General features: G+C 42.3%; 55 protein-coding genes, 3 tRNA genes, 1 other RNA gene and 1 riboswitch (2 of these 60 running past the window's edge). Of the genes, 28 read left to right on the forward strand and 31 right to left on the reverse strand.

What is annotated here, in order from left to right:
* Window positions 1–718, reverse strand: partial view of a polyamine aminopropyltransferase gene (locus tag C8R11_RS02460; protein ID WP_280523854.1) — the 5' portion only. Its footprint begins 41 nt before the window's first position; 718 of the gene's 759 nt are visible here — the first part of the coding sequence; it begins with the start codon at window positions 716–718; its stop codon lies beyond the left edge, outside the window.
* 35 nt (window positions 719–753) lie between these two features.
* A complete protein-coding gene (locus tag C8R11_RS02465) occupies window positions 754–1,485 on the reverse strand; it encodes a pseudouridine synthase (protein WP_107794314.1) in 732 nt (243 codons plus the stop codon).
* Between the two features lie 95 nt (window positions 1,486–1,580).
* Here C8R11_RS02465 and C8R11_RS02470 point away from each other — a divergent pair, with 95 nt between their 5' ends.
* Window positions 1,581–2,033 (forward strand): rhodanese-like domain-containing protein, encoded by a 453-nt coding sequence (locus C8R11_RS02470; RefSeq protein WP_107794315.1) that lies wholly within the window; start codon window positions 1,581–1,583, stop codon window positions 2,031–2,033.
* Between the two features lie 92 nt (window positions 2,034–2,125).
* Here C8R11_RS02470 and C8R11_RS16600 read toward each other — a convergent pair whose 3' ends face one another.
* From C8R11_RS16600 to thiC, 3 genes are all read right to left on the reverse strand, one after another.
* Window positions 2,126–2,272, reverse strand: coding sequence for a PEP-CTERM sorting domain-containing protein (locus C8R11_RS16600; protein ID WP_342352451.1), 147 nt, complete (start codon window positions 2,270–2,272; stop codon window positions 2,126–2,128).
* A 290-nt stretch (window positions 2,273–2,562) separates the two neighbouring features.
* Complete coding sequence (locus tag C8R11_RS02480) at window positions 2,563–3,390, reverse strand: undecaprenyl-diphosphate phosphatase (RefSeq protein WP_090696389.1); 828 nt, start codon at window positions 3,388–3,390, stop codon at window positions 2,563–2,565.
* A gap of 61 nt (window positions 3,391–3,451) precedes the next feature.
* Complete coding sequence (gene thiC, locus C8R11_RS02485; RefSeq protein ID WP_107794316.1) at window positions 3,452–5,347, reverse strand: phosphomethylpyrimidine synthase ThiC; 1,896 nt, start codon at window positions 5,345–5,347, stop codon at window positions 3,452–3,454.
* Between the two features lie 32 nt (window positions 5,348–5,379).
* A riboswitch (TPP riboswitch) is annotated at window positions 5,380–5,485 on the reverse strand.
* Window positions 5,486–5,545: 60 nt separating this feature from the next.
* Between thiC and C8R11_RS02490 the strand changes: the two genes are divergently transcribed.
* The 4 genes from C8R11_RS02490 (at window position 5,546) to C8R11_RS02505 (ending at window position 9,062) form a co-directional block, all read left to right on the forward strand.
* On the forward strand, window positions 5,546–6,223 hold the full coding sequence (locus tag C8R11_RS02490) for a protein-L-isoaspartate O-methyltransferase family protein (protein WP_107794317.1): 678 nt from the start codon (window positions 5,546–5,548) through the stop codon (window positions 6,221–6,223).
* Between the two features lie 125 nt (window positions 6,224–6,348).
* Complete coding sequence (locus C8R11_RS02495; protein WP_107794432.1) at window positions 6,349–7,644, forward strand: TolC family outer membrane protein; 1,296 nt, start codon at window positions 6,349–6,351, stop codon at window positions 7,642–7,644.
* 179 nt (window positions 7,645–7,823) lie between these two features.
* Window positions 7,824–8,124: RNase P RNA component class A (gene rnpB, locus C8R11_RS02500), an RNA gene on the forward strand.
* Between the two features lie 221 nt (window positions 8,125–8,345).
* The gene (locus C8R11_RS02505; RefSeq protein WP_244907519.1) at window positions 8,346–9,062 is read left to right on the forward strand and encodes a glutathione S-transferase family protein; all 717 of its coding nucleotides are present in this window, start codon (window positions 8,346–8,348) and stop codon (window positions 9,060–9,062) included.
* A gap of 6 nt (window positions 9,063–9,068) precedes the next feature.
* On the opposite strand, the gene C8R11_RS02510 is transcribed toward C8R11_RS02505, so the two are convergent.
* The 6 genes from C8R11_RS02510 to C8R11_RS02535 all read right to left on the reverse strand — a co-directional run bounded on the left by C8R11_RS02510 (window position 9,069) and on the right by C8R11_RS02535 (window position 16,593).
* Window positions 9,069–10,079, reverse strand: coding sequence for an isoaspartyl peptidase/L-asparaginase family protein (locus C8R11_RS02510; RefSeq protein WP_244907520.1), 1,011 nt, complete (start codon window positions 10,077–10,079; stop codon window positions 9,069–9,071).
* A gap of 18 nt (window positions 10,080–10,097) precedes the next feature.
* Window positions 10,098–13,487, reverse strand: a complete 3,390-nt coding sequence (locus C8R11_RS02515; RefSeq protein ID WP_146159052.1) for a mechanosensitive ion channel domain-containing protein — start codon at window positions 13,485–13,487, stop codon at window positions 10,098–10,100.
* 231 nt (window positions 13,488–13,718) lie between these two features.
* The gene (locus tag C8R11_RS02520) at window positions 13,719–15,056 is read right to left on the reverse strand and encodes an ATP-binding protein (protein ID WP_107794319.1); all 1,338 of its coding nucleotides are present in this window, start codon (window positions 15,054–15,056) and stop codon (window positions 13,719–13,721) included.
* Window positions 15,053–15,739, reverse strand: coding sequence for a response regulator transcription factor (locus tag C8R11_RS02525; RefSeq protein WP_107794320.1), 687 nt, complete (start codon window positions 15,737–15,739; stop codon window positions 15,053–15,055). The genes C8R11_RS02520 and C8R11_RS02525 overlap by 4 nt, the downstream gene beginning before the upstream one ends.
* 19 nt (window positions 15,740–15,758) lie before the next feature.
* Window positions 15,759–16,049 carry a PepSY domain-containing protein gene (locus C8R11_RS02530; RefSeq protein WP_107794321.1) on the reverse strand — a complete coding sequence of 97 codons (291 nt, stop codon included), beginning with the start codon at window positions 16,047–16,049 and terminating at the stop codon, window positions 15,759–15,761.
* Window positions 16,050–16,167: 118 nt separating this feature from the next.
* The gene (locus C8R11_RS02535) at window positions 16,168–16,593 is read right to left on the reverse strand and encodes a hypothetical protein (RefSeq protein ID WP_107794322.1); all 426 of its coding nucleotides are present in this window, start codon (window positions 16,591–16,593) and stop codon (window positions 16,168–16,170) included.
* Window positions 16,594–17,082: 489 nt separating this feature from the next.
* Here C8R11_RS02535 and C8R11_RS15975 point away from each other — a divergent pair, with 489 nt between their 5' ends.
* Complete coding sequence (locus tag C8R11_RS15975) at window positions 17,083–17,259, forward strand: hypothetical protein (protein WP_181258131.1); 177 nt, start codon at window positions 17,083–17,085, stop codon at window positions 17,257–17,259.
* A 387-nt stretch (window positions 17,260–17,646) separates the two neighbouring features.
* Here the strand turns inward: C8R11_RS15975 and C8R11_RS02540 are convergent.
* The 3 genes from C8R11_RS02540 to gltX all read right to left on the reverse strand — a co-directional run bounded on the left by C8R11_RS02540 (window position 17,647) and on the right by gltX (window position 19,294).
* A tRNA-Glu gene (locus C8R11_RS02540) sits at window positions 17,647–17,722 on the reverse strand.
* 46 nt (window positions 17,723–17,768) lie between these two features.
* A tRNA-Ala gene (locus C8R11_RS02545) sits at window positions 17,769–17,844 on the reverse strand.
* A gap of 52 nt (window positions 17,845–17,896) precedes the next feature.
* Entirely contained in the window at window positions 17,897–19,294 is a 1,398-nt protein-coding gene (gene gltX, locus C8R11_RS02550) for a glutamate--tRNA ligase (protein WP_090696652.1), read from the reverse strand.
* A gap of 171 nt (window positions 19,295–19,465) precedes the next feature.
* On the opposite strand from gltX, the gene C8R11_RS02555 reads away from it, so the two are divergent.
* From C8R11_RS02555 to C8R11_RS02565, 3 genes are all read left to right on the forward strand, one after another.
* Entirely contained in the window at window positions 19,466–20,284 is an 819-nt protein-coding gene (locus C8R11_RS02555) for a S1 family peptidase (RefSeq protein WP_107794323.1), read from the forward strand.
* Between the two features lie 65 nt (window positions 20,285–20,349).
* A complete protein-coding gene (locus C8R11_RS02560; protein ID WP_107794324.1) occupies window positions 20,350–20,838 on the forward strand; it encodes a response regulator transcription factor in 489 nt (162 codons plus the stop codon).
* Window positions 20,839–20,854: 16 nt separating this feature from the next.
* On the forward strand, window positions 20,855–21,550 hold the full coding sequence (locus C8R11_RS02565; protein WP_107794325.1) for a LuxR C-terminal-related transcriptional regulator: 696 nt from the start codon (window positions 20,855–20,857) through the stop codon (window positions 21,548–21,550).
* A 28-nt stretch (window positions 21,551–21,578) separates the two neighbouring features.
* Here the strand turns inward: C8R11_RS02565 and C8R11_RS02570 are convergent, their stop codons facing one another.
* From C8R11_RS02570 to pcnB, 16 genes are all read right to left on the reverse strand, one after another.
* A complete protein-coding gene (locus C8R11_RS02570; protein ID WP_107794326.1) occupies window positions 21,579–22,124 on the reverse strand; it encodes a CinA family protein in 546 nt (181 codons plus the stop codon).
* A 191-nt stretch (window positions 22,125–22,315) separates the two neighbouring features.
* Window positions 22,316–22,861, reverse strand: coding sequence for a phosphatidylglycerophosphatase A family protein (locus tag C8R11_RS02575; RefSeq protein WP_107794327.1), 546 nt, complete (start codon window positions 22,859–22,861; stop codon window positions 22,316–22,318).
* Complete coding sequence (gene thiL, locus C8R11_RS02580; protein WP_107794328.1) at window positions 22,842–23,813, reverse strand: thiamine-phosphate kinase; 972 nt, start codon at window positions 23,811–23,813, stop codon at window positions 22,842–22,844. The genes C8R11_RS02575 and thiL overlap by 20 nt, the downstream gene beginning before the upstream one ends.
* A gap of 44 nt (window positions 23,814–23,857) precedes the next feature.
* Window positions 23,858–24,268 carry a transcription antitermination factor NusB gene (nusB, locus tag C8R11_RS02585; protein WP_107794435.1) on the reverse strand — a complete coding sequence of 137 codons (411 nt, stop codon included), beginning with the start codon at window positions 24,266–24,268 and terminating at the stop codon, window positions 23,858–23,860.
* Between the two features lie 52 nt (window positions 24,269–24,320).
* Window positions 24,321–24,806 carry a 6,7-dimethyl-8-ribityllumazine synthase gene (ribH, locus tag C8R11_RS02590; RefSeq protein WP_090696358.1) on the reverse strand — a complete coding sequence of 162 codons (486 nt, stop codon included), beginning with the start codon at window positions 24,804–24,806 and terminating at the stop codon, window positions 24,321–24,323.
* 71 nt (window positions 24,807–24,877) lie between these two features.
* A complete protein-coding gene (gene ribBA / locus C8R11_RS02595) occupies window positions 24,878–25,987 on the reverse strand; it encodes a bifunctional 3,4-dihydroxy-2-butanone-4-phosphate synthase/GTP cyclohydrolase II (protein ID WP_107794329.1) in 1,110 nt (369 codons plus the stop codon).
* A complete protein-coding gene (locus C8R11_RS02600) occupies window positions 25,984–26,610 on the reverse strand; it encodes a riboflavin synthase (protein ID WP_107794330.1) in 627 nt (208 codons plus the stop codon). The genes ribBA and C8R11_RS02600 overlap by 4 nt, the downstream gene beginning before the upstream one ends.
* A gap of 74 nt (window positions 26,611–26,684) precedes the next feature.
* Window positions 26,685–28,037 carry a membrane-bound lytic murein transglycosylase MltF gene (gene mltF / locus C8R11_RS02605; RefSeq protein ID WP_107794331.1) on the reverse strand — a complete coding sequence of 451 codons (1,353 nt, stop codon included), beginning with the start codon at window positions 28,035–28,037 and terminating at the stop codon, window positions 26,685–26,687.
* A 103-nt stretch (window positions 28,038–28,140) separates the two neighbouring features.
* Window positions 28,141–28,217, reverse strand: a tRNA-Arg gene (locus C8R11_RS02610).
* A gap of 631 nt (window positions 28,218–28,848) precedes the next feature.
* Window positions 28,849–31,269 carry a DNA topoisomerase (ATP-hydrolyzing) subunit B gene (gene gyrB / locus C8R11_RS02615; RefSeq protein WP_107794332.1) on the reverse strand — a complete coding sequence of 807 codons (2,421 nt, stop codon included), beginning with the start codon at window positions 31,267–31,269 and terminating at the stop codon, window positions 28,849–28,851.
* Between the two features lie 39 nt (window positions 31,270–31,308).
* Complete coding sequence (dnaN, locus tag C8R11_RS02620; RefSeq protein WP_107794333.1) at window positions 31,309–32,427, reverse strand: DNA polymerase III subunit beta; 1,119 nt, start codon at window positions 32,425–32,427, stop codon at window positions 31,309–31,311.
* 224 nt (window positions 32,428–32,651) lie between these two features.
* The gene (gene dnaA / locus C8R11_RS02625) at window positions 32,652–34,013 is read right to left on the reverse strand and encodes a chromosomal replication initiator protein DnaA (RefSeq protein WP_107794334.1); all 1,362 of its coding nucleotides are present in this window, start codon (window positions 34,011–34,013) and stop codon (window positions 32,652–32,654) included.
* 97 nt (window positions 34,014–34,110) lie between these two features.
* Window positions 34,111–34,941, reverse strand: a complete 831-nt coding sequence (gene panC / locus C8R11_RS02630; RefSeq protein WP_107794335.1) for a pantoate--beta-alanine ligase — start codon at window positions 34,939–34,941, stop codon at window positions 34,111–34,113.
* Between the two features lie 13 nt (window positions 34,942–34,954).
* Window positions 34,955–35,749 carry a 3-methyl-2-oxobutanoate hydroxymethyltransferase gene (gene panB / locus C8R11_RS02635; RefSeq protein WP_107794336.1) on the reverse strand — a complete coding sequence of 265 codons (795 nt, stop codon included), beginning with the start codon at window positions 35,747–35,749 and terminating at the stop codon, window positions 34,955–34,957.
* A 66-nt stretch (window positions 35,750–35,815) separates the two neighbouring features.
* Entirely contained in the window at window positions 35,816–36,322 is a 507-nt protein-coding gene (folK, locus tag C8R11_RS02640) for a 2-amino-4-hydroxy-6-hydroxymethyldihydropteridine diphosphokinase (protein WP_107794337.1), read from the reverse strand.
* A gap of 2 nt (window positions 36,323–36,324) precedes the next feature.
* Window positions 36,325–37,722 carry a polynucleotide adenylyltransferase PcnB gene (gene pcnB, locus C8R11_RS02645; RefSeq protein WP_107794338.1) on the reverse strand — a complete coding sequence of 466 codons (1,398 nt, stop codon included), beginning with the start codon at window positions 37,720–37,722 and terminating at the stop codon, window positions 36,325–36,327.
* Window positions 37,723–38,497: 775 nt separating this feature from the next.
* Here pcnB and C8R11_RS02650 point away from each other — a divergent pair.
* Window positions 38,498–38,968, forward strand: coding sequence for a ferritin-like domain-containing protein (locus C8R11_RS02650; RefSeq protein WP_090696338.1), 471 nt, complete (start codon window positions 38,498–38,500; stop codon window positions 38,966–38,968).
* 85 nt (window positions 38,969–39,053) lie between these two features.
* On the opposite strand, the gene C8R11_RS02655 is transcribed toward C8R11_RS02650, so the two are convergent.
* Window positions 39,054–40,232 carry a L,D-transpeptidase family protein gene (locus tag C8R11_RS02655; protein ID WP_244907521.1) on the reverse strand — a complete coding sequence of 393 codons (1,179 nt, stop codon included), beginning with the start codon at window positions 40,230–40,232 and terminating at the stop codon, window positions 39,054–39,056.
* A 160-nt stretch (window positions 40,233–40,392) separates the two neighbouring features.
* Between C8R11_RS02655 and C8R11_RS02660 the strand changes: the two genes are divergently transcribed.
* The 18 genes from C8R11_RS02660 to ruvA all read left to right on the forward strand — a co-directional run.
* The gene (locus tag C8R11_RS02660) at window positions 40,393–41,298 is read left to right on the forward strand and encodes a 2-hydroxy-3-oxopropionate reductase (protein ID WP_107794339.1); all 906 of its coding nucleotides are present in this window, start codon (window positions 40,393–40,395) and stop codon (window positions 41,296–41,298) included.
* A 33-nt stretch (window positions 41,299–41,331) separates the two neighbouring features.
* Window positions 41,332–42,786: an FAD-linked oxidase C-terminal domain-containing protein gene (locus tag C8R11_RS02665; protein ID WP_107794340.1), complete on the forward strand. Its 1,455-nt coding sequence runs from the start codon at window positions 41,332–41,334 to the stop codon at window positions 42,784–42,786.
* 30 nt (window positions 42,787–42,816) lie between these two features.
* Window positions 42,817–43,902, forward strand: coding sequence for a glycolate oxidase subunit GlcE (gene glcE, locus C8R11_RS02670; protein WP_107794341.1), 1,086 nt, complete (start codon window positions 42,817–42,819; stop codon window positions 43,900–43,902).
* An 11-nt stretch (window positions 43,903–43,913) separates the two neighbouring features.
* The gene (gene glcF, locus C8R11_RS02675; protein ID WP_107794342.1) at window positions 43,914–45,167 is read left to right on the forward strand and encodes a glycolate oxidase subunit GlcF; all 1,254 of its coding nucleotides are present in this window, start codon (window positions 43,914–43,916) and stop codon (window positions 45,165–45,167) included.
* Between the two features lie 247 nt (window positions 45,168–45,414).
* Window positions 45,415–45,819, forward strand: coding sequence for an ATP synthase subunit I (locus tag C8R11_RS02680; protein ID WP_107794343.1), 405 nt, complete (start codon window positions 45,415–45,417; stop codon window positions 45,817–45,819).
* Between the two features lie 29 nt (window positions 45,820–45,848).
* Window positions 45,849–46,658, forward strand: a complete 810-nt coding sequence (atpB, locus tag C8R11_RS02685; protein WP_107794344.1) for a F0F1 ATP synthase subunit A — start codon at window positions 45,849–45,851, stop codon at window positions 46,656–46,658.
* Between the two features lie 49 nt (window positions 46,659–46,707).
* On the forward strand, window positions 46,708–46,980 hold the full coding sequence (atpE, locus tag C8R11_RS02690) for a F0F1 ATP synthase subunit C (protein WP_090628087.1): 273 nt from the start codon (window positions 46,708–46,710) through the stop codon (window positions 46,978–46,980).
* A gap of 34 nt (window positions 46,981–47,014) precedes the next feature.
* A complete protein-coding gene (locus C8R11_RS02695; RefSeq protein ID WP_107794345.1) occupies window positions 47,015–47,488 on the forward strand; it encodes a F0F1 ATP synthase subunit B in 474 nt (157 codons plus the stop codon).
* A complete protein-coding gene (locus C8R11_RS02700) occupies window positions 47,488–48,024 on the forward strand; it encodes a F0F1 ATP synthase subunit delta (protein ID WP_107794346.1) in 537 nt (178 codons plus the stop codon). Before C8R11_RS02695 ends, C8R11_RS02700 begins: the two co-directional genes overlap by 1 nt.
* Window positions 48,025–48,036: 12 nt before the next feature.
* The gene (gene atpA, locus C8R11_RS02705; RefSeq protein WP_107794347.1) at window positions 48,037–49,578 is read left to right on the forward strand and encodes a F0F1 ATP synthase subunit alpha; all 1,542 of its coding nucleotides are present in this window, start codon (window positions 48,037–48,039) and stop codon (window positions 49,576–49,578) included.
* Between the two features lie 3 nt (window positions 49,579–49,581).
* On the forward strand, window positions 49,582–50,469 hold the full coding sequence (atpG, locus tag C8R11_RS02710; protein ID WP_107794348.1) for a F0F1 ATP synthase subunit gamma: 888 nt from the start codon (window positions 49,582–49,584) through the stop codon (window positions 50,467–50,469).
* 24 nt (window positions 50,470–50,493) lie between these two features.
* Window positions 50,494–51,873, forward strand: coding sequence for a F0F1 ATP synthase subunit beta (atpD, locus tag C8R11_RS02715; protein ID WP_107794349.1), 1,380 nt, complete (start codon window positions 50,494–50,496; stop codon window positions 51,871–51,873).
* 15 nt (window positions 51,874–51,888) lie between these two features.
* A complete protein-coding gene (locus C8R11_RS02720; protein ID WP_107794350.1) occupies window positions 51,889–52,311 on the forward strand; it encodes a F0F1 ATP synthase subunit epsilon in 423 nt (140 codons plus the stop codon).
* Window positions 52,312–52,583: 272 nt separating this feature from the next.
* Window positions 52,584–53,954: a bifunctional UDP-N-acetylglucosamine diphosphorylase/glucosamine-1-phosphate N-acetyltransferase GlmU gene (gene glmU, locus C8R11_RS02725; protein WP_107794351.1), complete on the forward strand. Its 1,371-nt coding sequence runs from the start codon at window positions 52,584–52,586 to the stop codon at window positions 53,952–53,954.
* Window positions 53,955–54,001: 47 nt separating this feature from the next.
* A complete protein-coding gene (gene glmS / locus C8R11_RS02730) occupies window positions 54,002–55,849 on the forward strand; it encodes a glutamine--fructose-6-phosphate transaminase (isomerizing) (protein ID WP_107794352.1) in 1,848 nt (615 codons plus the stop codon).
* A gap of 98 nt (window positions 55,850–55,947) precedes the next feature.
* Window positions 55,948–56,673 (forward strand): YebC/PmpR family DNA-binding transcriptional regulator, encoded by a 726-nt coding sequence (locus tag C8R11_RS02735; protein ID WP_107794353.1) that lies wholly within the window; start codon window positions 55,948–55,950, stop codon window positions 56,671–56,673.
* Window positions 56,674–56,696: 23 nt separating this feature from the next.
* Window positions 56,697–57,215 (forward strand): crossover junction endodeoxyribonuclease RuvC, encoded by a 519-nt coding sequence (gene ruvC, locus C8R11_RS02740; protein WP_107794354.1) that lies wholly within the window; start codon window positions 56,697–56,699, stop codon window positions 57,213–57,215.
* Window positions 57,212–57,671, forward strand: the 5' portion of a protein-coding gene (ruvA, locus tag C8R11_RS02745; protein ID WP_107794355.1) for a Holliday junction branch migration protein RuvA. It continues 125 nt past the right edge of the window; only the first 460 of its 585 coding nucleotides appear in the window; it begins with the start codon at window positions 57,212–57,214; its stop codon lies off the right edge, out of view. The genes ruvC and ruvA overlap by 4 nt, the downstream gene beginning before the upstream one ends.

Below are 57,671 nucleotides of genomic sequence, written 5' to 3' on the forward strand. Positions count from 1 at the left end.
AAGGATATTGTTTCTCCAGTTTTTGCGCTTTTTGCTTAATGCTTTTCCATGAATGTTTTCCGGGATTGTTTTTAAATGCAAACACGATCAGATTTCCACGAATTTCAGCCATCATGGCAATCATATGGCCGTTAAAGCTTTTTTCTATGCGCTGCAACCAGGTTTTCAAATGCTTATCCCGACTGAGAAAGTTTACCACCAGTATGCCGTTGTTAGTTAAACAGCGTTTAGTTACATCGTAAAAATCCTGGCTGCACAAAGAGGACACCTGGTAATCGTCATCAAAACCATCAACCATAATGATATCTGCAGCACCCGGATATTCGGTTATAAAGCGATTACCCTCGGTCAAAACAATCTCAAAACGATCATCTTCATCCGGCAAATTAAAGTATTGATAAGCGGCCGTGATCACTTGCTGGTTCGTTTCGATAACTGTTAACCGGGTAGCTGGCAGATAGTGATAAACAAACTTAGCCAATGAACCGCCACCCAATCCGATCAATAACATATTGGCCGGTTTTGCATGAAACAGCAAAAAACCCATCATACACTGCGTATAAACCAGTTCCAGCTCATTCGGTGCGGCAATGCGCATAGCACTTTGCACCATTGTCCCGCCCAAATGCAGCGAACGGATACCGTCTTGCTCGCTGATCGTGACCTCAGGATTATCGTAAGAATAGGGTATCGTTGCTTTTGCCATCAGTTCGCTCATTCGGATTGTATCAATATTTCGCAGCACTATTGCTTTCAGAAGCGCTCTCTATCCTCCAGATATCGCCACCTGCCTTCGGGTAAATTACCCAATCTGATTTTTCCGATCCGAACGCGTTTTAAGCCAGTCACTTGCAAACCAACCAGTTCGCACATCCGGCGTATCTGACGTTTTTTACCTTCACGCAACACAAAACGCAATTGGTCTTCATTCTGCCACTGAATTTTTGCGGGCTTTAACACTTTACCATCCAGGCTCAAACCATGATTAAGCAATTTTAGTTTATCTTCGGGAAGATGCCCCTTTACGCGCACTAAATATTCCTTCTCAATCGATGAATCGTTACCGATCAATTGCCTTGCAATGCGTCCATCCTGTGTAAAAATCAGTAATCCCTGCGAGTCGATATCCAAACGGCCCGCTGGCGCAAGATTTTTTAAATGAACGGGTTTGAAGTGTTTACAAGGTGGCTGGTTACAAAACTGCGCATCCGGCTTAATTAACTGAACAGCAGGCTGATAGCCGGGTTCCGGCTGCCCGGAGACATAACCCACAGGCTTGTTAACTAGAATGGTCACTAACTGTGTCTGTTGCGATTGCGCAGCTTTATGCAAAGTGATTTTCTGTGAAGGCAGGATTTTACTGCCCAACTCTGAAATTTGCATACCATCCACAAATACCCAGCCACGCTCGATATAACGATCCGCCTCACGCCGGGAACATAATCCTTGTTCGGACATTAATTTGGATAAGCGAATTTTTTCCATTGAAAATAAGTGCGCGAATAAGAGACAGCAAATCGAATAAAATAGCGCTATTATAAAGTTTTTCAACAATTAAATTTAATTTTTATACAATCCTCATGGAAACAATTGAATCAATTCTGGAGCAAGCACAGAAACGCGGGCAGGAAATGGGGCTTCCTTACAAAGGTGCACTGCTTCCGATGGAAGCTTATCGCATACTTCAAGAATCTGAACAGGCGCAACTGGTGGATGTGCGCACACATGCTGAACTTGACTGGGTAGGGCGCATCCCCGGCGCTAAAGAAATAGAGCTGCTCGTATATCCGAGTATGCAGCCCAACCCTGATTTTCTCGGACAACTGACGAAACAAATCGATAAAAAGCAACCGGTATTCTTTATCTGCCGCAGCGGCGCACGCTCAAGTCAGGCAGCAGCACTGGCTACCGCAGTCGATTTTACTGACAGCTACAATATTCTGGAAGGTTTTGAAGGTGATAAGGATGAACAGGAGCATCGCGGTAAGGCGGGTGGTTGGAAAGCTGCTGGGTTGCCATGGGTACAAAGTTGACTTGGTTTTAATAGCAATAACCCTGCACAAGTCGTCGGTATAGTTTGTAAGCCATATTTGAGTTATCTCAAGTAGATTTGCATTGTTGTTTGCTATAGATTGCAAAAAACCCGCCGAAGCGGGCTATAAAATGCTGAGTAACTATTAGTTTGTTGTTGTTGTCTGCTTCGGCTGAAAGTAACTCCAAGCAGACCTAAACTTAGCAATATAAGCGTCCCAGGCACTGGTACATTAATAATTACGCCGCCTGTTTGCTCGAATCCTGCATATCTTACTTGTTCCTGTGAATAGTTGTAGAAACCGGATTAGAACAGACGCCAATTATTAATGCTTTTAAACCTTGCATTCAACTTAGAAGTGCAAGGTTTATAATATTGTCAGGGATGAACTGAATGAGTATTGACTAAAGTCGATAAACGCGACGCTTGCTCTAGCAAAACTTAATAAAGAAAAACCGTTTGATTACTATGATCCAATCGCAAGAAATATTCTGAGGGTTGATATTTTCAAAGCGAAAAAACAAGACTTTTCACGGAAACTCCGACCACTCCACAACCCCCGTATAAGCTGTCAACAAAATTACACACCCAAATACAATCCGGTACCAGGCAAAAATCGTAAAGTCATGATTGCTGATAAATCGTATCAGACCCCGCACGGCGATGAGTGCGCTGAAGAATGCGGCAACAAAACCGACTGCGAACATGCCAATATCATCGAACTCGAGGATGGCTCGGTTTTTGTAAACATCATAAAACGTTGCGGCAAACATGATGGGGATCGCAAGGAAGAAGGAAAACTCGGTGGCGGCTTTGCGCGACAGGCCAAATAGCAGACCACCGATAATCGTCGCGCCCGAGCGGGAAGTGCCCGGAATCAATGCCAGGCATTGCGCGCAGCCGACTTTCAGCGCATGTTTCCAATCCATGTTATCAACCTGCTCCACTTCAATCACATGATCCCTGCGTTCCGCCCACAAAATCACAATGCCGCCGATTACCAGCGCTGTGGCCACGGATAACGGGTTGAACAAGTATTGCTTGATCACATCTATGAACAGCAAGCCCAGAATAGCTGCGGGCAGGAAAGCAATGAGCAGATTCAATACAAAGCGATTCGCCGTTTTGTCTGAGCCGATACCGACGACAATACCAGTTATTTTTTTTCGGTATTCCCAACAGACGGCTAGAATAGCACCCAACTGGATTGCAATCATGAACACCTTTTCCCGATCGCTGTTGAAATCCAGCAGATCGCCAACCAGAATTAAATGACCTGTTGAAGAGACTGGCAAAAATTCAGTCAACCCCTCAACAATGCCAAGAATCAACGCTTTAAATATTAATATGAAATCCATTCAGGGTATGTTTTAGTCGGTGTATTTTAGTCGTCTTAGGGAGTCGATATTAGGTTGATTCTTAGAGTTTATTATAGATCTCCGCACCCTTCTCCTTGAACTCAGCAGATTTTTGCTCCATTCCCTGTTTCAGGGCTTCATCTTCACTGACGCCTTGTTTGGCAGCATAGTCACGGACATCCTGGGTGATTTTCATCGAACAGAAATGCGGACCGCACATGGAACAAAAATGTGCCACCTTGGCACCTTCCTGCGGCAGGGTTTCATCATGAAACTGGAGCGCCTTATCCGGGTCGAGACTCAGATTAAACTGATCTTCCCAGCGAAACTCAAAACGTGCCTTGGACAAAGCGTTATCGCGAATCTGTGCGCCCGGATGGCCTTTCGCCAGATCAGCAGCATGTGCGGCGATTTTATAGGTAATAATACCGTCCTTGACATCGTCCTTGTCCGGCAGTCCGAGATGCTCCTTCGGAGTGACATAGCAGAGCATCGCCGTACCGTACCAGCCGATCATCGCCGCACCGATTGCAGAAGTGATATGGTCATACCCCGGCGCGATGTCGGTTGTCAACGGACCCAACGTGTAAAAGGGTGCTTCATCACAATGCTCCAACTGCAAATCCATGTTTTCCTTGATGAGGTGCATCGGAACATGACCCGGCCCCTCAATCATGGTCTGAACGTCATGCTTCCAGGCGATTTTGGTGAGTTCGCCCAGTGTTTTCAATTCGGCAAACTGCGCTTCATCATTGGCGTCATAAATCGAACCGGGACGCAAACCGTCACCGAGTGAGAAGCTGACATCATACGCTTTCATGATTTCGCAGATTTCTTCAAAATGCGTGTACAAAAAGCTTTCCTCATGATGTGCAAGACACCACTTCGCCATGATGGAACCACCACGCGAGACAATGCCAGTCATGCGCTTGGCTGTCATTGGTACATACGCCAGCCGCACGCCAGCATGAATGGTGAAGTAATCTACGCCCTGTTCCGCCTGTTCGATCAGCGTGTCGCGGAAAATATCCCAGGTCAGCTCTTCCGATTTGCCGTCGACTTTTTCCAGTGCCTGATAAATCGGTACGGTACCTATCGGTACCGGACTGTTACGGATAATCCATTCGCGCGTTTCGTGAATATTTTTACCGGTGGATAAATCCATGACCGTATCACCGCCCCAGCGTATTGCCCAGGTCATTTTCTCAACTTCTTCCTGAATACTCGATCCCAATGCGGAATTACCGATATTAGCGTTGATTTTAACCAGAAAATTACGCCCGATAATCATCGGTTCCGATTCCGGATGATTGATATTGGCCGGAATGATTGCACGTCCACGCGCCACTTCGTCACGTACAAACTCGGGTGTAATTTGTTGGGGCAAATTGGCACCGTAATGTTGTCCGGCATGCTGTTGTGTTAACAGCGCATGATTTTCTGCATTCAATGCCTCATAGCGCTGATTTTCACGAATGGCGATAAATTCCATTTCGGGCGTGATAATGCCCTGCCGCGCGTAGTGCATTTGTGATACATTCAAACCTGCTTTACTGCGACGCGGTTGACGTTGCAAATTAAAACGCATATCCGCCAGCTTGGGATCTTGCAGACGTGCACGACCATACGAAGAGCTCAGACCCTGCATGACCTCGGTATCAGCGCGATCTTCAATCCATTGTTCGCGTAGCGCGGGCAGACCGGAACGAATATCAATTCTGGCAGCCGGATCAGTATAAGGTCCGGAGGTGTCATAAACCCAGATAGGCGGGTTTTTTTCAGCGCCCACATTAGTCATTGTATCCGTTTGGCTGATTTCACGCATGGGCACACGTATATCAGGCCTGGAGCCCTGTACATAGATTTTGCGTGAATTAGGTAACGGTTTAACGGCAGCTTCATCGACAACGGCCGTCGTACTGGAAAAATTTTTTTGATTTAAAACTGTAATACTCATTAAGATGCTCCTTAAAATGCCATAAAGAGCGGGAGGACTAGCTCCAGCTTCCCTACGGCGGCATTATCCGCGTCAGGTGATAAGGGACTTTCTCACCAAAATTCCAAAAATTCAGGAAATGGACCCCTAGCTGATGCTGTGAAGCTAATGGAAATGTGAAATAATTGCAAGTAATATTATTTTTTAAATTGAACGGATATGAACATTGAACTGAATCCTGAACCAACTATAGAACAAACGCGTTTAAACATGATCGCCCAGCAAATTCGCACCTGGTATGTGCTGGACGATGAAGTACTCGGACTGTTGTACCAAATACACCGTGAGGAATTTGTACCGAGCGCCTATCGTCACGCAGCTTTTGTCGATATGGAGATTCCGCTGGGTCATGGACAGGTAATGCTCGCACCCAAAATGGAAGCACGTATTCTGCAGGAGCTACATATCAAAAAAACAGACAAAATCCTCGAAATCGGCACCGGCACCGGCTATATGACTGCATTACTGGGGCAACTCGGCGCACATGTATACAGTGTTGAAATCATGCCGGAATTTAAAAATATGGCAGAAGTGAACCTGAAAGCCCACAATATTACAAATACTACGCTGGAACTGGGCGATGCTGCACATGGCTGGTCAAAACACGAACCCTACGATGTCATCGTCCTCACGGCATCCACGCCTGTGTTACCGGATAATTTTAAGAACAGCCTGAATACCGGCGGCCGTTTATTTGCGATTGTAGGTGAGGATCCAGTGATGGACGCCGAATTGATTACATGCGTTGCACCTGGTGAATTTTCCGTCGCAAAAATGTTTGAAACCAGTACACCAGCCTTGATTAACGCTGCGCAAGCGAGCAGGTTTACCTTTTGACTTCCAATCTCACTTTGAATAAATTTCACGAAGATGATGTTTTTTACTACAGGAATTTCAAAGGCTTCCTGCCGGTTGTTATGATCAAGGTCTTGCACAACGCAGTACTTTCACTCTTTTTTTTCATGCTGTTTTTAACAGGCACTACAATCAGTACCGCGCTGAGTGCTGCTAATCTGATGGATATTTATCAGGAAGCATTGGAAAAGGATGCACAGTATCAATCCGCGCGTGCAACATATCAGGCCGCACAGGAAAAAACTGCGCAGGGCAGGGCTGGTCTGTTACCGAATATCAACTTGTCAGCGATACGCCAGACACAGGAAGTAGATACCACACTGGGACCGGCAGTAACTATTCAAAATCGAGGTGTTACCATATCCGCAACACAACCATTGATTCGTTTTGAGAATTTCATCATCTATTCACAAGCCAAAACCGAAGTATCCCGAGCAGAATCGGAATTTGTTGTCGCCGCGCAGGATTTAATATTACGCGTCGCACAGGCATATTTTGACGTACTCGATGCGCAAGTAGATGTCGAGGTCGCCGGAGCACAAAAAGAAGCCATTCTCAAGCAACTGGAACAAGCGCAGCGCAATTTTGAGGTCGGCGTTGCAACCATTGTCGATACCAATGAAGCACAAGCGCGTTTTGATTTGACGATATCACAGGAAATCGCCGCACAGAATGCACTGGAAGTGCGAAAGCGTACCCTGCAAGGAATTATTAATCGCTTTCCGGAACAACTTGCCCGTACACATAAAATTTCAACCGATCTTCCGGCGCTGCGCTACGGTAGTATGGAAGAATGGGTCATCGTCGCTGAAGAAAAAAACTTTGCATTGAAAATTCAACAAGCCGCTTATGAACTGGCCAGCAAGGAAGTCAAAAAAATGTATTCTCTGCATTATCCGACTGTAGATCTGGTTGCGCAGTACACTGATCAGACCGGTGTTGGTGGTGCAATTACCGGTCGCGGCATTGACCTGACCTCTAAATCAATCGGCTTGCAACTGAATTTACCATTATTCCAGGGAGGTGGTACACAATCTCGGGTTCGCGAAGCACTGGCCAATCAGGAACGAGCACGGCATGATCTGGAAAATATCCGTCGCAACACTACAATTCAGGCACGCCAGCAGTATTTGAATGTCACCAATGGCATTGCGCAGGTTAAAGCGCTGAAGCAGGCACTGGTTTCCAGCCAAACCCAGTTGGATTCAACCATGCTTGGACAGGAGGTCGGCGTCCGAACCGAAGTTGACGTGCTCAACGCCCAACAACAACTTTACTCCGCCCGGCGTGATCTGGCCAAGGCCTATCACAGCTATTTAATGTCAAGATTGCGCCTGAGCGCAGAAGCAGGCGAACTCGACGAAGATGTATTGCTGCAGATCAATGCCATGCTGCAAGGGTAAGAAACCGTTTAAATTCTATTGTGCTTGCAATTTCAATGTTGGATATTAATTTACGGTTAACTACGTTTTTCTCCAATTTCACTCTGGACCTGGTGCATTCTCAACGCAATTCAATCGTCTAAAGCCTCCTTAATCATATCTTCAAACTTTAATCTTGCCCGTAGTGATAGAATAGTATTGAAGCTGGCCAGACAGTCGCTGCCCGCTGCTCTTCGAAGCAGCGGGGAGAGGAAAGTCCGGACTCCATAGAGCAGGATGTCGGCTAACGGCCGAACGCCGTGAGGCGAGGAACAGGGCCACAGAGACGAGCGTATTCAGTTACGGTGAAACGCGGTAACCTCCATCCGGAGCAAAACCAAATAGGCAGGCGATGATGTTGCTCGCAGAGCCTGCGGGTAGGTTGCTTGAATGTACGGGCAACCGCACATCTAGATGAATGACTGTCCACGACAGAATCCGGCTTACCGGCCAGCTTTTTTTACGTTATGCTGTGCATTGTCCATGACATTCACACGCATTCAAATAATGCTGGAAATGAGATCGTTATTCCTCGATTGCTTGATACAGTATTTATTTCTGGCCAAATTCGAGATCGGTACGTCCCGAGAAAAATAGTATTTCTTTCTCACTTGTAAAAACAAGTTTATAAATTACTTTCATTTTGCGTGTTATAAATCCTTGAGTAAATAATAATAAGGGTAATGGATATGCTAAAACTCTATCAATTTAATCGCACCTGGGGCATTCCGAATTTAAGCCCGTTCTGCTGCAAGGTGGAAACTTATTTACGTATGGCGGATATTGACTATGACATCGTGGCCGCATTGCCACCCGGCGCACCAAAAAGAAAACTGCCATATATTGACGATAGCGGAAAAATTGTTGCAGATTCACATTTTATTCTTACACATCTCAGGTCAACTTACCAAGACCTGGACAAAGATCTCGACAGCACACAACGGGCCACTTCACTGGCCTGGCAGCATTTGCTTGAAGATCATCTGTTCTGGAGTTTTTTTTATTTCCGCTGGATGTATACAGACGATAACTGGAAAATCAATCGCAAAGCGATTTTCGGAGAGTTACCGCCTGTTATACAAAATATTGTGGCTCTGCATACACGCAGCAAAATCAAGCGCCAGATAATCGGCCAAGGCATGGGGCGACACCAAACGGAAGAAATCACTTTGCTCGGCAAACAGGATATCGACGCACTTTCCGATTTTCTCGGTAACCAGCCTTTTTTCTTTGGTAATCAGCCTACATCACTGGATGCCAGCGCTTATGGCATGTTGATTAACATCATTGGGTGTCCTATCGAGTCACCGCTAAAGGAACATGGTTTGACTAAGGAGAATCTAAGAAATTATGTGAATCGGATTAGTCTGACCTATTATGCGGATTTGTCGCAAGCCTGATCACCATCAATATGAAACCGGCGATTCGCCTCCCGGAAAAACATCAACTCGCGCAGTGCCGTCGTTACTGATGACGCCGCGATACATGCCGCTGGTGTTAAAGCGCATTGCATAATCGCCTTGTGTGTTCAGTACGATCAAGCCGCCATCACCACCAATGGCCGCTATTTCCGCCAGTGTATTATCCGCCGCCTCAGCTATCGATTTGTTTTGTAGCCGTACTTGCGCAGCTGTATTGAAAGCCGCAGCAGAACGGATAAACATTTCCCCGGTGCCGGTCGCTGATACTGCCACCGATCGATTATCGGCGTAGGTTCCAGCACCGATCAACGGCGTATCGCCAACGCGGCCAAATCGTTTGTTAGTCAATCCACCCGTCGATGTACCGGCGGCGAGATTGCCGTAGCAATCCAGCGCGACAGCACCGACGGTACCATGTTTCTCATTATCATCAGACAGGGGGTCAGGATCAAGCGAATCAGATTCAATGTCGTGATCCAGTGCAATATATTCTTTAGCGACGGCTTTTTGCAATTGATTCCAGCGATGCCGGGTAAAAAAATAAGATGAATCAACGATCGCCAGGCCCTGTTCAGCCGCAAATGCTTCCGCACCCTGACCGATCAGCATCACATGCGGACTTTTTGTCATCACCGCGTGCGCTGCACGAATCGGGTTACGAATTGTGGTAACCCCGGCCACTGATCCCGCCATCCGTGCAGCACCGTCCATAATCGATGCATCCAGCTCATTGCGCGCCTCATGACTGAATACGGCACCTTTGCCTGCATTGAACAAAGGTGAATCTTCCATTTCCACAATCGCGGCAATAACGGCATCAATACTGCTGCCTCCTGCTGCAAGTACGGCGTGGCCTACATTAAGCGATTGCGTCAGCACCTGCATAAAAGCCTGTTCACGTTCCGGCGTTAATTTGTCGCGTTTGATTAAACCCGCGCCCCCGTGAATTACCAGTCGGATCGGCATTTCTTCTATTGTCTCTGTATTAATTTGCAAACTGAGGATTGCCTTTGGTTATTGCATTGTTTGTCCATTCACCTGACCTGCAGTTATCGACCTTGAAACAATGGAAATCTGGTCAGGCAGGCTTCTGATATGAATATCCTGATGCGGGAAGGCAATTTCGATCTTCGATTCACGAAAACGCCGGTCGATTTCCATCAACAAATCATGGCGCGTTTCCAGTAGCAAATCAGGTTCAGGAATGAAAACCCTGAGTTCAAAATTTAACGAACTTTCACCAAAAGCAACAAAACGTGCGCTTGATTCAGGTTCTTTGAGCACATTGGGATGATCCTGCGCAATTGACAGCAGGATATCATTTGCGAGCTTTGTGTCAGAACCATACGCAATACCAACGGGAATGAGAATACGCAAAATGGAATCGGATAGCGACCAGTTAATCACCTGACCGGTGACAAATTCCTTATTCGGAATGATGAGTTCTTTCCTGTCCCAATCGATAATTGTTGTTGCGCGCATCTGGATACGCGAAACTTTACCGCTGATATTACCCAGCGTGACAACATCACCTACACGCACCGGACGCTCAAACAATATAATCAACCCGGATACAAAATTGGCAAAAATTTCCTGCAACCCGAAGCCCAGGCCCACCGTCACCGCCGCAGCAAGCCACTGCACCTTTGACCAACCGATACCGAGAGCGCTGAATGTCATAGCAAAACCAAATATAATGATGAAGTAGCGCGCAATGGAAGCAATTGCATAGCGCCCGCTCGGGGTAAAAGGCAAGCGCTGTAAAATAACGATTTCGAGCAAACCGGGAATGTTATTGCTGATGAAAAAAGTCATCATGAAAATGACAATTGCCAATAACAGACTCGCCAAAGTGATCGGCACCATACTTTGTGTCTCGCTGCCACCGTCAGTACTGGTCACTTCAGTGTTCCATAATACCACTTCGTTGAGCATGTTGAATGCCGGTAAAACCTGCGCCCAAATCAACGCGAGGCCAATAACGATGGTAAACCAGTAAGCAGTGTTTAAGAGCTTCATGGTTTGCGTGCTAATGATCTCAACATTCAGTTCATCTTCTTCGACATGGATTTGTTCACCCGTATCTGCAGTTTTGATCTTATCGTCTTCCTGCACTTGTTCGGCCTGCGCGGCAAGCTTCTTACGCCATTGTTCGATCGCCAGTTTTCGCTGTACAATATTTAGCCAGCGGATTAACAACCCCCTGGCAACAATGACTGCAAAAATCAACAAAATTGAATTAATGATATGAAGCGACAACTGTCCAGCGGTATACATATAGCCGCCAGCTGCTGTAATGGCCAGCCCTGCCGGTGTTATCAACAAAACCATAAACCATAACCCGGTCAAACGGCTGATCCAGCCTTCACTATTTTTTTCCAGATAATTTTTCAGCAGCCCGCTTGCGGGGTGCATCAAACGGTAAATCAGTAACGTTGTTGCCACCATTAAAATGAAAAAAACCAGACGTCCGAGTGAATCATGATGTGCTTCTGTCGGCTGCTCCAGCGTAACCACAAAAACAAAAATCAGCGGAAGCATTACAGATAAATACCAGGCAAGCTGTTGCCTGATCAGCTGCATGTTTTCTATTTTCCAGCGAAAATGCAATTCACCAAGGCCTTCTTTACGGCAAATATGGCGTAATACCAAACCCGAAAATAGCAAATAAGCTAACGCGGCAAGTCCGCATCCGATCGCAAGTGTAAAAGTTGAGTTGCTTTCCATCTGCTGAATACGCCAGGCAATAAGATAGATAAATAGCGGCCAGGCAAGCGCCATTAACAACGTCACTACCACTGCCCACAGTGTGTCAACAAATTGCGCTTTACTCAGTTTGGTCACATAGCGCCCAAACTCCGATAGTTTTTTTCTTAAATAAAACCGCATGCTCAGCAGTAATGCAACGAGGAATAACAGCGGCATGATTCTCAATAAATTGTCATGAAAGTCATTTCCCAAGAGCGTAAAGGTTTGTATCCATGACGCCGGGTTCAAGAGCCACGCCGTAGCTTCACCCAGACGCTGAATATCACCCAGTTCAATAACAGGCGCGCTTTGAATCCAAAGGATACGGGTATCGATGAATTGCTTGTAATCCTTGATCAAAGCAACAAACTTAAGCTCTCGTTCGAGCAAAGGATATAGTTTGTTTTCGAAATAAACATCATACGCATTGATCAATTCATCAAGATAATCTTCCTTTTGCCTGTCCAGTGCCCGATACACGGCTACCTGCAATTGATCGTGTGCATCTCCGGTTAATTCAATTTTGGCGTCTGCCATAAGTCGCAGAGCTTGCTGGTTTAAATCAACCAGCTCAAGCAATCGATCCTCAAGCTCAATACGTCTTAACTGCACACGATTGATTTCAAGATTGCGCATCTCAATTTTCTTTTCGTGCATACTAATATCGGGCAATTGTTTGCGATCGTTTCGTAACTTCAATCCAATGGCATTCGTCAAACCTGTCTGAGCGATTTTTTCCCTGATCCGGTTATAAGTATGCTCTGTGGTAGTAAGTGCACGACCCAGCCGTTTCTTTTCTTTGCTTATTAGCGCACCATCTTCGGTAATTTTTTCCAATTCGACCGCAAGCAGTTTATTTTCATCGATGATGGCCTTTACCAGCGGGTGAGCGGAATCAGCTGCAAGGCTTGCTGTATCCGCTACCTGTTTTGCGCGAGCGGCCGCTTCGGTTCGCAGTTGATTGATAATTTGCTCAAAAAAATTATAGTTGCGCTCAGCGATCAAAACATTGCGTTCTGCAGCATGTCGCTGTGCACGCAAAAGTTCCCGATGCTGGTTGTAGCTGCGGTCTTCGAGTTCCAGTTTCTTAAGTAACTGTGTCAAATAGTCAAGCTCTGCACTCTGTGCGATTTGCTGCGCTTCAATAGGGTTTTGGCTCGCGGTACCGGGAACTGCAGCTGTTGTCTGTTTAAGTTCCTCAATACGTTTGTGCGTCATTGAGAGCTCTTCCTGGATTTTAGGCTGCCGTTCTGCCCGCCGGGTAATCTCCGCTTCAATTTCAGCCCGCTCTTTTTGCGCTTTTTCTAATGTTTTTCTGATGGCATCAAACTGTATTTCAAGCTTTTCCAGCGGTTGTTTCAAATCAATATCTTTAATTTTTAATTCGTCTCGCTGCAGCGGTGCATCTAATTTCCGTTCCAGCGCCTTTAGCTGTTGTGGCGCATTTTTGGAAGATTCAACGTAATGGACGGTTTGGTCAACGGATTCAATATTTTTATGCAAAAAATCATGCGCCTTGATCAACGACGATAATTCAGATTGTTGCTGAGGGTTCAGCGATTCAATTTTTTTTAATGTAGCAATGCGCTCTTCAACATCCCTGAGCATTAAACTGACCTTGCTTCGTTTTTCCTTTAGAGTCGTTTCGATCTCCACGTATGAACTTTGCTTATCGGCTGCCAATACGGGATAATTGAAAGATATGAAAATCAGACACAAAACACCCAAACAATAAAATATCCAACTTGCAAATCCTTTGTCATAGCAAAGAAAAAATTCTAATTTCGACTTCAAAACAACACCCTAATTATTTTCATAAATAAATTACAGACAATCATTTTCTGTATTTCTGAATAGGAATTAATTTCATTTGGAATAAGCTAATGCTTATCTATTTTTCAGGTAAACTGTGACGCACGCGCCCGTAGGAATATTTTGTTCAATAGACAAATCGCCACCATAGACTTGTATGATATCGCGTACAATCGCCAACCCAATACCATGTCCGGGAATGGATTGATCGGCACGCACGCCACGTTCAAGTATGCTTGCAATCTCATGCTGCTGAATACCCGGCCCATCATCTTTAATCTGAATAATGACATGCTCTTGATCCTGCTGCGCGGAGAGGATAATCTGCTGCTTGGACCACTTAAAAGCATTGTCGATGAGGTTACCGAGTAATTCCATTAAATCGCCTTCGTCAATGCGCAGGCTGATGTCTTTATCAAGCGCCATTGATATTTCTGGATGTTTGTCGTGATAAGCCTTTCGAACTGTTTTTACGATACGATCAACAACCGAATGCAACATGATATGACGCATTCCCGGCGAACTGCCAGCTGTTGCTGCACGGCGTAACTGATATTGAATGATGTTATCCATCCGCTCTATTTGCTCTCGTACAGTTCTCTCCTTATCCTTCTGATTGTTTTGTACGGTTGCTGCACCTTGAAGAATAGCTAAAGGTGTTTTCAAGCTATGCGCAAGATCAGCTAGTGCATTACGGTAGCGTTTTTGCTGTTTGCGTTCATGATTAATAAGTGAATTGATACTATCGGTCAACAATTTGAGTTCACTCGGATAGATCCCGTCCACATTTTCCTGCTTACCGGATTCAATCGCCGACAGTTCAATCGAAACCCGCCGCATGGGCTGAAGCCCCCAGCGCAATACCAGCATTTGCGTAATCAGGAGTAATACGGCCATCACACTCAACCAGCCCCAGAGATCTTCGCGGTAACGTTCTATTTGCGCATCAAATAGCACCGTATCTGTAATCACATTAAAAGTTAACGGGTAACTTCCTGCCTCAGTTGTCCATGCGACACCATAACGATAAATAAAATAAGATTTGTCATTAAGCGTGATGTCACTGAAATCTTTTACACCCCGGTTTAACAGTGGGAGTTCGGGCAATTTTTTGTTTAATGCAGATGTCGACTGCCACGCGATTGTTTTTTTATGGTCAATAATAAATGCATAGGTACTCGCATTGGGTCTGCTGAATTCTGTATCGAGCAAATTGGTAGGCATCTCCAGATTACCATCATCATCCACCTCGGCATCACCCATTAACATGAGAAGCCTTGCCAACATGCGATCCTGTACACCTAACCTTGCACTGTCATAAAATGCCCGATCCAGTGCCAGGGCTATACCCACTATGAAAATCAGCAACACCCCTGTAGCGCTTAATAAAATACGCTTATTAAGTGATATCATGCCGTTTTATCGCATATAATCGTAAAACGATACCCCCGGCCCCGCAATGTTTCTATGGGATTCAGATTATTATCGGGATCCAGTTTTCGCCGTAAACGGCCCACCATCACTTCCAGTACATTGCTGTCACGGTCCTCATCATGTGGATAGAGATAATCGGTCAAGATACGCTTTGATAACACTTCGCCCTGATGTCTTATCAGAAGTTCAAGTAAACGGTATTCAAAACTGGTCAAATCGATCTTATTATCATCAACAGTCACCATTTGCGTAGTAACATTAAGCACAATGGAGCCACATTTTAAAGTCGTACCGGGTATGCCTGTCGCACGGCGTAACAGCGCTTTAATTCTTGCTTGTAATTCTTCGATTTGAAATGGCTTGGTTAAATAATCATCTGCGCCGATTTCCAATCCGTTTACTTTATCTTGCCAGCTGTCTCTGGCCGTTAAAATCAAGATAGGCAGAACACTGCCCTCTTCACGCAGTGTTTTGATGACCTCCAACCCCGATATACCGGGTAGGCCAATATCAATAATCGCAGCATCAAGGGGATATTCATGAGCAATATACAGACCCTCCTTGCCATTACTGCAGGTATCAACCATATAGCCATCAGACTCAAGTTTCTGACGGATCTGCGCTTGTAATTTCAGTTCATCTTCAATAACCAGAATACGCATAACGATTTGTTAACCAGAATTAGTATCCTGTTTTAATTGTCCCATCTTTAGCGCTGACCATTACAACATGTATTGAACCTTGATCGCTGAGAATTTTAATGCGATAAATATCGTCGCTACGTCTGATATCCAGGACTCGGCCTTTAATATGTTGTTGTGCAATGGAAATAGCTTTTCGTTGCGAGATTTCAGCCTGCTGGCTGCCGGTTTTATAAAGATTGTCAATATGATCCTGCCAATCAGCAAGCACATTAATAGGAAGGCTTGCTATCAAGAGCATGATCAGAAAAAATTTTTGCGGTTTATTCATGAATAAGCAGCTTTATATGCCAAATTGACCGACTTTTACATTTACGAATTGCTCGTCTATTGCATTGAAACAGTGTCGGTATTGCGAAAAAAAGCCTCCACATTACCAGATCCAATTCTTAATAGCGTAACATAAAGCTTGTATTTCCGGTATTAATACCAAACGTCATATTGGATGGATAGCCATATCCCGCTACAGGCGGGCTGCTGATATAGTTGGGGCTATAGCTATACCGGGGTTGAGGATTAGAATTATGCTGGTTGTAATACGGCCTGTTGTAATAAGGTTGATTGTAGTTCCGATTGTAACCACCATAATAGGGGTCATGCCGCTTGGAATGTTTTTTGTTGTAATGTTTCTTATAATGACGTTTATTATGATGATGGTGATGCGAATGTCCAGAACCATGATTATAAAAATGATGATGAGAATGACCGTATTGATGGTGCCCCCTACCTGCTTCCACAGCAACTGGCATCGCCAAGACCAGTCCGAACAACATCATAAGCGCCAGGGTAATAGGGGTTAATGTTTTGGTTGTCATAGGGAACCTCCGTATTGTAAATAACAATTCAGACTCCTGTCTGATAACTCAACTATACGCAGACAAACATGAATACAGACTGAATAAAAGAGGTCTTTTGAAAATCAATATGCAGGTAAACGCAGAAGATAATAGTAAGCGATTTTAGTTACTCATCATAACGAAACCAGTGTGTAATGTCAGCTTAGTAAAAAATTCGCTACTAAATTAGAGCCTCCCCAAGAGGTGTAGAACTTTCTATCACTGGCCAAAAATTACCTATGATTAACATCATATGTTTTTCAATCTTTGAGTAGTAATCACATGGTAATATTTACTGCTATTTGACAAGCCTATCCGGTTACCCTTCCAGTACAATCATTGATGATAAAAAAATACCTTTATTAGAAGTGGGTCCGCGAAGTTGGACACTGAAGCGACAAAGCTAAGAAGTTATTTTCTGTATGATTATTTTTTTTTAAAAAGAGGAATACAGGAAATGAGCAAGAAATGCAGATAAAAATTGCCGATCCGAAGTTGACGCTGGATGCTGTTATCGTTTCAGCGACTAAATCCACCAATCTGCGTAATGTTTCATACGATCAAAACGGCCTCAAAACCCGCAATGTTTTTAGAGATGACGCCGAGTCGGTTTATCTGAAAAAATTGTTTGAGCGTATTGTGTAAAATACGTCGAATACATCTGTATGTAATTGTGTTCTTAAGAAGAAACAACCTTGAATGCAGTTAACAAAAGTCAACCTTTTATTCGTGCAGTATGTTTTTTCAAACAGTCGAATGACTGGATACGTTTTTCAAACCATTCACCATAGTCACGTGCGTGTGAGAAATTTTTTAGTAGTGCTAATCCATTAACACTCATTCCAAGCTGTATTCACCTACTAGCTTGGCAATTGTCCTGTATTAGCTTTTTTATCCGGATATATTGTTTTAGTTTTACGCCGGTTGATTTGACATCGGCTACATTGAAAATAAAAAAAATTTATTCCCACGTATTACGGTGCGTAATAGTAATAACAAAGAAGCTTTAAATTTTCTAAGTCTTTGATTTATTGGCGTCCCCAAGGGGATTCGAACCCCTGTTACCGCCGTGAAAGGGCGATGTCCTAGGCCTCTAGACGATGGGGACTAAGAAAATACAGTTCTAGTTACTGTAGCAGCATATTTCAAAAAACTGGTGGAGATAAGCGGGATCGAACCGCTGACCTCTTGCATGCCATGCAAGCGCTCTCCCAGCTGAGCTATACCCCCTGATCAAAGGAACAAGGATTATACTGATGCATGACACCAAAGTAAAGTAAATCTAACTATATGGAAATTTATCCATTTGAGTATGCATGCGTGTAAGCGTTTCTTCACGTCCCAGGAGTTCGAGTATTGCATCAATGGATGGTGTATGGACCTCTCCAGTGACCATTACACGCAGCGGCATGGCCACTTTTGGGAATTTCACTGCATGGCCTTTGACAACATTTTTAATTGTCAGATGGATCGATTCCCGGTTCCAATCTTCAATCTGACTTAATTTTTCCATTAGATCCACGATTAATGGCTTACTTTCCAAAGTAAAAAACTGCTCTTTTAACTCTTCGGAAGGCGCAAGCGCACGAAAAAAGAATACAGCCGCATCTGCCAATTCTTCTATTGTATTAACTCTTTCTTTCAGCAAATCAATGACTTTAAGTAAATCAGGACCTCTTTGAACGTCACAGTCATCTTTTCTAAGGAAAGGTACGACCAGTTCAGCCAGCCGGCTATTGTCGGTTTTTTTCAGATATTGCTGATTTAGCCAATGCAGCTTTTCGGGGTTAAATTTTGCCGGAGAGCGGCTGATTGAAGATAAATCAAACCATTCCACCAACTGTTGACGATTGAAAATTTCTTCATCACCGTGCGACCACCCTAATCGTGCTAGATAATTAATCAAAGCTTCTGGCAAATAACCATCATCACGATACTGCATCACCGACACTGCACCATGTCGTTTGGACAAGCGCTCACCATTTGCACCGAGTATCATGGGTACATGTGCATATTCGGGTAATGGCGCCCCTAATGCTTTAAGTATGTTAATTTGTCGTGGCGTGTTATTAACATGATCATCACCGCGAATAACATGTGTGATATTCATATCAAGATCATCTAAAACAACACTAAAATTATATGTGGGAACACCATCGCTCCGAATCAATACCAGATCATCAAGCTCATTATTGGCAACCGTAATTTTTCCCTTAATCAAATCGGTAAAAGTTGCATAACCTCCCAGTGGATTTTTAAACCGTATCACCGGCTTCACATTTGCTGGAGGAGATTGATTAGAGTCGCGCCAACGGCCATCATACCTGGGTTTCAAGCCCGCAGCCAATTGCTGTTCCCGCATTTCATCCAATTCTTCTTTACTAGCATAGCAATAATATGCCAGATCATTTTGTAACAATTGTTGTGCAACTTCCTGATAACGTTGCAAACGCTCCATCTGATAGAATGGGCCTTCATCATAATCCAGTCCCAGCCATTCCATGCCATCATGAATAGCGCTTATGGATTCTTTGGTCGAACGCTCAAGATCAGTATCTTCTATACGCAGTATAAATTGCCCGCCATGTTTGCGTGCATACGCCCAGGAAAACAATGCAGTGCGTGCGCCGCCAATATGGAGGTAGCCGGTAGGACTGGGAGCAAATCGAGTACGTACAATCATAATTAATTATAAATTAATGTGGGTTTAACTATCTATTCAACGAAATTAAACTATATTAAGGCCGTATACTAAGCATTCTACAATTATCGCTACTTAAATATGTATTCTTTATTTTAATTTCCTGAGCTGCCAGGTCTTGTGTGAAAACGGGAAAAACATTTTTTAATTATGATTAAATTATCATCTATCTTACCTAGCAAGCATCTATATTTTACTTTTGGTCGGAAAACAAAATACTTTTTTACGGGCATTAGTATTTGCATTTTATCATCCGTTAGCTACGCGCAACTAGAAGAAACCATTGTCAAGGTAAAGCCATCGATTGTTGGTATTGGAACATATCAAAAAACGAAGTCACCGGCACTTACATTTACGGGCACAGGCTTTGTAGTCGGTGATGGATTGCATGTTGTCACCAACGCACATGTTATTCCGGAAACGCTGAATTTTGGAAAAATGGAAAAATATGTTGTGATCACAGGGCAGGATAGTAAACCTGAACTCAGAGATGCAACCATTATTTCCATAAAAAAAGAATATGATCTTGCTTTGTTAAAAATCAATGGGACCGCACTACCTGTGTTAAAGCTTGGAAAGTCGGAAACGGTCAGGGAAGGAAAACGAGTGGCTTATACCGGTTTTCCCATCGGCATGGTTCTCGGTTTTTATCCTGTCACGCACCAAGCAATTATTTCCTCCATTACACCTATTATAAGGCCTGCACATAACGCGACACAATTGAATGCAAGGCTGATCAGGCAACTCCAGTCGCCATTCATGGTGTTTCAGCTTGATGGCGTGGCATATCCGGGTAATAGCGGCAGTCCCCTCTACGACCCTGACACGGGATTAGTCTACGGTGTTATTAACATGGTATATGTCAAAGGTAAAAAGGAATCCGCCCTATCTGCACCAAGTGGGATCAGTTATGCAATACCAGGCAAACATATCGTAAATTTATTAAATGAAATTAATTTCAAGAATTAGTCACACCATCTCGTACAGATGAGATAAATTGCTGATAAAAATTGAAAGCAAAAGGAAAAATGCGAATGATTACAGTAGCTGTAGCAGAAAATGATCAGAACAAACGTAATCATTTAGAGCAATACCTGCGCCGGAACGACCAAACTATAGAAATATTATCTGATAAAAATTCCTTTCGTAACACAAAACTAGAAAGACGACTTAAGTCTCGTGACAATCTGTCGTTAAATGCAAATATTGTTGCAAGAACTAAACGGTTAAAGCCCCGAATCCTTTTTTTGAACACTCATCAGTTAAAAAAAGAATCCTTTGACTTGCTTGATGCACTTAATAACCATTGTCCTGATACGTTACCTGTTGTTTTGGTCAAAGAAGAAGCTGATGACAATCATGTTCTAAAAGCACTCGAAAAAGGAGCACGCGGTGTAGTCAACTATATCGCACCGTCCTTTAGTGTTTCAAAAATTATTCGTACAGTTGCTAAAGGAGAACCATGGGTTTCACGCAAAATTCTTGCAAAGATGATGAAAAAAATAATTTTTACTTCACATTAAATTGATTTAGAAACTTATGTTAATTCTACTTGCCAGCTCAAATACAGAATTGCTTGCACGATGGGAAGAAAGTGTTTTTGGCTTATCATCTCCTTGTATAATTAATAATTCCAAAAATTTTAAAGATCGGCTACCAAAGGCAAACCCAGATATACTTTTGCTTGATTATAAGTTTTTAGGACTTAATCTTCAAAAAGATATCTTGGATATCACCAACTTAATTCCTAAAATAAAAATAATTATTTTCAGCCCGGCAATTGCCGACAATGAAGAATGGACATTATTCAAATGTGGCGTTAAAGGTTGTTGCCACTATGATATGAATCCAGAACAAATTAATTATACAATCAATGCCATTCAGAAGGGTGAATTGTGGATACGCCGTTCGCTGACTAGCTATATGCTACAGGAGCTTGTCGAAGTTTCTTTGGAAAAAGACAGGATTGAAAACGCAATCCATGATTTGTTAACAAATCTGACTAAACGAGAATACGAAATTGCAACGTTTGTTGGACGCGGTGAAAGCAATAAAAAAATTGCAAATCGATTAGATATTACAGAACGCACTGTCAAAGCGCATTTAACTGAAATTTTTCGCAAGCTACAGATTACAGATCGTATTAAACTGGCATTGATGATGAAAGACACTATTTCTGCACTCAAACCATCACAAGCAAGTCATACGTATCATGATCCTTCGTATTTTGTATAAGAGCAAAGATTTGTATATTGACTCAGCTTCAGACAACCACAACAGAAATTTCATCCAAGAGGTCTAATAATCCTTGCAATGCTTTGGCCACTGACTGTTGTCGCACCGATTCACGATCACCTTCAAAATGACATGTTTCACTTTTTGATAGTCCTCCTTTTACCGCCCAGGCAAAACAGACAGTACCAATAGGTTTAACTTTGTTTCCACCAGTAGGGCCGGCAATTCCAGTGATGGCTACACTGATATGAGCTGGACTATTGTTTTGCGCACCGAATGCCATTTCTTGTGCAATTACCTCAGAAACGGCACCATATTTGTTGAGTGCAGTCATACTGACACCCAACATTTCATGTTTAGAAAGATCGCTATAAGTAATAAAACCACGTTCATACCAAACAGAGCTACCAGCAATTGCCGTGATAATCTGTCCCAACCACCCGCCTGTGCAAGATTCTGCGCTAACCATCAATAAACCATGTTGCCGAAGACGTTCTCCAACTTTAGTTGCTAAGTATAAGATTCTTTGCCCATTATCAACATTGTCAAAACCTCCAACTTTTCCAGTGTCCATATAAAATAGTCAGTATCTTATTAAAATCATCCTGATTACATCATAATAATCTGAGTGATGATATGTAACGATCACAGAATGTGACATCACAATGTGCAACTCAGAAGAAAGGCAGTTTTTGTCAAGAGACCTAACGTGACCAATGGAGTTAAATAGTTAACTAGGCTTATTATTACTCAGTTGATGAAGTACTAAAGCAATACCCAAGCCTTCCAACCCGACAAGCAAAGTAAAGTAAAAAATGCTGCGATCAAATCGTCGAACATGACACCAAAGCCATTTTTCAAACGTTGGTCATAATATCGGATAGGCTGTGGTTTGATAATATCAAACAATCGAAACAGGAAAAAAGCTACAAGCTGCCAAAACCAACCCGCTGGTGTAAAATACAACACCAGCAAAAACGCAACAGTTTCATCCCATACAATACCACCATGATCAGATTCACCCAGTGCTTTTCCAGTTACCCCACATGCCCATATGCCCAGAATAAAGAAAATGTCAATCAATAACAATAAATGAATTGGATCAAGATAATGATCCAATACCCAAAATAATGGAAATGCGATAAGTGTCCCGACAGTACCAGGTGCTTTAGCGCTCAGTCCAAAACCACCTGAAAAAGCTATAAAATAGGCAGGATGCTTACAAACGAAAACAATATCCGGTTGCGAGACGGATAATCCAAAATCCTTATTATTGGAAGGGTAATCAGTTTTAGGAAGCAAAGTGGTCATATCCTCTCTTCTCCACGGTTATTTCCCTACCTTCGGCATCCATTACAAGTAAACCTTCTCCTTGCGTAATTTCTCCAATCATAGTTAAAGGAATTTTTAATTTTTGTGCAATACTTTCAATAGAATTGCGATTATTTTTTGGAGCAGTAAAACACAATTCATAATCATCGCCACCCGCAAGAAGACACTGAACAGCTAGAGACGAAGGTAAAAATCGTTTCAAAACTTCAGAACATGGCACAGCTTCCAACTGTATTATAGCCGCACTTCTTGATGAAACTAAAATATGCCCCAAGTCTGCCATTAACCCATCTGAAATGTCGATTGCACTATGTGCCAGACCAGTCAAAAGTTGTCCCAATTCGATGCGTGCTATCGGCATATGCAATGCTGACATGCAAAGCTCCGCTTCTTTATCAGTCAGTTTTATTTTTTGCAGTTCAAATTTTAATGCTAAAGCGGCATCACCCAAACATCCGGATACCCAGATATCGTCACCCGATTTTGCACCATCGCGACGCAATGACTGACCTTTTTCAATTTCTCCGATAATTTGTACACCAATATTAAGTGGTCCGGAAGTAGTATCACCTCCAATGAGTGCAACATGATGCATTCGCGCCAGTTCATGAAAACCTCGAGCAAACTCGCTCAACCATACCTCATTATATTCGATTAATTTTTTGGGTAATGTCAATGAAAGAGTTACCCATCGAGGCCTGGCTCCCATAGCGGCCATATCCGATAAATTGACAGAAATGGCTTTATAACCCAGCTTATAAGGATCTACATCTTCAAAAAAATGCTGTCCTGAAACCAAGGTATCTGTGGAAATTGCCAATTCCATTTTGGCTGTCGGCGCTATTATTGCTGCATCATCTCCGATACCCAGTATTGTATCGTTGGTCGGCCGCTTAAAATAACGCTGGATAATCTCAAATTCCGAAGACACGATTTGAAAATAGGCTTACCAAAATAACAGACTTTGGTTTACCATTAAGTTTGTGCCGAAGTTTCAACCGCACGTAATTTCAGCGCAAGTTTGTCTAAAACACCATTAACATACTTATAGCCATCACTGCCTCCATATGTTCTAGCCAGTTCTATCGCCTCGTTTATGATTGCTCGATAAGGTACTTCTAAAAAATGGATTAATTCATATGTACTTAATAGTAGTATAGCAAACTCTACCGGGCTCAATTCCTTTAGGGATCTGTCGAGAAAAGGCTGTATGGTCGCTTCCAGTGTGCTCACATCACTGAGTACGCCTTTAAACAGAATTGAAAAATATTTTTCATCAGAACGATAAAATTCTTTTGTCTCAATTAGTTGAGCCTCAATAAAATTGATTGTACCACCCGCCACGCGCCACTGATAAATACCCTGTAAAGCAAGTTCCCGTGCCATCCGCCGGCGGCTTTTTGGTTTTGTGATTTTATTTTTTGCTGTTACTTGTATATCAGTCAACACTATATTCTTCCAGCTTAATCAGTAAATTTCCCATTTCCACAGCAGCTCTGGCTACATCTGAACCTTTTTGACTCATACGCTCAAGCGCCTGATCTTCAGTATCAGTTGTTAAGATACCATTCATAACAGGAATCTCCGTTTCCAACTGTACTTGTGTTATTCCACGCGCTGATTCATTGGCCACTACCTCAAAATGATATGTATCGCCACGAATAACAGCACCCAAAGCTATAAGCACATCAAATTGATTGGAATATGCCATTTTTAATAACGTTGCAGGTATTTCCAATGCCCCAGGGACAGTTATCAGCAAAATATCCGGATCCTGTACGTTATACTCTTTTAATCTCTCTGTACACGTACCTAAAAGCCCTTCCCCTATATCAATATTAAAACGACTCAATACGATACCAACCCGCAGCCCATCTCCATTGAGGTCTGGCTCAAATTCTAGAATATCGTCATAGTACGCCATTTTTTCTCCCGTTTATATTCACAATTCAATTATTTAATGACTGATGCCGCATTCCAAACAAAATTTGAGAATTACGACCTGTTATGATCAGATGCATCTACATAACTGGTCACTTCTAAACCGAATCCTGTCATGCTAGGCATTTTCCTTGGCGTTGCTAATAACCGCATTTTTCCAACATTTAAATCCCTCAGTATTTGCGCGCCGATACCATGATCTCTTAAATCCGATTTATTTCGGCCAGAAAAATCGGATTCATGCAATTGAACACGCTCAATCAGCTTATCAGAATTTTCTTTCCCATGTAAAAGGACAATGACTCCACTCCCAGCTTCAGCAACCATGCGCATAGCTTCATGAATATTCCAAGAATGTGTATCGTCATGAACATCCAGCAAATCAATGACAGACACAGGCTCATGCACGCGCACTAATGTCTCGCTATCAGGTTTTATTTCTCCCTTGGTTAAAGCAAGATGAACTGTGTCAGCTGTTTCATCACGATATGCAACGAGAAAAAAATTTCCATGTATTGTTTGAATTGCACGTTCTGCTACGCGCGTTATCAGACTTTCGGTCAAGCTTCGATAATGAATTAAATCTGCAATGGTACCAATTTTAAGCCGATGCTTTTCAGCAAATGCCATCAGATCAGGTAATCTTGCCATGCTGCCGTCTTCTTTCAGTATTTCACAAATAACGGATGCTGCTGTCAGACCGGCCATACTGGCCAAATCACAGCCAGCTTCCGTATGGCCTGCGCGAACCAGTACACCTCCTTTTTGCGCCATTAATGGGAAAATATGCCCAGGTTGCACAATATCTTCCGCTTTAGCATCCGCTTTAACAGCGGCTTTTATCGTACTTGCACGATCTGCTGCTGAAATACCCGTAGTAACACCGCTAGCTGCTTCAATAGATAATGTAAAATTAGTTCCAAGCGGAGAGCGGTTTGCAGTGACCATCAAAGGCAAATTTAATTGGTGACAACGTGCTTCCGTCAGCGTTAAGCATATGAGGCCTCTACCATGGGTTGCCATAAAATTAATGGCTTCAGGCGTAACAAAATCAGCAGCTAGAATCAAATCGCCTTCATTCTCCCGATCCTCTTCATCAACGAGAATAACCATTCTGCCAGTTTTTAAATCAGCAATAATGTCCTGTATGGTGCTGATTGTCATTTTTCCAATTTTCCTGATATAACCAATAGGTTTTCTACATAACGTGCCAACATATCTGTTTCCAAATTGACAAGCATACCTGGTTTTAACTCACTTAAAGTTGTCATAGACAAGGTGTGCGGAATTAGATTCATCGAAAATTCACCTTTCTCAATCTGATTAATAGTAAGGCTTACGCCATTAACTGTAATTGATCCTTTAAGCGTAATGTAGCGTAACAGCTGCCTGGGTGAGGAAATTGTCAATGTAAAATTTTCGCCATTTTCTCTCGATGGTTTAAACTTAACCACTTTCCCAGTCGCATCAACATGCCCGCTGACAAGATGACCGCCCAGCCGATCAGACAAACGCATGGCCTTCTCGAGATTGACCAACTGACCGGATTTATCCAAACCCCAAGTACATTGAAGCGTTTCTGGAGACACATCGACTGTAAATAACGTATCAGGTTTCGCCGTTACAGTCAGACAAACACCATTTACAGCAATACTATCTCCAATTGAAACATCGCTCATATCTAGAGAACCTGGAGAAATACTCAGGCATAACCCATTGTCAAAACAATTTGTTAGAGGATTGACCTGCGTTATTGTGCCAGTTGCCTGAATAATTCCTGTAAACATAAATTCCTTTATCTATAAAGATACAACTTGCACGAATCCATCTTATATTAAATAGAGCAAATCTCTTAAACAACTTAAGAATCTTCACCGGCAACGTTTTTCAGAATTTCATAATAAGCACGTACCGAATTTGTCAAAGTTACTGCTTCATCACCGCGCGCATGACCATATTGTATGGTATTGGAATAATGTTCTTTGTTCAGCAATGGCAACGTTTTTTTCAAATCTATCCATAAATCCGGATTTAAATTGAAACGCTTCGCCAATGCTCGTGCATCAATTATCCGACCATAACCCTGATTATATGCAGCTAAAGCCATCCAGGTTCTGTCAGGCTCTAGAACACTTTCTGGAAGCTTATCTTTTAGTAGTTTTAAATAACGCGCACCAGCAACTATATTCTGACGTGATTCCGTAGGGTTTTTAACTTTCATTCGCCTTGCGGTCTCTCGTGTCAGCATCATCATTCCACGCACACCGGTAGGCGATTTTGCCTGTGGATTCCAATGTGATTCCTGATACGCTAAAGCAGCCAACAAGCGCCAGTCTATGTCAGTTAAACGCTCTGCTTGTAAAAAATAGCTTTTCAAGCCGGGCAATTTTGATTGAATTTTTTTTTTAAAAAAATATATATCACCCGGACTTAGTTGATGATACTGTCCATTGTAGCTATCTAACAATTGCCCCAATACGCCTTCGTGCATAATACGCTCAAAAAACATATTCACTTTGTCAAGCAATAATTTTTCTGTAAATTTAGGAAAAATCCATCGACTGACAGACGAATCTAATTCAAAAGCACCTTTTACTCGAGGATAAAAGTGATTTGCTTTTTTAATATGCAGGGAATCAGCCACTGTATAAGCGATATCGCCTCTATCCAGTTTAGCCAGTAATGCTTCACTCGAAAGTGTCACAGCAGACCATGACAGTTCAGGAATTTCTAATTTAATTTTTTGCAATTGCTTTTCATGTGTTGAACCGTTGGGAACTTCAATCTGTTTTCCAATAAGTTTTTGAATATCCTGAGGTTCAGCGTTTTTAGCATTAAAAGCAATCTGATGATGGGTATGTAAATAAACCGGACCTAAGACAAAACGAGATGCTTGCTCTTCTGGAATATCCAGGCCAATGGCAAAATGAGCCTGATGTTTCTGCAATGCAGTTAAAGCAGATTCAACCTCAGACTTCACTACAAAACGAATCTCTAAGCCGATCTCAGCTGCAAATTCATGTACTAAATCATAGGTTATACCAGAAAAGTTACCTTCATCATCAATGTAAAAATTATCTGTATATTCTACCGTTATCACCACCAGTTCATTAGTCATTGAAAATGGTGAAACGGGTTTTTCAAAAGAATTACATCCCGTGAGCCCGAGTCCGCAAAAACTAAAAATAAGAATTCTTATTATTGTTGAATGCATAATCCATTAAACCACTCTCTTCGCACAAAATAATCTAGGAAAAATAATAGATAGATTGGTTTAACCGATTTAGTCAAGCGTTGATGTTAGCAAAAGACAAAATTGGCGCGCCCAACACGATTCGAACGTGTGACCCCCGCCTTCGGAGGGCGGTACTCTATCCATCTGAGCTATGGGCGCCAATACAGTAAAAAGAGTAAAACGGCGACAGCATAACCTCTTTTATAAAACTCGTCCAACATGTATCGATTTCTTATACGACAAGTCTGTTTCAATCTACACTGAAAGATGAAAAAAAATCAACACAACCTATCTATAACATCACTATACTTTTTATCCAGTCTTCTGCATCTAATTTTGAAAAGTAATCCTACAATAGGAATGATCGATATGATATGAAGTTTATTACAGCCAATTATTGGCCCCATTGTTATCGATAGGATCTCTGCCTCCTCGCGCCAAAGCCTAAAGAAGAATTCGCGCAATATCTCAATATCTTTTAATACGAATACGGTAACTCAGGTTTCCATTGCACAGACTAAAATAATTAAAATAGAGCAGGTAAAGCAACGTATTTGTTACTGGCTGGAGACCTTTTATCGGCTGAGTATGGAGGAATTGCGCACTTTCGAAAATATTAAAGGTGTTTCACGTGAAATGAATCCGTCTTTAGAAAAATAAAATTATAAAATAGCACAAATCAATGAAAGTTTTAGTTTTGATAAACATACCGGTTTAATCATACTACTGTCACAATGAGTAAATCGGTATGTCATACTTGAAAAGTATAAATTTACGTTAAATAACGTTATTAAACATCTATATTAGTCGCTCTAAGCGCATTTTTCTCAATAAAAGCTCTACGTGGCTCAACCACATCGCCCATCAATGTTGTAAAGATTTCATCAGTCAAAATACTGTCTTCAATCTGAGCGCGCAGCAACCTTCTATTTGAAGGATCCATTGTCGTTTCCCACAATTGAGCGGGATTCATTTCACCAAGTCCCTTATATCTCTGGATATTGAGTCCCTTTTTCGCTTCTTCAAGTAACCACTCAAGTGCTTGCTTAAAATGAGTGACAGGCTGTTTTTTATCACCACGTTTGATATAAGCACCTTTTTTTATTAAACCGTCGAAAATCTGATACGTCTTTTTAATTTGAGCATAATCGCCACTGTGCAAAAAATCCTGATCCAAATAACTGACATGTATATTTCCATGGGACAAACGTTCTATTCTCAAACGAAAACGTTCATTCATTTCATCGTATTCCGCCGTTATTGCAGTATTCTGAACTTGTGATTCGAGTTTTTCCGCACTGATTGTCGCATTATTATCATTGCTTAGATCAATTTCCGGCTGGTGTAATAATGCATACATGACAGCGTTATCCGTCACTCGGCTCATACGTTCTATTACCGCTTCAGCCAACAAATATTCAGTCGCTATTTTTTCCAGCGTCTCACCCGTTAACGGCTGCTTGATTTCTTCAGTATATAGTTGTGCATCGGATAAAGCCAACCCCAGAATATACTGTTTCAGTTCATAGTCGTCCTTGACATAACGTTCTTTTTTTCCATATTTAATCTTATAAAGCGGTGGTTGCGCTATATAAATATGGCCACGTTCGATAAGCTCGGGCATTTGACGATAAAAAAATGTCAACAACAAGGTGCGAATATGCGAACCGTCAACGTCCGCATCTGTCATGATAATGATCCGATGGTAGCGCAATTTGTCTGGATTATATTCGTCTTTGCCGATTCCTGTGCCAAGCGCCGTTATCAAAGAAATAATCTCCTGAGAAGAAATCAGTTTATCAAAACGTGATTTTTCAACATTTAGAATCTTGCCCTTGAGCGGCATTATTGCCTGAAACTTACGATCACGGCCTTGCTTTGCTGAACCACCCGCTGAATCACCCTCAACCAGATAGATTTCGCATAACTCAGGGTTTTTTTCCTGACAGTCAGCCAATTTCCCGGGTAATCCCATGCTATCGAGCACACCTTTACGACGTGTCAATTCTCGCGCTTTACGCGCTGCTTCACGTGCTCGAGCCGCTTCCAAAATTTTATTGCAAATTGTTTTTGCATCTATTGGATTTTCCAGCAGAAAATCTGACAGCTTTTGAGAAACAATTTCTTCGACGACCGGCCTTACCTCGGAAGAAACCAGTTTTTCCTTTGTCTGGGAAGAAAATTTGGGTTCAAATAATTTGACAGAAAGCACACAGGATAAACCTTCGCGCATGTCGTCACCAGCTGTATCTACTTTAGCTTTTTTAGCCAATTCATTTTTTTCGATATAGTTATTAAGTGTACGTGTCATGGCTGCACGCAAACCTGTTAAATGTGCACCACCATCTTTCTGTGGAATGTTATTGGTAAAGCATAAAACCTGTTCACTATAACTATCGCTCCATTGCATGGCCACTTCTACGGAAATATCGTCTTTCAAACCTGCACTATAAAAAATGTTGGGGTGTAACACAGATTTGGTCCGATTAATGTATTCTACAAAATTCTTAATACCTCCGGTAAAGGCAAACTTTTCTTCCTTACCTTGACGCTGATCAATCAGATGAATTTTTATTCCGTTGTTGAGAAAGGAGAGTTCCCGTAATCGTTTGGCAAAAATATCATAGTGATATTCAATATTTCCGAATATTTCCTTACTGGCTAAAAAATGAACTTCGGTACCATGTCTTTCAGCATTACCAACAACAGCGAGTGGCTTAACGGGGACGCCCAGTCGAAATTCCATTTCATGGATTTTTCCTTCACGACGAATAGTAAGATGTAACCACTCAGATAAAGCATTTACCACGGATACACCAACACCATGTAGTCCGCCGGAAACTTTATAGGAATTATCGTCAAATTTTCCGCCGGCATGTAATTCTGTCATCACAATTTCTGCTGCAGAACGCTTTTGTTCATCATCCTGTTTTATTCCCGTTGGAATACCTCTGCCATTGTCATGTACGCTAACTGAATTATCTGGGTGTAGGATTACGGTAATTTCATCACAGTGCCCAGCCAGGGCTTCATCAATAGCATTATCAACAACTTCAAAAACCATGTGATGCAAACCTGTACCATCGCTGGTATCACCAATATACATACCAGGACGTTTGCGAACAGCATCAAGTCCTTTCAGGATTTTGATGCTATCGGAACCGTAACTATTCTTATCTTCAACTGGCGAACTGTCTTTTTCTTTATTCATGAATAAGGTACTTTTAAAAAATATATCAATAGTAGAGATTTAAATTTTCATGGGCATGATGACATATTTAAAATCTTCCTTGCCGGGGATTGTAATCAGTACACTACCCGATGCTTTAACCAATGAAAAACGAAATGTATCCACTAGTATATTATTTAGAAAATCGAATAGATACGTAATGTTTAAACTGAAATCAATTGTGTCATCATCATATTGTATGGCAATTTCGTCCGTTGCCTCTTCTTGTTCGTTATTTTTACAGATAATTCCGAGTTTTTCTTTACTGATAATCAGGCGGACGCCTCTTAATAATTCATTTGGATTGGAAAGAATTGATACACGCTGCAGTGCATGCAGGAAAGTTAAGCGATCCAGATCAAAAAATATATCGCTTTGATCGGGGATGGCACGGCTATAGTTAGGATATTTTCCATCAATAACTCTGGATATAAGTACAATATTTGAAAAAGAGAATCTGATTCTTTTCGCAAAAATTTCTATATTGATGGGTTCTTCATTATCTTTTAAAAGTTTTCCTAATTCGATAATAGTTTTGCGTGGCAGTATAACTTCATAATTCATATTAGCCGGTTGAATCGTTGTTAATGCAAGTGCTAATCGGTGCGTGTCTGTACCTACGGTTTTTAATTCATCATTTTCTATTGCTAATAAAACACCGTTTAGAAAATAACGTATATCTTGTTCTGCGATTGCATATTGAACATTGTTTAAAAGATTTTTAAAGGTGTTTTGCTGTAACGTAATTGCTGCTATTAATTCATTATCTTCTGTCGTGATAATAGGAAAGTCTTCGGGTGGTAAAATTTGTAAGTTAAACAGACTTTTTCCTGATTTAATCTGGAGTTTTTCATCTTTTCTGATTAAAGAAACTTCAGCATCAACGTCCAAAGAACGGAGAATGTCCTGCATTTTTTTTGCAGAAACTGTCAGAGAAAAATTTTGTTCCTGGTTATTGTTCAATTTAGAAATCGCTTTTATCTGCATTTCCATATCTGATGTCAGAAAGTAAATTACCTCATCGTTTTTCTGTATCAATACATTGGATAAAATGGGAGATGTTTGTCGCTTTTCTACAATACCTGTAACCATTTGTAACGGTTTGAGTAAAGAGTCACGCTTTGTTTTAATTAATAGCATTTATATATATATTTAGTAATAACTAATAAGCGTTTGTAATTTTTTGTATAATTTTATTTTTAGTTTAAAAATCAATTATATAGTATAAAAAAATAAACTGTATAAAAACAGAATTTTACTTGGATTGTTTGTGGATAAAATAAAAGAATGTTTTTATTTATTCTTTATTCACAGGTTATTAAAAAGTTATTAAGCGAAAATAACTCATCACTTTTATTTAGTTATCAACCACGCAAAATATGTATTAAAGCAGTATAGTCTCGATTAATAGCTGGGTCGGATGCACGTAATTCATTTATTTTACGATGACCATGCAGAACTGTTGTATGATCCCTGCCTCCAAAAGCTTCGCCAATATCGGGCAGACTGAGCGTTGTCAATTCTTTGGCGATAGCCATTGCCATTTGTCTGGGTCTTGCGATTACACGAGATCTTTTTTTTGAATACATTTCAGATACTTTTATTTTGTAGTAATCAGCTACTGTTTTTTGAATGTTTTCAATCGATATTTGCCGGTTTTGTACAGCAAGAAGATCTTTTAATGCTTCTTTGGTAATTTCAAGCGTGATATCCTGTTTGATAAAACGTGAGAAAGCCAATACACGTTTCAATGCACCTTCTAATTCACGAACATTCGAACGAATATGTTTTGCAATAAAAAATGCAACATGTTCATCCAGCGTTATTTTCTCCTGTTCCGCTTTTTTAATAAGAATGGCGACACGCATTTCCAGTTCAGGTGGTTCGATGGCAACGGTCAGGCCCCACCCAAAGCGTGAAACCAGACGTTCTTCAAGACCTGAGATTTCTTTTGGATAGGAATCGCAAGTAATAATGACTTGTTTGTGCGCTTCAATCAGCGCATTAAACGCATAGAAAAATTCTTCTTGGGTGCGGTTCTTACCGCCAAAAAACTGCACATCGTCGACGAGTAAAAGATCGAGTGAATGATAATAAACCTTGAATTGATCAAATGATTTATGTTGATAAGCATTGACAACATCAGAAACATATTTTTCAGCATGAACATACCGTATTTTTGCTTGTTGATTGTTGTCATGAACTAAATTTCCAATCGCTTGGATAAGATGTGTTTTACCTAAACCAACACCGCCATAGATAAATAGCGGATTGTAAGCTGTTCCGGGTGATTCGGCGACCTGTATGGCGCCTGCGCGTGCGAGTTGATTGGCTTTCCCCGTGACAAAACTATCAAATGTAAAATTTGAATTGAGCTGACTAGAAGTTTTTTTATTTTGTTTTGATTGTTGAGAAGGTGTGGAAGCAATAACTTTTTTAACCGTTTTGGTATGGTTTGGAATTTTTGTCTGATCAGCTATTTTGAGATGAAACTGGATTTCTCTGGCAAAATGTTCTTCCGCCATGCTTTTGATGTGAGAAATAAAATTGTCCTGTACCCATTGCAGGACAAACCTGTTAGGTGCAATCAGGATTACTTCTGTTTCATTATCCTGATTGATTCCTTCTAATTCCAGCGGCTTGATCCAGGTATTGAACTGTTGTGCATTTAATTCATTTCTAAAGTGTTCAAGACAAGATAACCAGAAAGTATTAAATGCCTGCATGATTCAACTATTATCAGTATTAATCGGTTATTCGGTTTTAAATGATGATTTAATTCGTTAATTATTATTATTAAATTTTTCAGTTAATTATCAGTCATTATCGATGAATTTCAATATTATCAATTAGTCTTGTTTTCCCAATACGGGCAGCTGCCAGTACCACAATTTTTTTATCTCGAGTGTGAACAGGCGACAAGGTTTCTTGATTAAGAACAGAAATATAGTCAACTTTCCACCCTCTTTCCGAAAGTTTATCAGTTGCTTTATTTTCTAATAGTGAAAAATTATTCTGTCCGGCTATTATGCCATTAATAATGTTTTTTAACGTTTGATGCAGGCAACTGGCTTCCTGACGTTGTGCCTTGTCCAGATATTGGTTGCGTGAACTTAATGCAAGACCGTCAGCAGCACGTATGGTTTCTACATCCAGAATTTTAATCGGAAAATTTAGTTGTTGCACCATTAATCGAATAATATGTAACTGCTGGTAGTCTTTTTTTCCGAAAATAGCGATATCTGGTTGAATTATATTAAATAATTTTAATACGATTGTGGCTACTCCGCAGAAAAATCCAGGGCGGAATTTACCTTCAAACTTGTTGGCTATAGGTGGTAATAGTACCAAGATTTCCTGTTGGACAGGAAAAAGAATTTTTTCGTCAGGTGCAAAAACTATATCAACATCTAAGGTACGCAGTAAGTTACAGTCTGCATTCAAAGTGCGAGGATATTGGCTGAAATCTTCATTGGGTGAAAACTGAAGTGGATTGACAAAAATACTGACGACTACAAAATCGGCATATTTTTTTGCTTTTCGTATTAATGCCAGATGACCATCGTGCAGGTTTCCCATCGTCGGTACAAGTGCAATATTTTTTGCACTTTTTAGTATGTTGCGTAGCTCCGCGATGTTGTGAACAATCTTCAATTTTGTTAATTAATTATTGGAATTCGTGCTCTTTATCAGGAAACTGACCGGATTTGACTGCCTTGACATAATTACAGACAGCTTCACGGATGCTATGGGATTCTGTCATAAAGTTTTTGATAAATTTAGATTTTTTCTTCTTATAAATACCCAGCATGTCATGCAAGACAAGTACCTGTGCTGTACAATCGATCCCTGCGCCAATACCAATAGTAGGAATGGAGAGTGTTTCTGTGATTTGTTTTGCAAGAGAAGCCGGAATGACTTCCATCAATAACAAGTTTGCGCCTGATTTTTCGAGTATTTGAGCATCTTCCAATAATTGTTTTGCAGATGTTTCCGTATTACCCTGAATTTTATAGCCTCCCAGCTGATGAATAGACTGCGGCATTAAACCGATATGTGCACAAACAGGGATACCGCGTTGTGTTAAAAATTGAATCGTGTCAGCCATAATGCGGCCACCCTCTATTTTAACCATTTGAGCGCCTGCAGCGATTAATTGACGTGCGTTTTCAAAAGTATGTTCTGGTGAAAGTTGAGAGGTTCCAAAAGGCATATCTACCATAATAAATGCTTCATCAGCGCCGCGTGCGACACAGCGTGTATGATAAATCATGTTTTCTAGTGTAACTGACAATGTTGTTTCTTCCCCCTGGACGACGTTACCCAGAGAGTCGCCCACCAGTAAGACGTCAACACCGCAATCTGTCAGCAAAGTGGCAAATATTGCATCGTAACAGGTCAGAACGGTAAATTTTTCACCATTTTCATATATTTTCAATAAGCTACTGATAGTGGTTCTCATGTTGATTACTTAATTAATGGCTATTCAATCGTGAAATTAGTTTATGTGAAATGGTAAGGTTTGTTTTTAGGAAAAATTTAGTCGCTCGATGACTTGATCGGTGCATGCGGTAATCAATTGACTGATTCTACCATGCCCTGGAATGTAGCAATCGGGTGCAATTTCCATCAATGGATACAATACAAACGCGCGCTGTGTCATACGGGGATGAGGTATTGTCAATTGTTCACTGCATAATTGCAATCCGTCGTAGAGCAAGATATCCAGATCAAGTGTTCGAGGCGCATTGGGAGATTCACGAACGCGCTCATGTTGCAGCTCGATTGTTAACAATTCACTCAATAGTTCGCGGGGAGTCAAAACGGTACTGATCTGCGCCACAGCGTTTATATAATCAGGCTGGTCCAGCCTGCCTACGGGAGCGCTTTTGTACAGCGAAGAACGCTTTAATAAATCTGTGCCGGATAGTCTGGCCAATTCTCTATATGCTTGTTGTACTTGGTTAATCGGGTTTTCAAGATTACTGCCAAGTGCAATACAGGCAAGACTGTATTTTTTATCGGAATGAAACATTGTTAGTACGCGGTTTTTTCTTTTTCAGATGACTCAGACGTGCCATCGGCTGGAATTGATTGCGCAGAAGTTTTGCGTCGACCACGGTTTCTGCGTTTTCGTGAAGACGCTGGTGTATGAATCATTTTTTCACGTTTGTCCTGATCTGCGGCGACAAAACGTTTCCACCATGTCCCTAAATCCATACTGACTTCGCCGCTTTCGCAACGTAGTAACATGAAGTCATATGCAGCGCGGAAGCGTGGATGAGAAAGCAGACGAAAAGGTTTACGACCTGCTAAAGACTCAAATCGCGGTTGCATAACCCAAATTTCAATAATAGTGGCGCTAAAGCGGCGTGGAATAGCAAGATTTTTTTGTTGTTTTAACAGTATCTCGTCCATCGCTTTATATAAGGCGATTAGAGGTTTTTCTCCAGATAGCTTGTGTTTATTCCAGGCAGCGAGGACTTCGTGCCATAACAGCGATGCAAATAAAAAGGCGGGTGATACATGTTTTTCTTGACGAATTCTTTCATCGGTATTTTTTAGCGCAAGCGTTATAAACCGTTCTCCCAACGGTTGTTCCAGAATAACATCCAGCATCGGTAGCAAACCATGATGCAGGCCGCGCGCGCGCAGGTCAACTACACAGGAAAGCGCGTGACCCGATAATAACAGCTTTAACATTTCGTCGAAAAGACGCGACGGCGGTACATTTTGCAGTAAAGGTGCCAGATCACCGATTGGCTTTGCCGTTTCGGTATCAATTAGCATGTCCAGTTTTGCTGCCAGTCGAATGGCTCTGAGCATGCGCACAGGATCCTCTCGGTATCGTGTAGCGGGTTCGCCAATAATACACAATGTTTTAGCCTTCAGATCGGAATAGCCATTGAGGTAGTCGTGAATTTCCTCACTGGATGGATCATAAAAAAGCGCGTTCATGGTGAAATCCCGTCGTGCGGCATCTTCTTCCTGGCTGCCAAACACGTTATCTCGCAGCAGTCGGCCATGCTGGTCAGTGTGGTTTTTCATATCCAGGGTATCAACTTGGGCAAGTGATGGACCGCGAAATGTCGATACTTCCACGGTTTCATGACCGCACATTACATGCACCAGACGAAAACGTCGGCCAATGATACGCGAGCGTCTAAAAATAGATCTGACTTGTTCTGGCGTTGCATTCGTAGCTACATCAAAGTCTTTTGGCTCAAGCCCGAGCAATATATCCCTGATGGCACCACCTACAATAAATGCGGAAAAACCCGATTTTTGTAAGTTTTGTGTGACCTTCAAAGCGCCAGGACTGATTTGGCTACGGTGAATACCATGTTGCTTGGATGGTATGATGCATAGCTGCGAATCTGCATTTAAAGCAGAAATTTTTCGATTGAATACTTTATGGAGAAATTTTCGGATCATTGCAAAATACTGTACGTATCTGTATTTGATTATACACCTGGTACGTAAAGGGTATGGTGTTATATCGTTTCTTTGTTTGACTTGATTGCTAGTTTTTCTAATTAAAATTGTTTTCTGCTTAGATTTTAGAAAGATACATGGACTACTTGATCAATTTTCAACCGTTATGATCAGGATTTTCTGGCCAATCTTTTTTTAGCATTAACAATGGAATGTGTTTTTTGAGTATCAGGAAGTGTCATCAAGTTTCTTGGACGATATGAGGAAACTTAATGTATGAAGAGTTAAACCAGTTCATCTAAGTTGCTAGAACACCCAAGTTGTCAATATATTATTATGTCATCATTCACCATGGCATGAGAAAAATCCAAAAACAGGAGAGATTCATTCCTTATGCCGGTATATAAACCAACCGCGTGGTGTGGTTTTCTTCGAGTACTAGTAATGATAGTTGTTGGTTGGAGCGTCTCTATTACATTTTTTGTTCAAAGTGCGTGATTTAGATCGCTGTCGGGATGGGGAAGTGGTAACGGGATGATGGGCTTAAATTACTTGCCAGTTTCATGGCGGCACAAGGAGTTGTGGTCTTTGATTCAATATAGTTTGATGGTCAATTATCAGATAGCAACTTGACGTCAATAATATATAATTAAATCAATGTGATGTGATTTTATAATAAGCATAAATTATATGTGAAACACAGGGCGCAATTGTGTTGTACAATCTTGATCATTAGAAGCCTGAGATTGTTAATAAGCATTAAAGGAGAAATCAAATGAATGAGAATTTTGATAAATCAGCTGTGCTAAATTGTCTCAGCAAGATTCTTGAGCTTGAATTGGCAGGCGTAGTTCGTTACACGCATTACGCCTTTATGATCTATGGATACAACCGTATTCCGATTGTTTCCTGGTTGCAGGCGCAAGCTGATGAATCCTTGGCGCATGCCCGCGAAGCTGGCGAGATGATTACACATCTTGGTGAGCATCCGTCCCTGGCAATAGGTCCTTTACTGGAAACGCACCAACATGACATTGGCAACATATTACGGGAGTCTCTGGAACATGAGCGTGAAGCACTTGCGAGTTATAAAGTATTGTTGTCTCTTGCGGAAGGCAATTCCGTCATGCTTGAAGAATACGCCCGTCGTATGATTGCTGCGGAGGAGATGCATCAGGGCGAGGTAGATAAAATGCTGCGTCGACCGGGTGACGTAGCGGCTTTTTCAGAAGCGAAAGGGGTTTAACGAGTTGTTGAAAAACTTGTAGTAAGTGTCGCTTTTGCTTGGCTATTGTGGCATATTGGATTGTTTCAAAAAGGTTTTTTGATGATCATCTAATCTTTTCAGATTCTTCGTTTGCCATTTTCTGTACCTCGGCCGTTGTCAGTTGATCAGTCATTTCATTGGTCCAAGTCGCATACATCGGCAGCGTGTTTTGTACATGCTTAGCTTGATTGAAGTAGGCTAGCAATGTCATATCCTGTGATGTAACCGGTACAGCGATGGCGCGCGGATGGTGTATTACCTCGTTAAGAAGAACTTCATTGATTATGATATGAGGGCGTGCATTGATTTGCGATTTGAGTGTTGATCGCGTCGCTGTCAATAATTTACTGAACAGTTTGTCATGATTGCGTTTATCGTCTTCCAGTATAGCGTAGGTTTGCAGATACAATTGATTATCACGCCAGCCAAGAAGGCGGGGCTGATTCACCACGCGCACCGGTGTGCCGACTGAAACGTTGTTAAAGATGCCGGCAATATCTTCCGGATACATGCGTATACAACCAAAGCTGCCTCGCAAACCAACGCTTGGCGGTTTGTTGGTACCATGAATGGCGTAACTTGGCCAGGCCAGTCTTAACACATGGGCGCCCATTGGATTCTCTGGCCCGGGCGGCACAACAGCGGGCAGAGGGTTACCGTTATTCGCATATTCTCTATGGATGGAAGGTGTCGGTATCCAGACAGGGTTTTTATTTTTTGCGGTGATGCGGGTTGCACCTTCGGGAGTCTTCCATTGCATTCGCCCAATACCGACCGGGTGTGTGATGACTTTTTGGAGTTCGCCAGCCCTGCTTTCTGGAAAATAAAACAATCGCATAGCGGCCAGATTAATCACAATGCCCTCGCGTGGCGCATCTGGCAGGACGAATTGTGTAGGGATGATAATCCGGGTGCCTTCGCCAGGGAGCCAGGGATCGACATCGGGATTGGCGCTTACGATTTCTTCGTATCCCAGATTGAAACGCCGGGCTATATCAGAAAGGGTATCTTCATATTCAGCCGTGATCACCTGGATTGAACCAATTACATCGTCGCGGAAAGGGTCGAAACTGAACTCATGGCTGGCCAGAGGAATAGGCGGCGCTGCGACAGCTGACGAATCTGGTGTTTTAGTCAAAAATGACTGACAGCCGCTCAGAAGAAAAAGGACGCTAAGCAGACCAAATGCACCGTAACGAAAACTCTGATCACGATACATAGACCATGTAAATGTTTTAATCATTTCTATTTTTAGGATAATCATTTCAATTTAATGTACAAGCTTTTTTCTTATATCTCAATACTGATGCAGAAATACAGACAACAATTGTGATTATCCTTATACTAAATAACAACACATAACAACGCATTAACACTTTTTAAGCTGTATTTTTACAAATACTATGGCAAATATCGGTTTTATCGGCCTAGGTATCATGGGAAAGCCCATGGCCGGGCATTTGATTCGAGGTGGACACACATTGTTTCTTCTGACGCGCAGCGGCGTGTCGGAAGATCTCGTTGCATTGGGTGGTATCGTATGTACGACGCCGCAGGAAGTGGCACAGCAAGCAGAAATAATCATTACGATGCTGCCGGATACGCCGGATGTGGAGAAAGTACTATTTGGTAACTATAGTATAGCCGCCGGATTGACAGATAGTTCCGAAGTACGCAAGGTGATTATCGATATGAGTACGATTTCACCGTTGGCAACGCAGCAATTTGCTATAAAGATCAATGAACTCGGGCATGACTATGTTGATGCACCGGTATCGGGTGGTGATATCGGTGCGCAGAATGCGGCGTTAACTATTATGGTAGGCGCGGATGAAGCGGTTTTCTCCAAGGTGAAATCCATTTTAGAGCTGATGGGAAAACAAGTAACCTTGATCGGTGGTAACGGTGCCGGACAGGTTTGTAAAATTGCCAATCAGATTATTGTTGCGTTGACGATAGAAGCGGTGGGTGAAGCGCTATTATTTGTTTCCAAAGCGGGCGCGGACCCCGAGAAAGTGCGTCAGGCTTTAATGGGGGGATTTGCAGCTTCCCGTGTACTGGAAGTTCATGGTGAACGCATGATTAATCGCCGATTTGATCCGGGTTTTCGTATTGAATTGCAGCAAAAGGACCTGGATATCGTGCTTGCTAGTGCATCAGCACTCGGTATCAGCCTGCCTAATGCAGCAACGACGCATGAGCTGTATAATGCTTGTGTAGCACATGGCGGTGCAAAATGGGACAATTCAGCCATTGTGAAAATGCTGGAGAAGTTGGCTAACCACGAAATATATAAAAGAACAGAATAAAGCAGCATAAAATTCTTTATTCGCATAACGCTCATGTTATCAAAAGATTTAATTAACAAACTACACGATTTTTTGCCGGCAGAAGCAGTGCTGCACGAAACGGAAGATCTCAGACCCTACGAGTGCGATGGCCTGTCCGCCTATCGGCAAACGCCAATGATAGTTGTGCTGCCGCAAACGGAATCACAAATTATTCAGGTGTTGCAACTTTGTGATGCAACAAAAACGCCTGTTGTTGCCAGGGGAGCGGGAACCGGTCTGTCGGGCGGCGCATTGCCGCATGCCGAAGGTATTTTAATGTCACTGGCGAAACTAAATCGGATTCTGACAATCGATCCGTTCGCACGTACGGCTCGTGTCCAGCCCGGTGTTAGGAATTTGGCCATCAGTGATGCGGCCAAGCCCTTTGGGTTATACTATGCACCTGACCCGTCATCCCAGATCGCCTGTTCAATCGGCGGAAATGTGGCGGAAAATTCCGGTGGGGTACATTGCCTGAAGTACGGCCTGACCGTACATAATATTCTTAAATTACGGGTTTTAACGATAGCAGGTGAAATCCTTGAAATTGGCGGTGATGGTCTTGACAGTGCAGGTTTTGATTTGCTTGCGCTAATGACGGGTAGTGAAGGCATGCTTGGAATTGTCACTGAAATTACCGTGAAACTGAATCCAATCCCTGAAAAAGCGCAATTGGTTATGGCGGCTTTCGATAATATCGAGAAAGCGGGCAATGCTGTGGCTAATGTAATTGCTGCCGGCATTATTCCTGCAGGCATGGAAATGATGGATAAGATTACCATTCATGCGGTCGAGGCGTTTTTGCATGCAGGTTATGATATGAATGCACAAGCGATTCTACTTTGTGAGTCGGATGGCACATCTGAAGAAGTTGCCGACGAAATTACGCGCATCAATGCAATTATGAAAGCCAGCGGCGCAACCAATATTAGTACTTCACGCAATGAAGCCGAAAGATTGAGTTTCTGGGCGGGGCGTAAAGCGGCTTTTCCAGCTGCCGGACGTGTTTCACCGGATTATTATTGCATGGATGGCACCATACCGCGTAAGCATCTGGCGCAGGTTTTAAGCGGCATCGAAGCATTATCAGAAGAATACGGCCTGCGCTGTATGAATGTGTTTCATGCCGGTGACGGCAATTTGCATCCGTTAATCCTGTATGATGCCAACACACCGGGTGAGCTGGAAAAAACGGAGGAATTCGGCGCTAAAATCTTGGAAATGTGCATTCATGCCGGTGGAACCATAACCGGTGAGCATGGAGTCGGTATGGAAAAAATCAACCAGATGTGCACACAGTTCAAATCAAATGAACTGGAAATCTTTCATGGTGTGAAAGCCGCCTTTGATCCACAGGGTCTGTTGAATCCCGGAAAGGCCGTGCCGACGCTACATCGCTGTGCGGAATTGGGCGCGATGCATGTACATCGGGGCGCGGAAAAATTTCCAGATTTACCTCGATTCTAAAAATATAAAAAACTATTGTTTTGATACAGTATGCAAACCGTTGTCGACCAACTCTCATCAAAGATTCGTGATGCTGCTAAAGGCGGACAGCCGTTAGCGATTCAGGGAGGCGACAGTAAGGCTTTTTACGGACGTCGGCTATCTGAACGAGTAAAAACACTGCATGTTGCCGGGTATCAGGGCATTGTTGATTATGAACCCACTGAACTTGTCATCACTGCACGTGCCGGTACACCGCTGAAAGAAATTGAATCTTTGTTGCATCAAAACGGTCAGATGCTTGCATTTGAACCGCCTTATTTTGCTGATACTGCTACATTGGGTGGTTGTATTGCCGCCGGTCTTTCCGGTCCGCGCCGGGCATCAGCCGGGGCTGCTCGTGATTTTGTGCTGGGTGTACGCATGCTGGACGGTATAGGACAAGATTTGCATTTTGGTGGACAGGTGATGAAAAACGTCGCGGGCTATGATGTCTCTCGTTTAATGGTGGGGGCTATGGGTACGCTTGGTGTACTACTTGAAGTTTCTCTTAAAGTACTGCCACTACCGGTAGGTGAGCGTACTTTAAGTCTGGAAATGGATGAGGCGCGTGCCATAACGTTTATGAATCGTTGTGCGGCTAGGCCACTACCGATTTCTGCAACCTGCTATGTTGACAATCAATTGTTCATCCGTTTATCGGGCGCTGAATCGGCAGTGCAAGTCGCTTATACGCAAATTGGCGGCGAAGATTATATCGATAGCTATTCTTTCTGGAAATCCGTGCGCGAGCAAACGCATGATTTTTTCCAGCCAGAGACATCGCTTTGGCGTTTATCCATCAATTCAACTACACTACCCTTAAAGTTTCCATTTCTGCCTGGAAAGCAGCTGATTGAATGGAACGGTGCGTTGCGCTGGCTGGCCTGTTGCGGTGATGATAGCAAAACAGCAGCAGATAGCATAAGACAAGCGGCAAATATGGCTGGAGGACATGCAACACTTTTTCGTGGCAATCAGTCTGATCAGATTTTTCAGCCGCTGGGCACAGCATTATTATCCATTCATCAACGACTGAAACAAAAATTTGATCCTGCCGGTATATTCAATCCGGGCCGCCTCTACCCAGAACTTTAACATATAAAAACATGCAAACCAGACTTGCCGATTTCATCAAAAATTCACCGCAGGGACAGGAAGCGGACGTTATATTACGCAGTTGTGTACATTGTGGTTTTTGTCTGGCCACCTGTCCGACTTATCAGCTGCTTGGAGATGAACTGGATAGTCCGCGCGGCCGTATTTATCTGATGAAGCAGATGCTCGAAGGTCAACCGGTCACGCAAAAAACGCAATTGCATCTGGATCGGTGTCTGACCTGCCGCGCGTGCGAATCCACGTGCCCGTCCGGTGTACGTTATGCCGAACTCGTTGATATCAGCCGCGATCTGATTGAAAAACAGGTCAAACGTTCCGCTGATAAGCGCTTGATTCGTTATTTGTTGCGTAAGGTTTTGCCAAATCCGTTACTATTCAAGCCAATTGTTAAAATCGGACAGGCGCTGCGTCCGGTGCTGCCTGGTCTGTTGAAAAAAAAAGTGCCTGCAGCAGTAAAATCGAATAATTTATGGCCAGAATCCCGGCATTCACGAAAAATGTTGGTGCTCGACGGCTGTGTCCAGCCTACTTTATCGCCTAATATCAATTTGGCTACCGCACATGTGCTGGATGCATTGGGTATCTCTCTTATTAAGTCACCACAAGCCGGATGCTGCGGTGCAATTGCCTATCACCTGAATGCGCAAGAAGAAGGTATGGATGCCGTGCGCAAAAATATTGATGCTTGGTGGTCATTTATTGAAGGTAATGAAATTGAAGCGATTGCCATGACTGCTAGTGGTTGCGGTGTAACTGTCAAAGAATACGGCCATATGTTGCGCCATGACCCAGCTTATGCAGAAAAAGCTGCAAAAGTTTCGTCCATGACCAAAGATATCAGCGAAATTTTAGTACTTGAACTGGAAAATCTGCAACAGATTCTAAATAGAAAGAAAATAAATTCAGTTCCTAACAAGCTTGCTTTTCATTCTCCGTGTACACTGCAACATGGTCAACAAATTCGTGGTCATGTAGAAAAGATTCTGCAGGCTGCCGGCTTTGAACTTGCTACAGTTTCCGACGCACATCTTTGCTGTGGTTCAGCAGGTACATATTCAATTTTACAACCGATACTGTCACGTCAATTGTTGAAAAATAAAATATCCGCGCTGGAAGCAGAGCAGCCCGAGCAAATCGTAACTGCCAATATCGGATGTCTGTTGCATTTGCAGAATGGGACAGATTTGCCCGTTAGGCATTGGATTGAAATATTAAATGCGCAAATGTCCAGTGTTAATGTATAAATTCAAACGACTAACTGAGAAATACGGCCAATAGAAAGACTGGTATTATTTATAGTTACTAAAAACACAAACTGGACATAGCATATTCGAAGAATGCTTGATATGCCATGCCATAAGATTATAGGCCACTATCCACTATCAGATCATTGCTTCAATTTTTACATTGACTGAATTATTATATCAGTATAAAATCGCGCTTTTTTTAAGCGTAGAGAAATTGAAAGGGCGGAATCCAGGATAAATGGGAATGGCATCTTGGATAACTGTTAAACCACTTTTAATTGTTCTGCGCTGGCAGCTGTTAATTACAATTGTCATTGCAATCGCATTACTGCCGCTAGTGAATTTGCAAAGCGCATTATCGGCATTTCTTGGAGGAATGATCAGTTTAATTTCCTCTGCAGCCTTTGCAATAATCGTTTCACGTCACAAAGGGTTTACGGCTGACGGAACAGTAAGAACTGCGTTGAGAGCAGAAGCGGTTAAAATTATTTTGACAATTATTCTGTTATGGCTTGTATTCAAGTTTTATGACAATCTCAATGCGGTTGCATTTATAGGTACATTCATATTGACTGTGATAGTGCACAGTATGGCATTGTTCGTTTCAGATAATAAAACAACAGATAGTAAGTACAAAAAACACAAATAGATTAACAGAATTAATAAAGCAGACAATCCATGGCAGCAGATACAGAGCTTACCCCAACAAAATATATCGATCATCATCTGACGCACATGACCATTCAGGTCAAAGAGGGTGCGTTTTGGACATTACACATTGATACGCTTGTAACATCTATTCTATTAGGTATTCTGGGTCTGGGGTGTGTATGGTTAGTTGTTCGAAAAGCGACACCTGGCGTACCAAGTAAACGCCAGGCCTTTGTTGAACTCATGATTGAATTTATTGATAATGAGGTAAAAAATACATTTCATGGAAACCGCCATGTCTTTGTGGCGCCGACAGCATTAACAATTTTTATCTGGGTGTTGTTGATGAACACCATGGATATTATGCCAATTGATATAACAGCATGGATCATTGAAAATGTGTTTGGCCTGCATTATTGGAAGATTGTGCCGACTACGGATGTCAATACAACGTTTGCGCTAGCTTTATCCATTTGGTTCTTGATGATATTTTTTAGTGTTAAGGTCAAAGGACTGGGGGGGTGGATGCATGAATTGTTTTGTACACCATTTGGTAAGAATCCATTGTTATGGATCCTGAACTTATTATTCAATTTTATTGAATATGTATCTAAACCGCTTTCGCACTCCTTACGTTTGTTTGGCAATATATATGCAGGTGAAATTATATTCTTATTGATTGGTATGTGGGCTGCCACAGGAGTGGCGGGCGCATTTTTTGGCGCGATACTTGGTGCGGGCTGGGCAATATTCCATATTTTGATTGTTACGTTACAGGCATTTATTTTTATGATGCTGGCGGTTGTTTATATCTCAATGGCGCATGAGTCGCATTAATTGAAAGTTTTTGATACAAAATCTTTAATCTTAACAAAAGGAAATAGGCATGGAGAACATAGAGTATTTAGCATTGATTCAAGCATATACCGGCATTGGTATTGGTCTTATGATTGGATTGGGTGCAGCCGGTGCTTGTATCGGTGTGGGTGTTATGTGTAGTCGGTTTCTGGAAGGTGCGGCACGCCAGCCTGAAATGATTCCGACTTTGCAAGGTAAGGTGTTTTTGTTACTGGGCTTGACAGACGCGTCATTTATTATTGCAGTTGGTTTGGCAATGTTATTTGCATTTGGTAATCCATTGTTGGCGGTTATTCAATAATTAAATCTTTGTTTAGATCCAATATGGGTTGGTCATGAATATTAACTTTACATTAATTTCTCAGGCATTAGCTTTTTCTACATTCATCTGGTTTACAGTTAAGTTTGTCTGGCCACCATTATTACGTGCGATTGAAGAGCGTCAAAAAACAATTGCAGATGGTTTGGCGGCAGGAGAGCGTGGACGGCATGATTTGGAACTGGCTAGCCAACGTTCATCAGAAATATTGAAAGAAGCAAAACAGCAAGCATCTGAGATTATTCTCCAAGCTGAAAAGCGTGCATCTGAAATTGTCGAAGAAGCAAAAAATTCTGCGAAAGTAGAAGGTGATCGTATTATATCGGGTGCAAAAGCCGAGATAGATCATGAAGTTTTCAGCGCTAAAGAGGCATTACGCCAACATGCTGCAAATCTGGCGATAGCAGGTGCTGCTAAAATACTACGCAAGGAAGTGGATGCAAAAGCACATGCCGAATTACTTGAATCAATTGAGGAAGACCTAAAATAATGGCTGAAGCAGTTACCGTTGCGCGGCCATATGCAGAAGCAGTGTTTAAACTGGCCGTCGCCAAAAACACTTTAAAAGAATGGTCTGATATGCTGTTGAATGCAGCAGAAATTGCACAAAACGATCAAATAAAAGCGCTAGTTGGTAACCCAGTTGTTTCGACTAAGCAGTTGGGTGAATTGTTGCTTGAAATTGGGAATAATAAATTAAATCAGGAAGGTCGTAATTTTCTGACGATATTGGCAGAAAATAACAGGATTAGTGTTTTGCCGCAAATTAGTCAACTATTTGAGCATCTAAAAGCACAGCATAATAACGTGCTTGAGGCGAATATTGTTTCAGCATTTGATATGAAGGATGCTCAGCTGAGGAAATTGATTGCTAATCTTGAGAATAAATTTAAACGTAAAATCGTGGCTAAGGTTCAAGTAAACCCTGAACTGATTGGTGGTGTAATAGTAGAAATAGGCGATGAAATATTTGATGCTTCCATTCGCGGTAAGCTAGAAGCAATGGCTAATGCCCTTAAAAGCTAGGAGTTAAAAGAAATGCAGTTAAATCCATCCGAAATCAGTGAGCTGATTAGAAATAGGATAGAAGGACTTGCTGAGACAGCAGAAGTTCGTACGCAAGGTACCATTGTTTCGGTAACAGACGGTATTGTTCGAATACATGGTTTATCAGATGTAATGCAGGGTGAGATGCTTGAGTTTCCAGGTAATACATTCGGCCTGGCACTTAATCTGGAAAGGGACTCGGTCGGTGCAGTTATTATGGGTTCATATGAGCATATTTCGGAAGGCGACACGGTTAAATGTACCGGTAGGATTCTGGAAGTACCCGTTGGTGAAGGGTTGCTCGGTCGTGTCGTAAATGCATTAGGACAACCGATTGATGGTAAAGGCCCAATCACTTCGGAAAGATCTGAGCCTATTGAAAAAATCGCCCCAGGGGTTATCTGGCGTAAATCTGTTGACCAACCAGTTCAAACCGGATTGAAATCAGTCGATTCAATGGTGCCAATTGGACGCGGACAACGTGAATTGATTATTGGTGATCGTCAAACTGGTAAAACTGCAGTAGCGATTGATGCGATCATTAATCAGAAAGGCCAGAATATGCTGTGTATTTACGTGGCAATTGGACAAAAGGCCTCATCAATTGCGAATGTTGTCCGTAAGCTTGAAGAATTTGGTGCTATGGAATACACGATCGTGGTTGCTGCAACCGCATCGGAATCCGCTGCTTTACAGTTTATCGCGCCTTACTCCGGTTGTACCATGGGCGAGTATTTTCGAGATAAAGGGCAGGATGCACTGATCGTCTATGATGACCTAACCAAGCAAGCATGGGCCTATCGTCAAATATCACTCTTGTTAAGACGTCCACCCGGACGTGAAGCCTATCCTGGAGATGTTTTTTATCTGCATTCACGCTTACTGGAAAGAGCGGCAAGGGTAAGTGCTGAGTATGTAGAAAAGGAAACAAATGGAGCAGTGAAAGGGGAAACGGGTTCTCTGACAGCGCTTCCGATTATTGAAACTCAGGCTGGTGACGTAACTGCATTTGTTCCAACGAACGTAATTTCCATTACTGATGGCCAGATCTTCTTGGAGACTGATCTCTTCAATGCTGGTATTCGGCCAGCCATTAATGCGGGTGTGTCAGTATCGCGAGTAGGTGGTGCAGCTCAAACTAAAGTGATTAAGAAACTTGGTGGTGGTATTCGCTTGGCATTGGCGCAATATCGTGAATTGGCTGCTTTTGCCCAATTTGCATCAGATTTGGATGAGGCGACACGTAAGCAACTTGATCGCGGTAAAATGGCTACTGAATTAATGAAGCAACCACAATATGCCACATTAAGTATTTCAGAAATGGCGCTTACTTTATATGCCATTAACAATGGCTATTATGATGACGTTGCAGTAAGTCGTGCGCTTGCGTTTGAAGCAGCTTTAAAAAGTTATATTCGCGGACAGCATGGATCGATTCTGGAAAAAATTGAGAGCGCTAAAGAGCTTGATGCTGATACAGAAAAGCAATTAATCTCAGCAATTGAAGAATTTAAAAAGAACGGAACATATTGAGCGATGGCAGGCAGCAGAGAAATACGTAATAAGATCGGAAGTGTAAAAAATACACAAAAAATTACACGGGCCATGGAAATGGTTGCGGCGTCTAAAATGCGTAAAGCACAAGATCGTATGAAAAAGGCAAGGCCTTATGGCGAAAAAATACGTAATGTTGCTGCCCATATGAGTCGAGCAAATACTGAATATCGCCATCCTTTTTTGATCGAACGTGATAGTGTTAAACGTATCGGGATTATCATTGTCACGTCTGATAAAGGATTATGTGGTGGGTTGAATACCAACGTGCTCCGACGCGCATTAAGTGAAATGAAAAAATGGCAGTCTGAGGGTGAAGAATTAGAAGTTTGCTGTATAGGAAACAAAGGTCTTGGTTTTATGACCAGGATTAAGGCAAATGTAATATCTCAGGTTGTGGCGCTTGGAGATACACCTGACATGGAAAAATTGATAGGCGCTGTTAAAGTTGTTTTGGACGGCTATACACAAGATCGTTTTGATCGTGTGTATATATTTTATAATCGTTTTATAAATACAATGAAGCAAGAGCCTGTAATGGAACAATTACTGCCATTAAGCGATGATAAAATGCAGTCTGGACAGAGTGTACAAGAAAATTCATCAAATACAGGCTGGGATTATATATATGAACCGGAAGCAAAACCTGTAATTGATGATATTATGGTGCGATATGTTGAAGCGTTGATATATCAGGCGCTTACAGAAAATATGGCATCCGAACAGTCAGCTAGAATGGTTGCTATGAAGGCCGCTTCCGATAATGCGGGTAGTGTGATCGATGAATTAACATTGATTTATAACAAGTCAAGACAAGCGGCAATTACCAAGGAATTGTCTGAAATTGTAGGTGGCGCAGCAGCTGTTTAAATATAAAGTATTTAGGATAAAACAATGAGTCAAGGAAAAATTGTTCAGTGTATTGGTGCGGTGATTGATGTCGAATTTGATCGTAAATCCATTCCAAAGGTATATGATGCACTGGTAATGGAAGGATCTGATCTTACCTTAGAAGTTCAACAACAACTGGGTGATGGCGTGGTTCGTACTATTGCGCTGGGTTCTTCTGATGGATTGCGTCGCGGTATGCAGGTTACAAACACCGGCGAACAAATTACTGTCCCCGTTGGAACAAAAACACTGGGTCGCATTATGGACGTGCTGGGTAGGCCTATAGACGAAGCAGGTGATATCGGATCTGATAAATCCATGTCAATTCATAGAGAAGCACCTGCATTTGATGAACTATCGGCCTCAACAGAATTGCTTGAAACAGGCATTAAAGTAATTGACCTGATCTGTCCGTTTGCAAAAGGCGGGAAAGTGGGATTGTTCGGTGGCGCAGGCGTTGGCAAGACTGTTAACATGATGGAGTTGATTCGCAACATCGCAATTGAGCATAGTGGCTATTCCGTTTTTGCAGGAGTGGGTGAACGGACACGTGAAGGTAACGATTTCTATCATGAAATGAAAGACTCAAATGTATTGGATAAGGTTGCACTTGTATACGGACAGATGAATGAGCCGCCTGGTAATCGTCTGCGAGTGGCACTTACCGGTTTAACAATGGCTGAATCGTTTCGCGATGAAGGTCGCGATGTTTTGTTTTTTGTTGATAATATTTATCGGTATACATTGGCCGGTACAGAAGTTTCCGCTTTGTTAGGACGCATGCCATCAGCTGTGGGCTATCAACCTACACTTGCTGAAGAAATGGGGCGTTTGCAAGAACGTATTACTTCTACTAAGACAGGCTCTATTACTTCAATTCAGGCGGTATATGTTCCGGCTGATGACTTGACCGATCCATCACCTGCAACAACCTTTGGGCATTTGGATGCTACAGTAGTATTGTCGCGTGATATTGCTTCACTGGGTATTTATCCGGCAGTAGATCCGCTTGATTCCACGTCGAGACAATTAGATCCACTCGTTGTGGGAGAAGAACATTACAGTACAGCACGTGAAGTTCAGCAAACATTGCAGCGTTATAAAGAATTAAGAGATATTATTGCAATTTTAGGTATGGATGAATTGTCACCTGAGGATAAATTGGCCGTTAGCCGTGCACGTAAGATTCAAAGATTCTTATCGCAGCCATTCAACGTAGCAGAAGTCTTTACTGGTTCCCCGGGTAAATATGTACCATTAAAGGAAACGATCAAAGGATTTAAAGGAATTGTTACGGGTGAATATGACGATCTTCCTGAACAGGCTTTTTATATGGTCGGTGGTATCGAAGAAGCTGTAGAAAAAGCAAAAAGCATTCAATAAAAAGAGTAAACATTGATGAGTACAATTTTTCATCTGGATATTGTAAGTGCCGTAGAATCAATATATTCAGGCCCGGTAGAATTCCTGGTGGCTCCGGCGCAAATGGGTGAAGTAGGCATTTATCCGCGCCATACACCGATGTTGACCAGAATTAAATCTGGCATGGTTCGAATTAAAGCGCAGTTAAAAGACGAAGAGCTGGTGTATGTGTCTGGTGGGATGTTAGAAGTACAACCGGATGTGGTGACCATACTTGCAGATACAGCGATTCGAAGCCATGATCTTGACGAGGCTAAAGCCATCGAAGCAAAACAAGCCGCAGAAGATGCAATGAAAGATCGGGCTTCTGAATTGGATTATGCAAAAGCACAGGCTGAATTGATGGAAGCAGTGTCTCAGTTAGCTGCAATCGAAAAATTAAGAAAGCGCAGACATTAGTTCTTCTATAAAAATAAACGAAAAGGCGACACATATATGTCGCCTTTTTTTTTATTAAATATATTTGAGAATTTTTTTTAACAAATTGTAGTTTTGTAATGCTAACAATAATAAAACGATATTATTCATGTTTAATACTATATCGATTTGAGTTAAGTTAGGTTATCCTTCGCAATACTGCAATCTTACGACGATAATCAGTCTGTTTAGTAGTCGTGGGTTATAAAGCTGATTTATATACTTAACATTGTATTTTGAGTGGTAGATTTCAAATGGTTTCGAAACTTAATATCGTAATTCTGGCTGCAGGTTTGGGAAAACGGATGCAATCATCTCTGCCGAAGGTGTTGCATGAATTAGCGGGAAAACCCTTATTAGCTCATGTTGTCGATTTGGCAAGGAATTTAACCCCTGACCAGATCTGCATAGTAATTGGCCACGGTGGCGACCTTGTCAAAGAAAAGATTCTTGGTTCGGACTTAACTTGGGTCACACAAATACCGCAATTAGGAACCGGTCACGCGTTATTACAAGCTCAACCTCATTTGGATCAAACGGGAGCAACACTTGTTTTATATGGTGATGTTCCTTTGGTTGGTATCGAAACGCTAAAGCGGCTCGTTAATGCAGTATCTGAAAAACAATGTGGACTACTGGCGGCTGTTCTTGAAAACCCGGAAGGGTATGGTCGAATTATTCGTGAACAGGACACAAGTAACATTTGCCGCATAATTGAGCAAAAAGATGCCGATGCATCGCAATTAGCCATCCATGAAATTAATACAGGTATCATGATCATTCCAAACGGATATCTGCATGAATGGCTACCCAAACTAGAAAATAAAAATGCGCAGCAGGAATATTACTTGACGGACATAATTAAAATGGCTGTTGATCAGAATATTTCTGTAATATCTTCTGAAGCAGAGCATTCCTGGGAGATATTGGGTGTAAACAGCAAGCAACAATTGGTTGAGCTGGAGCGGATTTACCAGAAAGAATATGCAAAAACACTACTCGCTAAAGGTGTGATGCTGATAGATGCCGCCCGAGTTGATGTACGCGGCGAGTTGATTTGCGGTAGTGATGTTGAAATAGATGTCAATTGTATATTCGAAGGCACAGTAATATTAGAGGACAACGTCAAAGTTAAAGCAAACTGTATTTTAAAAGACGTTACCGTTGCGAAAGGATCGACCATTCATCCCTTCAGTCATATTGAAGAAGCAAAAATAGGCCAGAATTGCAAAATTGGCCCCTATGCCAGAATACGGCCGGAAACTCAACTCAATAATAACGTACACATCGGTAACTTTGTAGAAATTAAAAAAAGCCAGATTGCTGCGGGTAGCAAAGTTAATCACTTAAGTTATATAGGCGATACCATAATCGGTCAAAATGTCAATATTGGGGCAGGTACCATCACCTGCAACTATGATGGCGCATATAAGCATCAAACGATTATAGAAGATAATGTGTTCGTCGGTTCCGATACTCAGCTTGTAGCTCCCGTGAAAGTTTCTTATGGTTCGACGATAGGGGCCGGTTCAACGATAACCAGGGATACGCCTAAAAATGAGTTGACTTTATCGCGATCAAAGCAAATCAGTCTTACTGGATGGAAGCGTCCATCAAAAACATAATCAATTATCCCGAGTAATCATTAACTTTTGGTGCAAGGAAACATAGTATGTGTGGAATTGTTGGTGCCGTTGCAAAAAATAATGTTGTTCCAATTTTGTTAGAAGGTTTGTTGCGCTTAGAATATAGAGGCTATGATTCTGCTGGCTTGGTAATTACCAATAACGGATTGCAAAGGTTACGCACAGCTGGGCGTGTAGCTGAACTCGAAAAAAAGACAGTTGAACAAAAAACCTGTGGCCTCGCAGGCATAGCACATACACGCTGGGCAACGCATGGTGAACCATCCGAACGAAATGCACATCCTCATTTTTCCGGTGAAGAATCCAGAATAGCGATTGTCCATAACGGCATCATTGAAAATCATGAAGCGATGCGCAAACAATTACAGTTTGAAGGATACAGGTTTGAATCAGATACTGATACAGAAGTTATTGCACATTTGATATCTTTCAATTTAAAAAATACTACAGATTTATTGAAAGCGGTGTGCCTGTCAATATCTGAGTTACAAGGCGCATATGCTATCGCAGTAATGGAAGAAGCACATCCTGAACGCCTCGTGGTTGCCAGGAATGGCGCACCATTGTTGCTTGGATTGGGTGAGAACGGAGTTTATGCGGCATCAGACGCTTCTGCTTTGTTGAAAACAACGCGCAACATGATTTATCTGGAAGAGGGTGATGTCGCCGAGCTATACCAGGATCAGTATCATATTTTCGACTGCTCTGACGGATGTGTTGGACAGGAGGTTAAACGTCCCATCCATCAAAGTGATCTCACAAGTGATGCGATTGATCTTGGTCCTTATGACCATTTCATGCAAAAGGAAATATTTGAGCAACCCAGTGCAGTGGCGAATACACTTGAAATGGTTTTTAACGCACAATCGATTTCTTCTGGATTATTTGGCAGTGCAGCAGAACGGATTTTTTCACAAACGAAGCAAGTACTGATTCTGGCATGTGGAACCAGTTACCATGCAGGATTAGTAGCGCGATATTGGTTGGAGTCAGTAGCCGGCATCCCGTGTAATGTAGAAATTGCCAGCGAATATCGTTACCGTAGTCCTGTAGCTGATGCTAATACGCTGGTGGTAGGTATTTCCCAATCCGGGGAAACTGCGGATACTTTAGCTGCCATGAACTACGCGAAGACGCTGGGTCATCAACACAGTCTGGCAATATGTAATGTGGCGGAAAGCGCGTTAATCAGACAGACGGATTTGCGTTTTTTGACGCGTGCCGGGCCAGAAATTGGAGTCGCTTCCACCAAAGCATTTACTACGCAACTGGCTTCATTGCTATTGTTAACCATCGTATTGGCAAAATTACGTAACAAATTATCGAGTGAAAAAGAACGGGTAATGATCGCCGCATTAAGACACTTGCCCGCAGCTTTGCAATCATCATTGCAGATTGAGCCCGAAGTACAGGAATGGTCGCAACGATTTTCAGAAAAACGTCATGCACTGTTTCTTGGTCGCGGTGTGCACTATCCGATTGCAATGGAAGGCGCATTAAAGCTCAAGGAAATATCGTATATTCATGCCGAAGCTTATGCTTCTGGAGAATTAAAACACGGCCCGTTGGCTTTGGTTGATAGCGAGATGCCGGTAGTGGCGATTGCACCGAACGATCAATTGTTGGGAAAACTTAAATCCAATTTGCAGGAAGTCAACGCTCGCGGTGGCGAGCTGTATGTTTTTGCGGATGCAGACACGCAGATAGAAGAAAGTGAAAGTCTTCACGTCATCCGCCTGGCAGAACATGCAGGAATTTTAAGTCCAATTCTGCACACCATTCCATTGCAATTACTAGCTTATCATGTTGCGCTCGTGAAAGGCACCGATGTTGATAAACCGCGCAATCTTGCAAAAGCGGTGACAGTGGAATAAGTAAAGGTGTTTTAGAAGTGCTGGAGGTCATTATTAAGCTTTATCCCCGCTGTACAGGGTGGTAAGATAACTCAGCTTAAATACAGGGATAGAAATCAATGGCAGGTCATAGTAAATGGGCTAATATCAAGCATAAAAAAGCAGCACAGGACGCCAAACGCGGCAAAATTTTTACCCGTCTTATCAAAGAAATTACTGTGGCTGCCCGTATGGGAGGTGCAGATCCTGATAGTAATCCACGTTTGCGATTGGCCATGGACAGGGCATTTGGCCAGAATATGCCGAAGGATAATGTTGAGCGCGCTATTAAACGGGGTAGTGGGGATCTGGAAGGCGTCAATTACGAAGAAATCCGTTATGAAGGTTATGGCATTTCGGGTGCGGCCGTTATGGTAGATTGTATGACAGATAACAGAATGCGTACCGTAGCAGATGTGCGCCATGCTTTCACTAAATACGGCGGTAATTTGGGTACAGACGGCTCAGTTGCTTTTTTATTTAAGCATTGTGGACAATTCCTCTTTGCACCGGATACCAGTGAAGAAAAATTAATGGAGGCGGCGCTGGAGGCTGGTGCTGAAGACATTATCAGTAACGATGACGGGAGTATTGAAGTTATTACCGCGCCTTACGAATTTGTTTCTGCTAAAGAAACTCTGGAGAAAGCAGGTTTTACGGCAGAGCTGGCTGAAGTCACAATGAAACCGGTCAATGAAAGTGTTTTAACCGGAGATGATGCTGTCAAAATGCAGAAATTATTGGATGCGTTAGAAAATCTGGATGATGTGCAGGCCGTTTATACGACGGCTGTACTTGAAGAGTAAAGTCGAAATTAGCAGGTGATCACATTCGAATTCTAGGCATAGATCCCGGTTTGCGTGTCACCGGATTTGGTGTCATCGACCACAACGCACGCCAATTAATCTATATCGGAAGTGGATGTGTCCGAACATCAGAAGGTACTCTGCCATATCGTCTAAAGTTGATTCTGAATAACTTACGGGAGATTATTACGCACTACCGCCCCGATCAGGTTGCCGTTGAACAAGTATTTGTAAATGTAAACCCCAAATCAACGCTGTTGCTGGGACAGGCAAGGGGTGCGGCAATTTGTGCGGCAGTTTTACATGATCTTGTGGTCTCGGAATATTCAGCATTACAAATTAAACAAGCCGTGGTAGGTAATGGTCATGCCCAGAAGGCGCAGGTACAGACGATGGTGATGCAAATCTTGAATCTGGCGAGCAGTCCCAGTAAAGATGCCGCGGATGCGCTGGCATGTGCGATATGTCATGCGCATGGCGGTGCAGGGTTAGGAAGCATCTCTACTATGGGCTTGCGCATGAAACGTGGAAGATTGGTTTGATTGGTCGTTTAACTGGTATCTTGTTGGAAAAGCAACCGCCGTTGGTGTTGCTGGATGTCCGGGGTGTCGGCTATGAAATTGACGTTCCAATGAGTACATTTTTTGACCTCCCTGCTGTCGGTGAGCAAACGACGCTCTATATACATCTTCTGGTTCGTGAGGATGCGCATTTATTGTTTGGGTTTGCAACCGAGTCGGAAAGGCAGGCTTTTCGTCAACTGGTCAAGATATCGGGTGTAGGTGCTAGAACGGCGCTGGCATTATTATCCGGTATGAGTGTGGCTGAATTGCATCAGGCAGTTTCATCAGATGACAGTACGCGGATTGTAAAAATTCCTGGTATCGGCAAGAAAACAGCAGAGCGTTTGTTGTTGGAGCTACGCGATAAACTGGGTGTTGCCGAAACCCAACAAATTCCAGCAGTTGCAACTTCAGATCACACCAATGACATTATCA

Source organism: Nitrosomonas aestuarii (genome assembly GCF_003046585.1).
Classification (GTDB): domain Bacteria; phylum Pseudomonadota; class Gammaproteobacteria; order Burkholderiales; family Nitrosomonadaceae; genus Nitrosomonas; species Nitrosomonas aestuarii.

Bases quoted from the DNA above. Each gene is read 5' to 3' on its own strand.
- C8R11_RS02465 (WP_107794314.1), bottom strand. From the start codon at position 1,485: ATGGAAAAAATTCGCTTATCCAAATTAATGTCCGAACAAGGATTATGT.
- C8R11_RS02470 (WP_107794315.1), top strand. From the start codon at position 1,581: ATGGAAACAATTGAATCAATTCTGGAGCAAGCACAGAAACGCGGGCAG.
- C8R11_RS02480 (WP_090696389.1), bottom strand. From the start codon at position 3,390: ATGGATTTCATATTAATATTTAAAGCGTTGATTCTTGGCATTGTTGAG.
- thiC (WP_107794316.1), bottom strand. From the start codon at position 5,347: ATGAGTATTACAGTTTTAAATCAAAAAAATTTTTCCAGTACGACGGCC.
- C8R11_RS02490 (WP_107794317.1), top strand. From the start codon at position 5,546: ATGAACATTGAACTGAATCCTGAACCAACTATAGAACAAACGCGTTTA.
- C8R11_RS02495 (WP_107794432.1), top strand. From the start codon at position 6,349: ATGCTGTTTTTAACAGGCACTACAATCAGTACCGCGCTGAGTGCTGCT.
- C8R11_RS02505 (WP_244907519.1), top strand. From the start codon at position 8,346: ATGGATATGCTAAAACTCTATCAATTTAATCGCACCTGGGGCATTCCG.
- C8R11_RS02520 (WP_107794319.1), bottom strand. From the start codon at position 15,056: ATGATATCACTTAATAAGCGTATTTTATTAAGCGCTACAGGGGTGTTG.
- C8R11_RS02525 (WP_107794320.1), bottom strand. From the start codon at position 15,739: ATGCGTATTCTGGTTATTGAAGATGAACTGAAATTACAAGCGCAGATC.
- C8R11_RS02530 (WP_107794321.1), bottom strand. From the start codon at position 16,049: ATGAATAAACCGCAAAAATTTTTTCTGATCATGCTCTTGATAGCAAGC.
- C8R11_RS02535 (WP_107794322.1), bottom strand. From the start codon at position 16,593: ATGACAACCAAAACATTAACCCCTATTACCCTGGCGCTTATGATGTTG.
- C8R11_RS15975 (WP_181258131.1), top strand. From the start codon at position 17,083: ATGCAGATAAAAATTGCCGATCCGAAGTTGACGCTGGATGCTGTTATC.
- C8R11_RS02555 (WP_107794323.1), top strand. From the start codon at position 19,466: ATGATTAAATTATCATCTATCTTACCTAGCAAGCATCTATATTTTACT.
- C8R11_RS02560 (WP_107794324.1), top strand. From the start codon at position 20,350: ATGATTACAGTAGCTGTAGCAGAAAATGATCAGAACAAACGTAATCAT.
- C8R11_RS02565 (WP_107794325.1), top strand. From the start codon at position 20,855: ATGTTAATTCTACTTGCCAGCTCAAATACAGAATTGCTTGCACGATGG.
- C8R11_RS02570 (WP_107794326.1), bottom strand. From the start codon at position 22,124: ATGGACACTGGAAAAGTTGGAGGTTTTGACAATGTTGATAATGGGCAA.
- C8R11_RS02575 (WP_107794327.1), bottom strand. From the start codon at position 22,861: ATGACCACTTTGCTTCCTAAAACTGATTACCCTTCCAATAATAAGGAT.
- nusB (WP_107794435.1), bottom strand. From the start codon at position 24,268: ATGGCACGGGAACTTGCTTTACAGGGTATTTATCAGTGGCGCGTGGCG.
- ribH (WP_090696358.1), bottom strand. From the start codon at position 24,806: ATGGCGTACTATGACGATATTCTAGAATTTGAGCCAGACCTCAATGGA.
- ribBA (WP_107794329.1), bottom strand. From the start codon at position 25,987: ATGACAATCAGCACCATACAGGACATTATTGCTGATTTAAAAACTGGC.
- C8R11_RS02600 (WP_107794330.1), bottom strand. From the start codon at position 26,610: ATGTTTACAGGAATTATTCAGGCAACTGGCACAATAACGCAGGTCAAT.
- mltF (WP_107794331.1), bottom strand. From the start codon at position 28,037: ATGCATTCAACAATAATAAGAATTCTTATTTTTAGTTTTTGCGGACTC.
- gyrB (WP_107794332.1), bottom strand. From the start codon at position 31,269: ATGAATAAAGAAAAAGACAGTTCGCCAGTTGAAGATAAGAATAGTTAC.
- dnaN (WP_107794333.1), bottom strand. From the start codon at position 32,427: ATGCTATTAATTAAAACAAAGCGTGACTCTTTACTCAAACCGTTACAA.
- dnaA (WP_107794334.1), bottom strand. From the start codon at position 34,013: ATGCAGGCATTTAATACTTTCTGGTTATCTTGTCTTGAACACTTTAGA.
- panB (WP_107794336.1), bottom strand. From the start codon at position 35,749: ATGAGAACCACTATCAGTAGCTTATTGAAAATATATGAAAATGGTGAA.
- folK (WP_107794337.1), bottom strand. From the start codon at position 36,322: ATGTTTCATTCCGATAAAAAATACAGTCTTGCCTGTATTGCACTTGGC.
- pcnB (WP_107794338.1), bottom strand. From the start codon at position 37,722: ATGATCCGAAAATTTCTCCATAAAGTATTCAATCGAAAAATTTCTGCT.
- C8R11_RS02650 (WP_090696338.1), top strand. From the start codon at position 38,498: ATGAATGAGAATTTTGATAAATCAGCTGTGCTAAATTGTCTCAGCAAG.
- C8R11_RS02655 (WP_244907521.1), bottom strand. From the start codon at position 40,232: ATGATTAAAACATTTACATGGTCTATGTATCGTGATCAGAGTTTTCGT.
- C8R11_RS02660 (WP_107794339.1), top strand. From the start codon at position 40,393: ATGGCAAATATCGGTTTTATCGGCCTAGGTATCATGGGAAAGCCCATG.
- C8R11_RS02665 (WP_107794340.1), top strand. From the start codon at position 41,332: ATGTTATCAAAAGATTTAATTAACAAACTACACGATTTTTTGCCGGCA.
- glcE (WP_107794341.1), top strand. From the start codon at position 42,817: ATGCAAACCGTTGTCGACCAACTCTCATCAAAGATTCGTGATGCTGCT.
- glcF (WP_107794342.1), top strand. From the start codon at position 43,914: ATGCAAACCAGACTTGCCGATTTCATCAAAAATTCACCGCAGGGACAG.
- C8R11_RS02680 (WP_107794343.1), top strand. From the start codon at position 45,415: ATGGCATCTTGGATAACTGTTAAACCACTTTTAATTGTTCTGCGCTGG.
- atpB (WP_107794344.1), top strand. From the start codon at position 45,849: ATGGCAGCAGATACAGAGCTTACCCCAACAAAATATATCGATCATCAT.
- atpE (WP_090628087.1), top strand. From the start codon at position 46,708: ATGGAGAACATAGAGTATTTAGCATTGATTCAAGCATATACCGGCATT.
- C8R11_RS02695 (WP_107794345.1), top strand. From the start codon at position 47,015: ATGAATATTAACTTTACATTAATTTCTCAGGCATTAGCTTTTTCTACA.
- C8R11_RS02700 (WP_107794346.1), top strand. From the start codon at position 47,488: ATGGCTGAAGCAGTTACCGTTGCGCGGCCATATGCAGAAGCAGTGTTT.
- atpA (WP_107794347.1), top strand. From the start codon at position 48,037: ATGCAGTTAAATCCATCCGAAATCAGTGAGCTGATTAGAAATAGGATA.
- atpG (WP_107794348.1), top strand. From the start codon at position 49,582: ATGGCAGGCAGCAGAGAAATACGTAATAAGATCGGAAGTGTAAAAAAT.
- atpD (WP_107794349.1), top strand. From the start codon at position 50,494: ATGAGTCAAGGAAAAATTGTTCAGTGTATTGGTGCGGTGATTGATGTC.
- C8R11_RS02720 (WP_107794350.1), top strand. From the start codon at position 51,889: ATGAGTACAATTTTTCATCTGGATATTGTAAGTGCCGTAGAATCAATA.
- glmU (WP_107794351.1), top strand. From the start codon at position 52,584: ATGGTTTCGAAACTTAATATCGTAATTCTGGCTGCAGGTTTGGGAAAA.
- glmS (WP_107794352.1), top strand. From the start codon at position 54,002: ATGTGTGGAATTGTTGGTGCCGTTGCAAAAAATAATGTTGTTCCAATT.
- C8R11_RS02735 (WP_107794353.1), top strand. From the start codon at position 55,948: ATGGCAGGTCATAGTAAATGGGCTAATATCAAGCATAAAAAAGCAGCA.